Origin of the sequence: Thermocrispum agreste DSM 44070, from assembly GCF_000427905.1 — a bacterium.
Lineage (GTDB): Bacteria > Actinomycetota > Actinomycetes > Mycobacteriales > Pseudonocardiaceae > Thermocrispum > Thermocrispum agreste.
The window spans coordinates 1-57,671 of the sequence record NZ_ATYX01000009.1 but is presented as its reverse complement, the minus strand read 5'-3'; the positions used below and the strand labels follow the sequence as shown (position 1 = coordinate 57,671).

Sequence of the window (57,671 nt, the reverse complement as noted above, 5' to 3'; positions counted from 1 at the left end):
CCGGAGCGTTGCCAGGCCCGCATGACGACGATATTGACACGATGGATGGACTCCAACAAGGGATTCCGTTGTAACGGTCGTGATACGCAACGAAATACGGCATGCTGTGGGGTGGGAAGGAGGCCGACATGACGAGATCGGCGGCGGAGCGCCGGCTGGTGGTGCACGAGGGTGCGCACGCCCTGCTCGACGAGGCGGGCAAGAAGATCATCGAGCAGCTGCAACAGGACGGCAGGCGGCCGTACGCCACCATCGGGCGCGCGGTCGGCCTGTCCGAAGCGGCGGTCCGCCAGCGCGTCCAGCGCATGATCGACGCCGGAATCATGCAGATCGTGGCCGTGACCGACCCGATGCAGCTCGGGTTCGCCAGGCAGGCGATGGTCGGCGTGCGGGTCTCCGGAGACCTGGAGGAGACCGCGGACAAGCTGGCCGAGCTCGCCGAGGTCGACTACGTGGTGATCACCGCCGGATCGTTCGACCTGCTCGTGGAGGTGGTGGCCCGCAACGACGACCACCTGCTGGAGATCATCAAGCGGATCCGCGCGGTGGACGGGGTGGTCACCACCGAGGCGTTCACCTACCTCAAGCTGCGCAAGCAGACCTACACCTGGGGCACGGCCTGACACGGAATCCGTAGCAAATCAGGGTGTGAGATTTCGATATCTCTTGTAAAGGCGCCTGATTTGTGCGATAACCGTTGCATGTCCGGCAATCTGTGGATGCACTTCACACGGATGTCGGCGTATGCGCACGAGCCGGTCCCGACGATCGCTCGCGGCGAGGGCGCCTACATCTACGACACCGACGGCAGGCGCTACCTGGACGGCCTGTCCGGATTGTTCGTCGTCCAGGCCGGGCACGGCCGGGAAGAGCTCGCCGAGGCCGCCGCCAAGCAGGCCCGCGAGCTCGCCTTCTTCCCGATCTGGTCCTACGCGCACCCGAAGGCCCTGGAGCTGTCCGAGCGGCTGGCGTCGCTGGCTCCGGGGGAGCTGAACCAGGTCTTCTTCACCACCACCGGGTCGGAAGCGGTGGAAAGCGCGTGGAAGCTGGCGCGCTCGTACTTCAAGCTGATCGGCAGGCCGGGCAAGCACAAGGTCGTCTCCCGGGCGATCGCCTACCACGGCACGTCGATGGGGGCGCTGTCCATCACCGGCCTGCCGAACCTGAAACAGGAGTTCGAGCCGCTGGTTCCCAGTACCGTCCGGGTGCCGAACACCAACATCTACCGGGCCCCGCAGGGTACGGCGGGGCCGGACGGGGACGACGCGGAGGCGTTCGGCCGATGGGCGGCCGACCGCATCGAGGAAGCCATCGAGTTCGAAGGGCCGGAGACGGTCGCGGCGGTGTATCTCGAGCCGGTGCAGAACGCGGGTGGCTGCTTCCCGCCGCCGCCGGGATACTTCCAGCGCGTCCGGGAGATCTGCGATCGGCACGACGTGCTGCTGGTGTCCGACGAAGTGATCTGCGCCTTCGGCAGGCTCGGCGAGTACTTCGGCGCGATCAGGTACGGCTACCAGCCCGACATCATCACCTGCGCCAAGGGCATGACCAGTGGATACGTGCCGCTCGGCGCGATGATCGTGAGCGAGAAGCTGGCCGAGCCGTTCCGGCACGGCACCAACTGGTTCGCGCACGGCGCCACGTTCGGCGGGCACCCGGTGGCGTCCGCCGTTGCCCTGGCGAACCTCGATCTGTTCGCCAGGGAAGACCTCAACGCGCACGTACGAGCCAACACCGACCTGTTCCGCTCGTATCTGGAGCGGTTGTACGACTTGCCGATCGTCGGAGACGTGCGCGGCGACGGGTACTTCTTCGGCATCGAACTGGTGAAGGACAAGAACACCCGCGAGACGTTCGACGAGGACGAGTCGGAGAGCCTGCTGCGCGGGTTCCTGTCGAAGGCGCTCTACGAGAACGGCCTGTACTGCCGTGCCGACGACCGCGGCGATCCGGTGGTACAGCTGGCGCCGCCGCTCATCTGCGAGGAACCGCATTTCGCGGAAATGGAGCAGATCCTCCGGACGGTGTTGTCGGAGGCCTGGAGCCGCTTGTGAGCGGCCAGGGGCCGATCAGCTACTGGCTGTCGACGGCAGACCTGACACCGCGCGCGGCACTCCCGGGCAGCACGGACGCCGATGTCGTCGTCATCGGCGCCGGATTCACCGGGCTGTGGACCGCCTACTACCTCGCCGCAGCGGACCCCGGGCTGCGCATCGTCGTCCTCGAGGCGCAAGTGGCCGGCTACGGGGCCAGCGGACGCAACGGCGGCTGGTGCTCGGCACTCTTCCCGGCATCGCCGGCCGCGGTCGCGCGCAAGCACGGCGTGGCCCGGGCGAGCGCCCTGGTGGCGGCCATGCGGGACACGATCGACGAGATCGGCCGGGTCGCGACGGCAGAAGGTGTCGACTGCGACTACGCCAAGGGCGGCACGGTGGTCCTGGCCCGATCGGCAGTGCAAGAAGCGCGCGGACGAGCGGTCGTGGACGCCGAGGCTCCTTTCGGCACCGGGCTGGCGTGGCTGGCAGCGCCGGAGGCGTCTGCTCTGTGCAACGCAACGCGAGTGCGCGGCGGGACCTACACACCGCACTGTGCGGCGATACACCCCGGGAAGCTGGTGCGCGGCCTGGCCGACGCGGTGGAACGGCTTGGCGTGACCATTCGCGAACAGACTCGTGTGCTGCGGCTGCAGCCGGGACGCGTCGAGACGGAAGCGGGCAGCGTGCGCGCCGAGGTGATCGTGCGCGCGACCGAGGGCTACACCGCCGGGTTGCCCGGTCACCGTCGTCTGCTGGTCCCGCTGTACTCGCTGATGGCGGTGACCGAGCCGTTGCCGGCGTCCTTCTGGGCGCATGCCGGTCTCGCGCGCCGGGAGACGTTCTCCGACTTCCGTCGCATGATCATCTACGGCCAGCGGACCGCGGACGACCGGCTGGCATTCGGCGGGCGTGGCGCGCCCTATCACTACGGCTCGCAGGTGGCGCCCGCATTCGGCCAGGACACGCGCGTCCACACCGCGATCGACCGGACGCTGGTGGATCTGTTCCCGGCGTTGGGCCCGCGGCCGCCGGTGACGCACAGGTGGGGCGGACCACTCGGTGTTCCGCGCGACTGGACGGCGTCGGTGGGACTGGACCGCTCGACCGGGCTGGCGTGGGGCGGGGGATACGTCGGTGACGGTGTCGCGACTGCGAACCTCGCCGGACGGACGCTCGCCGACCTGATCAGCGGGCGGGATTCAGCACGGGCCCGGCTGCCTTGGGTCGGTCATCGGTGGCCGCAGTGGGAACCCGAACCGCTGCGCTGGCTGGCGATCAACGCCGGCCTGCGCCTGGCCGAGTTCGCCGATGCCCGGGAAACCAGGACGGGGCGCGTGTTCCGGCCCGCTGCGGTGCTCGGCCACCTCACCGGCGAATAGCGCACGCGAGCTCGGCGCTCACCTGATCGCCAGGTCACTGCGCAGCGCACGGCCTTGGATCGCCCGCCACACCGCGGCGGGCGTGAGCGGCATGTCGGCGTGCCGCACCCCGCAGGGCCGGAGCGCGTCCATCACGGCGTTCACCACCGCGGCCGGGGAACCGACCGTGGCCGCTTCGCCGATGCCTTTCGCCCCGACCGGGTGGTGCGGCGACGGCGTGACGGTCTCGCCGAGCTCCCACGACGGGCATTCCAGCGCGGTGGGCAACAGGTAGTCCATGAACGAGCCGCCCAGATGGTTGCCGTCGGCGTCGAAGGCGATGTGCTCCATCAGCGCCATGCCGATGCCGTCGGCCAGGCCTCGGTGGATCTGGCCGTCCACGATCATCGGGTTGATCCGCACCCCGCAGTCGTCGACGGCGACGAACCTGCGCACCGTGACCTGTCCGGTATCCGGGTCGACATCGACCACGCACAGATACGCGCCGAACGGGAAGGTGAGGTTCGGCGGGTTGTAGACGGTGCTGGCGGCGAGCTGGCCGTCGACCCCGTCGGGAAGGTCGATGTCGGCGTGCGCGGCACGAGCGATCTCGGCCAGCGTGTGCCCGGCGCCTTCGACACCGCGCACGTACCAGCGTCCGTCACCCCACTCGAGGTCTTCGGGGTCGGCTTCCAGCATGGCGGCGGCGATCAACCGCGCTTGTTCCCGCACCTTCCGCGCCACGGTCACCGCGGCCGCTCCCGACACGGCGATCGAACGCGATCCGTATGTGCCCACCCCGAACGGCGTGTGGTCGGTGTCGCCTTGCACGACGTCCACCTCGTCCACGCCGATCCCGAGCTCGTTGGCCACCAGCTGCGCGAACGTCGTCTCGTGCCCCTGGCCTTGCGACATGCACGACACCCGCAGCACCGCGGTACCCGACGGGTGGACACGCAGTTCCGCGCCGTCGGCCATGCCGAATCCGTACATGTCCAGGTGCTTGCGTGGCCCGGCGCCGACCGCCTCGGTGAAGAAGCTCAGGCCGATGCCCATCAGCTCGCCGCGCTCACGCTTGGCCGCCTGCTCGGCGCGCAGGTCGTGGTAGCCGGCCATGTCCAGCAGCTTGGCCAGCGCCCGCGGGTAGTCGCCCGAGTCGTACCGCCACCCGGTGGCCGTGTCGTACGGGAACTGCTCGGGCCGGATCAGGTTGCGCATGCGCAGCTCGGCGGGGTCCATGTCCAGCTCGCACGCCAACAGGTCGACCATGCGCTCGACCAGGTAGACCGCCTCGGTGACGCGGAACGAGCACGAGTAGGCCACCCCGCCGGGCGCCTTGTTGGTGTAGACGCCGGTGACCGAGCAGTGGGCGGCTTGCAGGTCGTAGGAGCCGGTGAACACACCGAAGAACCCCGCCGGGTAGCGGGACGGCTGCGCGGTGGCGTTGAACGCGCCGTGGTCGGCCAGCACCCGGACGCGCAGGCCGAGGATCGTGCCGTCGGAGCGGGCGGCGATCTCGCCGCGCATGTGGTAGTCCCTGGCGAATGCCGTGCTCATCAGGTTCTCCGCCCGGTCCTCGATCCACTTGACCGGTTGCTGGGTGATCATCGACGCGACGATCGCGCACACGTATCCGGGGTAGACGCCGACCTTGTTGCCGAAGCCACCGCCGATGTCGTTGGCGATCACCCGGATCCGATGCTCCGGAATGCCGGTCAGTTGCGCGTACAGCGAGCGGTGGGCGTGCGGTGCCTGGGCGGTCGACCACACGGTCAGGCGGCCGCTGACCGGGTCCATGTCGGCCACGATCCCGCAGGTCTCCAGCGGCGCGGGATGCACCCGCGGATAGAGCATGTCCTGCTCGACCACCACGTCGGCCTCGGCGAACACCTCGGCCACGCGCTGGGCGTCGCCGGATTCCCAGTCGAAGATGTGGTTGTCCTGCTGACCGGGCCGGTCGTCGCGGATCACCGGGGCGTCCGGCGCCAACGCCTGGTGAGCGTCGACCACGGCAGGCAGCGGCTCGTACTCGACGTCGATCAGCTCGAGAGCGTCGCGCGCGGCGTAGCGGTCTTCTGCGACGACGAAAGCGACTTCCTGCCCCTGGAAACGCACCTTGTCGGTGGCCAGCACAGCTTGTTGGTCGTAGGACAGCGTGGGCATCCAGGCCATGCCGCGTTCGGCCAGCATCTCCCCGGTGATCACGGTCTTCACTCTGGGGTGTGCCAACGCGGCACTGACGTCGACCGACACGATCCTGGCGTGCGCCATCGGGCTGCGCAGCATCGCGCCGTGCAGCATGCCGGGCAGAACCACGTCGTCGACGAACTTTCCCAGCCCGCGGACGAACCGGGCGTCCTCTTTGCGGATCCGTGAGCCGAAGGCCGAGCCGTTGCCGTCCGCGGTCACGACGCCACCTCGTCTCGTTGCTCACCCGCCAGGGCCGCGGAGGAGCCGTCGTCGTCCGCCGTGTTGCTCAGCTCGGCGGCGCGCCGGATAGCCCGCACGATGTTCTCGTACCCGGTGCAGCGACACAGCTGTCCGGAAATCGCCTCGCGGATCCGCTCCTCGGAAGGATCCGGATCGCGGTCCAGCAGCCAGCGTGCGGTCATCAGCATGCCCGGGGTGCAGAATCCGCACTGGGCCCCGTGACAGTCGATGAACGCTTGCTGCACCGGATCCAGCTGCCCGTTGCGCGCCAGCGACTCGACGGTGCGTACCTGTTTGCCGTCGGCCATCGCGGCCAGCACCGTGCACGACTTGACCGGCAGGCCGTCCAACCACACCACGCACGCCCCGCAGTTGGACGTGTCGCAGCCCAGGTGGGTACCGGTCAGGCCCAGCTCGTCCCGGAGGAAGTAGGCGAGCAGCACCCGCGGCTCGATGGTGCGCCGGTACTGCCGACCGTTGACCGTCACGGTGATGTCCACGCCTCACACCTCTCGCCCTGCCCGGTGGCTTGCCAGCGTCAGCGAGCGCGCCACCAACGTCGCCGCCAGATGCCGCTTGTAGTCCGCCGGGCCGCGCTGGTCGACCGGTGGATCGCAGTGCTCGGCGGCGATGCGCCCGGCCTCGGCGAACGCCTCCGCCGACACCACTCGCCCGCGCAGGAAGTCCTCCGCCTCGACGGCGACGAAATTCTGCGCGCCGAGCGCGGACAACCCGATCCCGATCTCGGTGATCACGTCGCCCGCCAGCCACACGGCGGCGCCGACCGCGCCGACCGCCCAGTCCCCGGCGCGCCTGCTCACTTTGACGAATGCGCTGCCGCTGCCCGGCCGCACCGGCACGCGCAGCTCGACCAGCAGCTCGTCCGGCCCGACGACGGTTTCGTACGGGCCGACGAAGAAGTCTCGGATCGGCACCGTGCGCCGAATCTGCGGACCTTGGATGACCGCATCAGCGCGCAGCGCGCTGAATGCCGCGGACAAATCCTCGGACGGATCGGCCTGGCACAACGATCCGCCGACGGTGCCGCGATTCCGCACGATCGGATCGGCGATCACCCGTTCGGCGTCCACCAGAATCGGAAACAGCTGCGCCGCCTCGGCCGAATCGAGCAATTCGTTGTGCCGCACCAGCGCCCCGATCCGCAGTTCGTCGCCGTCGCGCACGATTCCGGCCAGTTCACCGACCTCGTTGATGTCGATGAGCACCTCCGGCCTGGCCAGCCGCAGCTTCATCATCGGGATCAGGCTGTGCCCGCCTGCGATCACCCGGCCGGCGCCGTTGTACTTGACCAGCAGATCCACCGCATGCGCGACGCTGGTGGCTCGTTCGTATTCGAACTGCGCGGGTACCTGCATGCGGGTCTCCCAGCTGCCTGGTGAGCAGTGCCGGCGCCGGTCATCTTCATCGGCGCATGCCCCGCTGGCAAGGCCCGGTTAAGCGATCTCTTACCTGCCGCGCCGCTATCACCCGATAGTGATTAACCAAAGCCTTATTACTCGGTTTTGCCGCACGTCCGAGGGGTGGATCATCACGGTTCCACCACATGACGCCAGCGCGTCCTGTCGAGAGGTGTCAGCCATGCGGACGGAGTCGGACGGCCACAGCCGCGGCAACCCGCGGCTGATCGAACTCTTCGCCAACGCACCGCAGGAACCGAAACCGGGCGGCAGCCCGACCGTGCAGGCCTGGCCGCAGCTGCTCGAGTTCTTCAAGGTCGCAGGCCAGCCGGTACCGGGGCCGTGGCCGCCGCACCAGCAGCCGCGGCCGGACCCCGCCGACGACACGGTGCCGATCGCGGTGCCGGAACCGCCCGACGAGAACCGGATGCGCGAGTAGCCCGGCTTCGCCCCGAGGAGGATCCATGTACCCGCCCCGCTTCGCCTACGAGGCGCCCCGTTCGCTGGACCAGGCCCAGGCGCTGCTGGCCGAGTACGGCGACGAGGCCAAGGTGCTGGCCGGCGGGCAGAGCCTGGTGCCGCTGCTCAAGCTGCGGTTCGCCGCGCCTGCGCTGCTGGTCGACCTGAACACCGTGCCCGACCTGGAGTACCACCGCACCGGGTCGGACGGCGCGCTGCACGTCGGCGCGCTGTGTCGGCACGCCGACCTGGAACGGTCGACGCTGCTCGGCAACTTCCCCGTGGTCGCCTCCGCGGCGCCGCTGGTGGCCGACCCGGTGGTGCGGCATCGCGGCACCCTGGTCGGCTCGATCTGCCACGCCGACCCGCAGGGGGACTGGTCGGCCGTACTGCTGGCACTGGACGCGTCGGTCGTGGTCGTCGGGCCGGACGGCAGGCGCACCGTGCCGATGACGGAGTTCGTCCTCGGCCCGTTCTCGCCCGCGCTGCGGCCGGGCGAGATCGCCGTCGAGGCGGTGATCCCGCCGCCACGGCACCAGCCCGCGGGCGCCTACTTCAAGCTGGAGCGCCGGGTGGGCGACTTCGCCACGGCGGGAGCGGCTGTCGCGGTGGAGACCGATCAGGGCCGCATCACCCGCGCAGGCATCGCCCTGACCGGCGTGGGCACGCTCGGGCAGCGGGCCACCGCCGCGGAAGAGGCGATCGTCGGTCGTGAGCTGACCGAACAGACCATCGCCGAGGCGGCCGAGCTGGCCGCGGAATCGGCCAATCCCCAGACGGACCACCGAGGCAGCGCGGACTACAAGCGCCACGTGGTGCGCACGTTCGTCAGCAGGGCGCTGCGTCGCGTCCTACCCACCCCCGCGGGAAAGGCGGCATGAGATGACGGTTGTGCACGAAGAATCCGCGACCGGCGCCGAGGTACCGATCCGCCGGATCCGCGTCATGGTCAACGGGGAGACCAAGACGGCCGAGGTGGAGCCACGGCTGCTGCTGGTGCACCTGCTGCGCCGGGGGCTCGGCCTGACCGGCACCCACATGGGCTGCGACACGACGAACTGCGGCGCCTGCACCGTGCTGGTGAACGGGCGCCCGGTGAAGTCGTGCACGATGCTCGCGGTGCAGGCCGACGGCGCCGAGGTGCAGACCGTGGAGGGTCTGTCCACGCCCAGTGAGCTGCACCCGCTGCAGGAAGGCTTCAAGGAGGAGCACGGCCTGCAGTGCGGGTTCTGCACCCCGGGGATGCTGATGTCCGCCAAGGCCCTGCTCGAGGAGAACCCGGACCCGTCGGAGGACGAGATTCGCTGGGCCCTGTCCGGAAACCTGTGCCGCTGCACGGGCTACCAGAACATCGTCAAGGCGGTGCAGTGGGCGGGCCGCAAGATGCGGGGTGAGCAAGCATGACGGCGGTCGACGAACGCAAGATCGGCGGGCTCGGCNCCAGCCGCAAGCGCGTCGAGGACGACCGGTTCATCCGCGGCAAGGGCAACTACGTCGACGACATCGTGCTGCCCGGCATGCTGCACATGGAGATCCTGCGCAGCCCGGTGGCGCACGCCCGGATCAAGAAGATCGACACCAGCCGCGCATGGGAAGTGCCCGGTGTGCGCATGGTGCTGACCGGCGAGATGGCCGCCACCCGCAACCTGGCCTGGATGCCGACGCTGTCCTACGACACCCAGGCGGTGCTGGCCACCGACAAGGTGCGCTTCCAGGGACAGGAAGTGGCCTGCGTGGTGGCCGACGACCCGTACATCGCCAAGGACGCCTGCGAGCTGATCGACGTCGAGTACGAGCCGCTGCCCGCCCTGGTCACCCCGGAGCAGGCGATGGCCGAAGGCGCCCCGGTCATCCGGGACGACAAGGCGGGCCAGCAGGACAACCTCATCTACACCTGGGAAGTCGGCGACAAGGAGGGAACCGACCGCGCGTTCGAGCAGGCCGACGTGATCTCCAGGCTGCGGCTGCACTACCCGCGCTCGCACCCGTCGCCGATCGAGCCGTGCGGTGCGGTGGCCGACTTCAACCGGGCCACCGGCAAGCTCACCGTCTACATGACCACGCAGGCCCCGCACATCGTGCGCGCCGCCGTGGCCATGATCGCCGAGCTGCCCGAGCACATGATCCGTATCGTCGCCCCGGACATCGGCGGCGGCTTCGGCAACAAGGTGCCGGTCTACCCCGGCTACGTGTGCGCGATCCTGTGCTCCATCCTGCTGGAACGGCCGGTGAAGTGGATCGAGGACAAGACCGGCAACCTGATCTCCACCGGGTTCGCCAGGGACATGTACCTGGACAGCGAAATGGCCCTGTCCAAGGACGGCAGGATCCTCGGCATCCGCATCCGCGCCGACAGCGACCACGGCGCCTTCTACGCCGACGCGCAGCCGAGCAAGTTCAAGATCGGCCTGCTGCACTCCACGTTCGCCTGCTACAACGTGCCGAACGCGCACCTGGTGGCGCGCGGCGTCTACACCAACAAGGCACCAGGCGGGGTCGCCTACCGCTGCTCGTTCCGGGTCACCGAGGCGATGTACTTCCAGGAACGGATGATGCACGCCGCGGCCAACGACCTGGGCATGGACCAGGCGGAGTTCCGCAGGCGCAACCTGGTCCGTGACGACCAGTTCCCGCACCGCACGCCGTTCGGCTTCCTGGTCGACTCCGGCCAGTACCACAAGTGCCTGGAGGTCGGCCTGAAGGCCATCGACTACGACAACTTCCGCAAGCAGCAGGAGGAAGCCCGGGCCAAAGGCAGGCTGCTCGGGCTGGGCATCTCGACCATGACCGAGCCGCTCGGCGCAGGCAACAGCCGGGAGTACGACATCCTCGGCATCAAGATGTTCGACTCCGCCGAGCTGCGGATCCACCCGACCGGCAAGGCGCTGCTGCGCATCGGGTCGAAGACCCAGGGCCAGGGCCACGAGACCACGTTCGCCCAGATCGTCAGCCACGAGCTGGGCATCCCCGCCGACGACGTGGTGGTCGAGCACGGTGACACCGACACCGCGCCGTTCGGCATGGGCACCTACGCCTCACGGTCCACGCCGGTCGCCGGGGCCGCGACGGCGATGGTGGCACGCAAGATCCGGGCGAAGGCCAGGGCGATCGCCGCGCACCTGCTGGAGGCTTCGGAAGAGGACGTCGAGTGGGAGCTCGGCCGGTTCTACCTGCGCAGCTCGCCCGAGCGTGGCGTGACGATCCAGGAATGCGCCATGGCCGCCTACGGCAACATGCCGGACGGCATGGAGCCCGGGCTGGAGCACCACGCCTACTACGACCCGCCGAACATGACATGGCCGTTCGCGGTCTACATCGCCACCGTCGAGGTCGACCCGGAAACCGGCGTGTGGGACGTACTGAAGGTGGTCGCCGTCGACGACTGCGGGGTGCGCATCAACCCGATGATCGTCGAAGGACAGATCATGGGCGGTCTCACCGAGGCCTACGCCATGTCGAGCATGCAGTTCCAGACCTACGACGCGGAAGGCAACTGCATCGGCTCGAACTACATGGACTACCTGCTGCCGACCGCGTGGGAGACGCCCGGCTTCGAGCTGCACAGCGAAGTCGTCACGCCGTCGCCGCACCACCCGATCGGCGCCAAGGGCATCGGCGAATGTGCCGCCGTCGGGGGGCCCGCGGCCTTCGTCAACGCCGTGCTGGACGCGATCTCGCACACCGGGGTGCGCAACATCGACATGCCGCTGTTGCCGGACCGGGTGTGGGAAGCACTCACCAAACGCCGCGACGTCTCCGGTGCGCCGCCGGTGCGCACCGAGGACTGACGGCTGGAGTGGCCCGCGGAACCGGCGGGCCGGACGGGCAGGTGGATGGACATGGAGCACCACACCGGCTGGGGCGTGCTGGAACAGGCTGCGGCGATGGCGCAGCGGGACGAGGCGTTCGCGCTGGCCACCGTGGTGTGGCGGCAGGGGCCGTCGTCGGGCAAGGAGTGCAACCGGGCGATCGTGACCGCCTCGGGCGAGGTGCACGGCTGGATCGGCGGTGCGTGCGCCGAGCCGGTCATCGTTCGCCACGCGCGCGAGGTCCTCGCCGACGGCGAGCCCCGCCTCCTGCTGCTCGGGCCCGCCGACCAGATCGGCGGCGAGGTGCGGGAAGGCACCACCGTGGTGCCGATCTCGTGCCAGAGCGAGGGCGCGCTCGAGGTGTTCGTCGAGCCGGTGCGGCCGGCACCGCGGGTCGTGGTCGTCGGGCGCTCGCCGATGGCGCACACCCTCGTCGACCTGGTCACCGCGCTGGGCTGGCGGGCGACGATGGTCGACGGCGCGGCGTTTTCCTCGGCCGACGTGCCGCCCAACGCCCTGGTCGTGGTGGCGACCCAGGGCCACCACGACGAGGAGGCGGTCGAGCAGGCGCTGGCCGCCGAGCCCGGATACGTCGCGCTGGTGGGATCCCGCAAGCGTGGCAAGGCGGTGCTCGGCTACCTCGCCGACCGCGGCGTTGCCAAGGAGCGCCTGGACATGGTGCGGGTCCCCGCCGGATTGGACCTCGGCCACGTCTCGCACCGGGAGATCGCCGTGTGCGTGCTGGCCGAACTGGTGCAGCTGCGGGCAGCAGGCGAGCTGCCGGCGAGCGGACTGCCCGCGGTCGGGCAACCCGCCGAGGCGGTGGACCCGGTGTGTGGCATGACGGTGACCGCCGACGAGTCGGGGAGGCCGTTCGAGTACCAGGGCCACACCTACTACTTCTGCTGTCCCGGTTGTCGTCGCGCGTTCAGCCGGGATCCCGCGTCCTATGTGTCGGATCAGCCGGAGGAGGCCCGATGCTGATTGCCAATCACTTCGACGTCGCGCAGCCGGTGGAGAAGGTCTGGCGCTTCTTCGACGACGTGCCCAGCGTCGCGGCGTGCCTGCCCGGCGCGGAGATCACCGAGGACCTCGGCGACGAGAACTACCTCGGGCGGGTCAGCGTGCGCATGGGCCCGGTGTCGCTGCGGTTCGAAGGCAAGGCGGCCATCGCCGAACGGGACGAGGCGGCCAAGCGGATCGTGGTCGACGCGGCAGGCTCGGAACAACGGGGCCGCGGCGAGGCGAGCATGAAGGTCACCGCGGTGCTGTCCAGACAGGGGACCGGCACCCGGGTCGACGTCACCCAGGATCTGCAGGTCACGGGCGCGGCGGCGCAATACGGCCGGGGCATGATCTCGGACGTCTCGTCGGTGCTGATGCGCGACTTCGCGGCGAATCTGCAGGACGCGATCCGCCGCAAGGAGCGCGGCGAATCGCCCGCACACGCCGCCCCGCGGCCGGCCAGGGGATTCCGTATCGGGTTCCAGGCCGCGATGTTGGCGCTGAAACGTGTCTTCGCCCGGTTCTTCCTGCCGTACCAGGGCAGCCCGAGCTGAGGAGGCAGAACCATGACGTGGTGGTGGATCGGCAACGTGGTGCTGGCAGTCGTGGTGCTGCCGGTGGTGATCGCGCTGCTCAACCGGGTGCTCGCCGCGGTGGAGCGGATCCGCGCCGCGGTGGACGACATCGCGGTGGCCGCCGGGGCGCTCGACGACGAACTGGCCGGCGTGCCGGACGCGCTGGCCGAGACCGACCGAACGATCGAGAACGTGTCCGTGGGCGCGGTCCGCTACGCGGGCAGCGTCGGGACGCTGTTGGGCTGAGGAGGAATCATGCCTGCCGCCGCCTGGGTCACGCTGATCATCGCCGCGCTGATCATCGGACTCACCGCCGTCGCATTGCTGCGGGTCATCATGCATCTGAACTACGTGCGCAAACGGCTGGCCGTCATCCACGCCGGCGCCGAGTCGATCGCCGAACGCACCGAGACCGTGCCCGGCGTGCTGACCTCGGTGAACGCCAACCTCAAGCCGGTACGCGACTTCTGCGAGGGGGTGTGAGATGACCGCGCTCGCACAAGCCGCCGACACCGACGTGACCGGCTGGGTCGTCGGCTTCGTCATCGGCGGGATCGTGGTGCTGGCCGTCGTCGCGCTGGTCACACCCATCCTGCTGCTGGCCCGCCGGATCGGGCAGCAAGCCGAGGAACTGAACAAGCCGCTGCAGCGAGCGGTGCACAACACCGCCGCACTCGAGCAGCTGCGCACCACCATCGATCACGCCGAGGTGATCGTCGCAGGCCTCGCCCGTGGCCGGGCCAGGTTGGGGGGTTGAGTCATGACGGGTACCGACGAGACGCTGTGGTGGATCGCGATCATCGCCGGCTTCGTGGTGGTGCTGGCCGTCGCCGCGCTGCTCAGCCTGCTGATCTACCTGGTGAAGGTCATCGACCGGAACGTGGTGACGGTCGGTGAGACGCTGACGGCCGCGGCCGGCAACACGGCGAACACGACCCTGATTCCGGAAACCGCGACCCGGGTGGACGCGGTGCTGGCCGAAGGCCTGCAGCACCACCTGTTCCTCGGCCGCGTCCTCGGGGAGGTGAAGTCATGAGCCTGCTCGTCTTGCTGACCGTCGTCGACATCGTGCTACTCGTCGCCGGGCTGGCGTTCTACCTCTTCTGGGCCGGCTCGCTGCTGTCCCGCATCGCGGGCAATCTGGAACAGGCCGCCGAGACCGTGCGGACCATCCACGGGCACGCGAAGCTGATCGGCCCGGGGGTGGAGCACATCAACCGCACCGGCGGCGTGGTGGCCGGTGCCCTCCCGCTGCTGTACGGGATGGCCGAAGGTGTCGTGGCAGGCACCACGGCGCAGACCGTCGACCCGAGCGTGCAGCCGCCGGTCAACCGCCCGGCCTCGGGCGTACGCCGGACGCGGCTGCACGAGACGGTCGGTTACACGCCTGCGGACGACGTGGTCGCCGCGCGCTGAAATCGCCCGCGTTCCCGGATGGCCACGAAGGTCGGGGCCCTCCGGCGTCGGGGACCAGCGCAGCGCTCACGCGCGGTGAAAATCGGTTTCGTCGGGAAGGCGGATGCACACTGGCGGCCGCCCTGGGGGTCGTGTCGTCCGCCCGGTCGACGTCCCGCGGCGCGCTGCGCTAGGGCGTGCGGGGCTCCGGCCCCTGCTCGGTCAGCGGACCGGTGGTGGTCGGAGCCTCATATGCCCCGATCCAGTGGTCTTTCCAGGCGCGTTCGTATCGCTCGACGTTGCAGCGCGGACGGTAGTGGGCCACGAGTTCCCGGACGATCTCCGCGCGGTGTGCGGCGGTGCAGCCCGGGGCGTGGAACGTGCAGATCGACAGCTTCCACTTCGACCCGGCACGTTCCACCCAGCGGTGTGCGGCGGGGTGCCGGAACGGGAACCCTTCCTGGGAGAGGTCGTCCGACTCACCGACGTAGATCACCGCGTACCGCTTGCGCCCGGGGTCGGGCTGATACACCACGGCGTACACGCCCGGCTCCTTCGGTGGAGACCAGCCGGCCAGCAGACGGGGGCCGTCGAAGACGTATCCAGCGGCCGAGCCCAGACGGATCATCGTGCCTCCTACCGCAGGTCGGGCAGCAGTGCCGCGAGTCGTTCGAGACTGCGGAGGTCGTGACCCGGCAGCATCCGGTCGACATGGGGCGCGGCCACCATCATGCCCAGCGACTGGGCACGGAAGCCAGGATCGTCGCCCAGATGCGGGTTGACCCACACCAGCCGGTGGCACTGTCGGCTGAGCCGTTCCAGCGCGGTGTCCAGCAGCTCCGGGTCACCACGGTCCAGGCCGTCCGAGCAGATGACGACCACCGCGCCTCGGGTCACGCCGCGGCGGCCCCAGCGGCGGAGGAATGCGTGCAGCGATTCGCCGATGCGCGTGCCGCCGTCCCAGTCGACGACGGCTCTGGACGCCTTGTCCAGGGCCGCGTCCGGGTCCCGGCCCTCGAGTTCCCTGGTGATCCGGGTGAGCCGGGAGCCGAAGCAGAACACCTCGACCTTGGCGGCCGCGCGCCGGGTCGAGTAGGCGAACTGCATGAGCGCGCGGGAGTAGTCAGCCATCGAGCCGGACACGTCCAGAAAGAGCACCAGTGGCCGGAGCCGGTGGCGGCGTGCCCGCCAGCGCAGGCGGAGCGGGTCGCCGCCGGTGCGCAGGGAGTTGCGCACGGTCCGGGGAAGGTCCGGCCTGCGTCCGCGCGGTGCCGGGCGGGTGCGGCGGGTCAGCCGTCGTGGGGGAGTGAGCCGGATGCGGGTCATGATCCTGCGCAGCGCCGCCCGTTCGTCCTCCGTGCACGCGGCGAATGCCTTCGCCTTGAGGATGTCCACGTCGGAGGCGGTCAGCCCGAGCGACGTCTGTTCCTCGCGCTCCTCGATCGGTTCGTCTGGCTCGGTCTGCGGAACGTTGAGCACGCCGAAGGTCTGCGCAGGGGAGTGGATGCGCAGCAGCACGTCCGGAGCGTTGAGGTCTTCGCCGAGGAAGTAGCGCGCGAAAACCTCGTCGTAGGTTTTCAGATCCGCGTGCCGGCGGATCAGCGTCGTCCGGCCGCCCCAGTACAAGTCCGCCACGTCGGTCGGATCAAGCGGATCCATGGCCGCGCAGTAGGTCAGGACGTCACCGGTTCCGACGGTGACGCCTGCGTCTCGGAGCGCCCTGGCGAAGCCGACCAAGGCGGCCACGAACGGTGCCTTACCCACCGGAGGTGACTTCCCGGAGTGTTCGCCGGACCAGGTCCAGATCGTCCCGGTCCTTGACCACGGCGCCGAGCGTGTCGGCAGCCAGGTCCTCGGTCAAATCTTCGGCGCCGAGGAACGACAGGGTGCGGGCCCAGTCGATCGTCTCCGCCACCCCCGGCGGCTTGACCAGGTCCATCGTGCGCAGGCGCTGGACGGCCGCGACCACCTTCTTCGCCAGGGTCCCGGGGATCTCCGGCTGCCTGGCCAGCACGATCTCCGTCTCGCGCTCCGGGCTCGGGTAGCCGATCCAGTGGTAGAGGCAGCGGCGCTTGAGGGCGTCGTGCAGGTCGCGGGTGCGGTTGGAGGTGAGGACGACCAGCGGTGGGTCGCCGGCGGTGACCGTGCCGATCTCGGGGATGCTGATCTGGAAGTCCGACAGCACCTCGAGCAGGAAGGCTTCGAACTCGTCGTCGGCGCGGTCGATCTCGTCGATCAGCAACACCGCGTTCGACCCGGCCCGCACCGCCGCCAGCAGCGGCCGCTCGAGCAGGAACTCGGGGCCGAACAGCGCGCGCACCGCTGCGGAGTCGGCGAGCTGGTGCTCGGACAACGCGCGGATGTGCAGCAGCTGGCGGGTGTAGTCCCACTCGTAGAGGGCCTGGTTGGTGTCGATGCCCTCGTAGCACTGCAGGCGGATCAACTGCTTGCCGTACGTGGCGGCCAGTGCCTTGGCCACCTCGGTCTTGCCGACCCCGACCTCGCCTTCCAGCAGCACGGGACGGTGCAAGGACATGCCGACCAGCAACGCGGTCGACAACCCGCGGTCGGCGAGATACCCGGTCCGGCGAAGTGCGTCGGTCAGCTCGCCGACGGTCTGCGGGTAGTCCATGCACGCTCCTTGCCGTGGGGCTGGTGGTGTTCCGTGCCGTGGGCGTGGTGGTGGGAGTCGTGGTGGTCCTGCTCGTCGGCCCGCTGACCGGGGTGGTGACCGGCCCGGTGGTGGGTGCCGGTGCCGGCCGGTCCGGGTGGGTCGCCGGATCCGAGGACCAGCTCACGCAGCGAGCCGCCGGGGCGCAGCTTGCCCTCCCTGGCCAGTCGCGCCTTCCACGCTCCGACCGGGTCGTCGGTGTCACCGGCGAGTTCCGCGTACCCGACGGCGGCCATCCGCTTGCACGACTTGCCACCCGACTCGGCGAACACCTCGGCGACGTTCTGCCCTTGGGCCCGCCAGATGTCGCGCAGCACTTCGACCGCCTCGTCCGCGTGCTGCCTGCCGTCCGCCATGACTGCCTCCCCTTCGTTGCGGGGTCGCGGGGCCGCTGGATCCCAAGCTAGCCCGGTCGGGGCTTTTCGACGTGGTGAATTAAGGGTTCGATTAAGTAGGCTTGATTTGTGATCAGCATCACGATGAATGTAGTGATGTGACCCTAGCCCAGCTCAACGCGTTCGTACTCGTCGCCAGGCTCGGATCGGTCACCAACGCCGCCAAGGCGTTGGGGGTGAGCGAGCCTGCGGTGTCGCAGGCGCTGGCGGCGCTGCGGCAGCACCACGGGGACAAGCTGTTGATCAAACGGGCCGGCGGCATGACCCTGACGCCGGGCGGGCGGCAGCTGCTGCCGATCGCGTCCCAGATGGTCGCGCTCGGCGCCGAGGCCGAGGCGGCGGTGCGGCGCGCCAACGGCGCACCCGAGCGCCTGCAGGTCGCGGTGACCAGCGAGTTCGCCGAGTTCGTCGCCAACCCGCTGTTCGAGGCCTTCGGGAAGCGATTGGCTGGCCGGATCGAGGCGACGGCGGGCTTGGCGCAGGTGTCGGAAATGCCGGTGCTGATCACCAACCGGCTGGCCGACGTGGCGATCGGGCCGCGCCTGGACAGCGAACCGGGGCAGGAGATCGACAGCGTGCCGATCTTCCAGAGCAAGTTGGTGGTCGTGGGCTCACCACGCCATCGATACGAGGGGCCGCCATCGCACTGGCAGTGGCTGGTGGACCCGGCGGGAGCCGATCCACAGACGGACACGAGCCGGCTGTTGCGTGCCCTCAACGTGCCGGACGCGGCGGTCCAGGTCTTCCCGAATCAGACCGCGGCGTGGTCGGCGGCAGCTCGCGGTGCGGGCGTCACGGTGGCGCTGGAGCACCTGGTGGCGGCGGAGCTGCGCAGGCAGGAGCTTGCCGTCGTGCCCACGCCCGCGACACCGATGCCGGTGTGCTGGCATGTCAGCACTCTGCCGGCAGATCGGCGGTCGGCCGCGGCGAACTCGCTGCGGCACTTCCTGAGCACACCGAGCGCGATGCACGTGATGAAGTCGCCGAGCAGTGGCGTGCCGCCGTCGCGCTTCAAACCGCCGGTGTACGTGACGATCTGGCGCTGACCTGCACGTCATCCGCGCAGGAAATGTCATCCGCGCAGGAAATAGAGCACTGTCGTGGTGACGGCGGTTGCCAGTAGTGCCGCACGCAGCAGCCAGGCGGGCAGGCGCCGTGCCAGTTGGGCGCCGAGGAAGCCGCCCGCTATCGCACCGGCCAGCATCACCACCAGGATCGTCGACGCGTCGAGCGCATCCGAGGCGACGAGGAACAGCACGCTTGCGCTGAGGAAGATGGCGGCGAGCTGGGTGACGCGCATGGGGTTGCTGACCGCGGGATCGAGGCCGAGGCCGACGCTCCACAGGCTCACCATCAGAATTCCGACCGCGCCACCGAAGTAGCCACCGTAAGCGGCCACGACGAACTGCCCGACCAGGACGGCGCGCGGGCTCATGGCCACGGTTCGGTTCAGCGCCGCGCTGAGCGCCTGGGACAGTCGCCGCCCGAAGGCCAGCACGACGGTGGCGAAGGCGAGCAGCCAGGGCACGGCGGCGTCGAACATCGACGAGGGCAGTACGAGCAGCAGGGCGGCGCCGACACCGCTGCCGAGCACGCTGACGATCGTGACGGTTCTGGTGGACGTGGTGCCGAGCGAGACCAGGTCGTGGCGGTAGACCCACGCGCTGGTGATGGCCCCGGGCACCAGCGCGACCCGGGAAACGGCGTTGGCGGTCACGGGCGGCAGGCCGAAAGCGACGAGGGCGGGCAGCGCCACGAAGGTGCCACCGCCGCCGATGGCGTTCAGGGCACCTGCCGCGATTCCGGCCAGCAGGACGAGAACGTGCTCGAGCACGCCCACAGCATCGATGGGCGGCCGGATGGTGACAAGCACGGTCACACGCACTCGGCGGCACCGACTGGCACCGACTGGCACCGACAAGCCCGGACGGCACCGGCCATGGCTGAGGCGTGCGCCCGGGTGGGGTCGGCTGTGCTGTGTGAACGCTGGGCGAGGACCGGCTGTGCTGGGTGAACCAGGTAGGAGTCCGGTGGGCTGTGTGAATCCGTGGTGGGAGTCAGGTGGGCTGCGCGGCCAGGTGGGGATCCGAAGGGGTGCATCACCGGGCGGAAGCCGGTGGGCTGCGCGATCCCGGGTGGGAGTCCGGAGTGCCGGGTGCCTCTGCGGTCAGCGCGCGGCGGTGGGCGGAGTCGGCTTTCGTGCCGGGGCTCCGTTGGCCGTGACGTCTGCGATCGTCCAGACCGCGCTCGTTTCCAGCCGGTGAATGGACGCGTCGTATCCCTGGCGCGTCGTTCTCGGATCGGCGTGTCCGAGCAGGTCTTGCACCTGGGCGAGGGTGGCTCCGTTGGCGAGCGCGACGGTGGCCGCCGTGCGCCGGGTGGAGTGCGGCGTGATGGTCGCCGCGCACCTCAGTCCGGCTTGCCTGGCAAGCGTGCGCAGCCGCCGCTGCACGTGCTTCTGATTCAGCGGCGCGCCGCCGGTGCGCTCCGGCTGGTGCGGATGGGGCGTGGAGACGAAGAGCGGGCCTTCGAGGTCCTGGACGGTGACGAGCTTGCCTCGTTCGGCGCTTTCCCGGCGAGCGCGCAGCGTCCAGTAGCGGGTGAGCGTTTGCAGAAGGTGCTCGGACAAGGGCACGAAGTCCCAGTCGTCGGCGGTACGGGACTTCTTGCGGTAGTAGAGCACGCAGTAGCCGGACTCGAAGCGGATGTCCTTGAACTCGGCCGTGCAGCTGGCCGTGACCCGCAGGCCGGTGGCGAACAGCAAGTGAAGGTGCGCGGCGTCCCGCCAGGCCGCTTCGGTGCCGAGCCGTTCGGCGCGGCGGATCAGCCAGTCGATGAAGCCGCACATTTCGTCGGCGGACAGTGCGGGCAGGCGCGACCGTGCCGGGGGCTTGGGCCTGCTGCCGCCCGCCGCGGGGTTGCGCACGTCGATGTCGTTCTCGGCCAGGTAGGCGTACCAGCTGGACACGACGGCCAGGCGCTTCGCGACGGTCGCCGGTGACGCCGGGATCGTGGAGACGACGTTGCCTGGGCCGACCTTGCGGGAGGTCATGCCCGCCTGCCAGGCATCGCGGTCCGCGCGGCGCGCGGCGAGCGGGTCGACGCCGTGGCGGTCGCACCAGGCCAGCCAGTCCGCCAGTGCCTGGTAGTAGCTGCGGCGGCTGGTCTCGCTCAGCCTGACTAGCCACAGCACCGTCAGGGTGCGGACGTGGTAGCGGTCGCTCGGGTCCGGCGGCGGCAGGGCGGGGAGGAGGTCGACGGCCGCGGCGATGTCGCGCATGTCGCCGCCGTCGGCCGGGCCGAGCCCGGCCAACCCGGATCCGGGGCTGGTGAGGTCAACGGCGGACATGGCTGCGGTCGGTCGTCTGGGGGCCCAGCGCGGTCACGAGGACGTCTCCATCTCCACGGACGATGGCTCTCGATCTTGACCTTACGTCACGGACAGCCCGCGGCGGCAATCCATTGATCAACGGGCGCACGACTTCGTGAGCTTGCTGCGCTCGCATTCCCGACGGTGCCTACGTCGCCTACGTCGCGAATGTCGCGGCGCCTGACGAACGCTTCTCGTTGCTCCTGCGCCCTTCAGTCCCACTCGGTTGCACCTGCGCCCTCCGGTCCCACGTGGTTGCTTCCGCGTCTCCCGGTCCCACGCCGCGCCGCTTCCTGCTTCCGTGGCGTCCCCTACAGAGCTCCCTGGTGCCCCCTTACAGAGCCCGTGGTGCCCCTGCAGAGCTCCGGGTGCCGGTCGGAGGGGGATCCGTCTTTTTCCCGCGCCAGAAGGAGGGGTGAGAACAGTCATTCTCACCCCTCCCTTTCCTGTTACCTATCAGACTTAATTTAGAGATAGTAGCAATCAACTACAAAACTAGATCAAGTAGGATGACGTGTAACGGAGGAACGGCGTTGGATCTGCCGCGCCGGACGGCGCGGTCCGGCGGCCAGGCAGGAGCAGGCAAAACACAGGCAGGAACGAGATGTCGAACGAGAACGGAGCGCAGCACGCGAACAGCAGGAGTGATGCGAGCGTGGGCGACGCGACAGCGTCGGGTGAGGCGACAGCGTCGGCCGGGGAGACCGGAGCGGCCGGCATTGGCGGCGCACGCCCAGCAGACGCGCCGGGTGTGGTTGGTGCGGTCGGTGCATCCGGAGGCCGGGATGCAGGCGATGTGACCAGCACCCCCGATGCGCACGAGGCCTCCGGCGGAGGCGGTGCTCGGCCGGTCAACCGCTGTCAGTGCTGCCAGCAGGTGCTGCCGGAACAGAAGGGGCGCTCGCGGCCGCGGAAGTACTGCGCCGACGGCACTGGCCGGTTCGAGGCCGAGTACGGCATCACCTGCGCGGAGCTGGGGCCGGCCCTGGAGAAGGTACGGCAGGTGTTCGGCGCCGAAGCCGTCCCGAACGCCGACCTGGATCTGCTCACCGAGCAGGTGACCACCGTGCAGCAACTGCTCGGCCCCGAGGGTGCGATCGCCGGCCTCACCGACACGCTCCACGGCGTGCGAGTCCGCCTGGACGAGACCGTCAAGGCCGCGCTTGCCCGAGCCGAGGCCGCAGAGGCCGCCGAACGGGACGCTCTCGGCCGTGCCGAAGCCGACGCCCGGTTGCGGCGCGAGGCCGAGGAACGAGCCGAGGCGGCACAGCAAGCGCAGCGGGAGGCCGAGAAGCAGCGAGAGCGAGCCGAGCGCCGCGCGCAGGAGGCCGAACGACGCCAACGGCAGGCGGAAGCGGAGGCGGCTCGCGCTCAGTCGGCCGCGGAGCAGCACGCCGGCCGGGCAGAACGGGCGGAACAAGCCGCCGAACGCGACCGCGAGCGGCTGGCGCAAACCCAGGCGGAGCTGGCCGCCTGCCAGGCGACCGTGGAAGCGTTGCGCCGGCAGCTCGCTGACGCGCAGCGCAGCGCCGAGCAGGAACGACAGCGCGCCGATTCCGCCGTCGAGGAGCGAGACCGCGCGCGGGCCGCGGCCGACGCCCGGATCGCCGAGGCCCGATCACAAGCCGCCAAAGAGATCGCTGCGGCGACGGCATCCGCCACGGCGTCCATGAAGCAGCTCGCTGAAGAGCACCGCGACGAAGTACGCCGCATCGAGCGGGAGCATGCCGCCGAGATCGTCGGCTACGAACGCAGACTCCAAGCTGCGCGAAGCGAGCTGGACTCGCGCCTACGTCGCGCCCGTGCGGCGCTGGAGAAGCTGATCCGGGAGAGCAAGCGCCGCGACCAGGACCAGCAGTACGTCGCCGTGGCCGACCTGGCGTCCTTCGCGGCCAGCTGGCTCGGCGAGCGCGGTGGCGGCGCCGAACCGGAAGCGAGCGAATCTGACCGGATCGTCACGTGATTTTCACCGATGGTGGTGCATCGACCGAGATTCGTGACGATCCGTGACGGGCCGGGCGGTGACGTACCGCTGCGGGGTGAGAATCGGGCCACCTCATTCCGTGCACGCGGGCCGCCAGGCCCTGCGTCATGTGACGATCTTGTGTCCTTCCGGCCGTCACCGGGCCGCTGCCCTCACCATGATCAACATCGGTCATGCTTTCCTGGAAGGACAAGAGAAGAGTCGCCGTCGCTGTCGGCTCGGAAGACGGATCTCAGCGGGACGGAGGACCTGGTGGCCCCAACAGCGACGCGCGACCGACGGCGAACCGCTCGGCCCGGCACGTCCGGTGACCGTGCGCTGAGCACCGTCGCAGGCACGATCGCCCGGCACGACGTCCTGGCCTCCTTGGTGGTCTTCCTGGTCGCCGTGCCCCTGTCGCTCGGCATCGCCCTGGCCTCCGGCGCGCCCATCGCCGCCGGATTGATCGCCGCGATCGCCGGGGGAGTGGTGGCAGGCGCAGCGGGCGGATCGCCACTGCAGGTCAGCGGTCCCGCGGCCGGCCTGACGGTGGTCATGGCGGAAACCATCGACCAGTTCGGGTGGGCGGTCACCTGCTTGATCACCGTGATCGCCGGGGCGATCCAGATCGCTCTCGGCCTCAGCCGGGTCGCCACGGCCGCCCTGGCCATCTCCCCGGCGATCGTGCACGGAATGCTCGCCGGGATCGGGGTGACGATCGTGCTCAGCCAGCTGCACATCGTGCTGGGCGGCAGCCCGCAGAGCTCGGCGTTGGCCAACATCGCCGACCTGCCCGGCCAACTGGCCGGGCACCACGACACCGCGGTCCTGCTCGGTGTGGGCACCATCGCCGTGCTGCTGGTGTGGTCACGCGTCCCTGCGCCGTTGCGTCACGTTCCCGGCCCGCTCGTCGCGGTGACGGCGACTACGGTCGTCGCCGCGCTGACTTCGGCCGACGTCAGCCGGGTCGACGTAGCCGGAGGGCTGCTCTCCCTGGATCTCGTTCCCGAACTCCCGCAGCGAGGCTGGCCCCAGGTGCTCATGGCCGCGCTGACCGTCGCGCTCATCGCCAGCGTCGAGTCGCTGCTGTCGGCGGTCGCCGTCGATCGGCTGCACTCCGGTCCCCGGGCCAAGCTGAACCGGGAACTCGTCGGGCAGGGCCTGGCGAACATGACCTCGGGTGCGTGCGGCGGCCTGCCGGTCACCGGCGTGATCGTGCGGAGCTCGGCGAACGTGGCGGCCGGGGCGCGCACCAGGGCCTCCGCCATCCTGCACGGCGTCTGGATCCTGCTGTTCGTGGCGCTGCTGGCCGGCCTGCTCGAACAGATCCCGCTGGCGGTGCTGGCCGGGCTGCTGGTGCACGTGGGTGCCAAGCTCGTCGCACCCCACCACATCGGAACGGTGCGTGCGCACGGGGACCTGCCGGTCTACGCGGTGACCTTGATCAGCGTCGTCGTGCTCGACCTGCTCGTCGGCGTGCTGACCGGGATCGCCGTGTCGCTGCTGCTGACGCTGCACCGCAGGGTGAGGGCCCGGATCCATGGCGAGGAGACCGGGCCCGGACGATGGCGGGTCAGCATCGAGGGAGCCGTGACCGCGCTGGCCGTGCCGCGCTTGTCGCGCGTTCTCGGCTCAGTGCAGGCAGGGTCGGTGGTGACGATCGAACTCGTCGCCGACTACGTGGACCATGCCGCGTTCGAGTACCTGTCCACCTGGAAACACGGCCACGAGCGTGCGGGCGGCCGGGTGAACGTCATCGAAGTCGGTCACACATGGTTCGGCCGGAAAGGGGCGCCGGTCCACACTTCAGGAGGTTTCCGGGCATGGCTGCATGCCCTTGCGCCGCGGCAGCGCGGCCAGAGGACGATCACCGGGCCCGGGCTGCCACAGGCGATGTCCCGCTCCGGCGCTCTGGTCATTGCGTGCACGGATGCACCGGTGCTGCCGAATCTGCACCCGCCCGCCCCAGCGGGTGACATCGTCACCGTACGCACCGAGGGCAACACCGTGCCTACCGCTCGTACCGGGCCCGCCGGTTCCGTCGTCGCGTCGATCGAGTTCGCCGTGCGTGTCCTCCACGTGCGGAAGATCGTGGTGTGCGGGCACTCCGGCTGCCGTGCCATGCGGGCCCGGAACGAGCATGCCCCGCCTCCGGCCGGCGGAGAACACCCCACCCTCGACGGTGCGCTTCCAGCCGACCCGGCCGACCGCCTGGCCCTGCGCAACGTCCTGCACCAACTGGAGCATGTGAACCGCAATCCCGTGGTCGCGGCCGCAAAGGCGGCAGGTCAGCTCCGCGTTGTCGGCATGTACGTGGACGCCGCTGACGTATACCGCGCGAACGAATCCGGTCACTTCGTTCAGCTCCGGCGCAGCGAATCGACTGACGAGGACGAGCAGGAATCCGTCGCGATTTGAGACATTTCACGCAAGCGCCACGAGCTGGACGTGCGCCGGAAATACCCGTCGGTTCACCTGTGCAAACCAATTCGGCGACAACCAACGATCTTCATGCCGATCTCGTACGATGCTGGCGGGATGGCACAACACTGGGAGGACCGCCATGGAGGGGGCCGGTTTCGTCGTCGACGCCGAGGTCATGAAGAACTTCGCCACCAAGGACCTGCCGCAGTACACCGAGCAGGCGGGGAAGTTCATGGAACTGGTCGACAAGGCCGACGTCAGCAATGAATCGTGGGGCGCGGTCGGGCTGTTCACCAAACAGGGCTACACCAACATGCTCGGCTCGCTGAAGGGCTTGCTCGACCAGATGCAGGAGGGCTGCAGGCAGGCCGGGGAGAAGTTCTCCGCGGCGGCACGTGTCTACACGGAAACCGACGACGAGATCGCCGGCGCGTTCAAGTCGATCGCCGAGCGCCTGGGGGATGACTGATGGCCGAGGTCGAAGACGCCACCGAGAACGTCAAGCTGAAGTCGACCGATCCGACTGTGCAGGAGTACGCCGAGAACATCGTCAAGGCCGAACCGCTCGGGTCGGAACGGCTCGCGATGGCCAAGAGCACCGCCGGGTTGGCGACCTCGGTCGCGGACCTGATGCAAGGGCAGGCCGGCGTCGGCGACGTCGCCACCGCAGCCGCCAACGTCGTCCTCGACACCACGGATTTCGTGGCAAGCGCGGTCGGGGACATCACCAGCTTCGCGTCGGACCCGATCGCGTGGCTGGTCGGAAACGGTTTGGACATGCTGCTGGCCGTGGTGACCCCGCTGCAGGACGCATTGCACTTCGTCACCGGTGACGGGCCGGCACTCAAAAAGGGCGCGGAGAACTTCGTCGGGATCGCCAAGGGCCTGGAGGACATGGGCAAGAACCTGTGCGAGGTCTCCGACGATCGCCTCAAGGAGTGGACAGGCGACGCCTCCGAGGCAGGCAAGAAGGCGCTGGCCGAGTTCGCCGACGGCATCAACGGCGTCAGCGCGGCCTCGGTCCGGGTCGCCGAGGTGCTGCAGAGCTCGGCCTTGCTCATGGAGACAGTCGAAACGGTCGTCAAATCGCTGATTTCCGACTTCGTGGCGGAAGCGATCAAAATCATGGTGCCGCGGCTGGCCGCAAGCGTGGTGACGTTCGGTGCGTCGATCGCCGAAGGCATGGCGGAAGTGATGGCCAAACTGGCGATCACCTTCCCCAAGATCATGAAATATGTCGAGAAGCTCACCAGGATCCTCGGCCGGATCGCCAAGTTCATGGCCAAGGTGGAGAAGTTCCTCGGCGACCTTGCCGGCAAGGCCTTCGGCAAGATGTTCGGCAAGGTCGCGGGCCGGCTGATCGGCGAGGCGGCCACGGAGGTTGCCGGCAAGATCGGCAAGACCGTCGGCGAGTCGGTGGTCAAGGCCGGTTTCAAGGGGGCCAGGAAATACGCCGACGGCAAGATCAACGGCCCGTCCCTGGGGGATCTGAAGGGCACCTACGTCGAGACCGACTCCGTCGGCGAAGGGGACAAGCAGACCAAAGAGCTGGTCGACGACGGCTTCCGCAAGGGCTACCAGCGCGACGTCTACCGAGAGCGCTACGACGACGACGGCAACCTCATCGGGGTCGAACGTTCCCGGGAACCTGTGCGCAAGAGCGTGTTCACCGGCGAACTCACCGACGACGGCACCGGTATCGCGCTCGACGACGGTGGCGCAGGCGCCGCATCGTCGGCCATCAAGGTGGTGACCGGGGGCATCCGCAAAGGCATCGACCTCGTTTCCGGCGACGACGAGGACGAGCCCGGCCAGAACGCGCCGAGCGAGGAGGAAACGCGCGGCAAGCTGGACGCGTTCTGATCCGCGCCGAACGACTGCGGCATTCGGCTGACCGAGCGGCGAAAGCGATCTTCTCCGTCGGCCACCGGGGATAGCCTCCGATCATGATCTCGGCGGTCGCGCGGGTCGCTGCGCGCGTGATCCTGGCTGCCCTGGTGCTGATCGTGCCGATCGGCTGCCTGCTGGCCGTCTTCGTGCTCAACATGGTGGCCGCGTTCAGCGACGCGTCCCCGGACACGCGACACGAGCTGGCGCTCGCCGCAGGCGTCGTGATGCTGGTCTTCTGGCTCGCGGTGTCCTGGACCCAGCTCCGGGCACCCGGCGGGGACAGGCGGAAACGTTCGCGCCTGGCGCGCATCGTCGGCTGGGGCCTGATCTACGCCACGTGGACGACCCAGGTGGCGCTGGCGTCGTTCACGACGTTCTTGTTCACGGTCAGTGTCACGACCACGGATTTCCGGCCCGCGGTCGCCGTGGCGGCCGGGAGCTACGCTCTGCTGTCGGTGATCATGAAGTTCGCCAGGTGGGTCGCCGGTTTTGCGGTGGACTGGTCGTTCCTGCGCGGCCGGAAGCTGCTCCGATGGCTGGCCGGCGTCGCGACGCGGGTGGCCATCGCCGGATACGGCGGGCTGCTCGTCGAACTCGTCAAGGTCGTCGGATGGGACATCCCCACCGGCTTCCACGCCTTCTTCCGGGACTGGACTGGCTCGGGGCTGCTGGCCGTGCCGTGCACGGCGGTGGCGTTCGTGCTCTACGTGCTCGTGGTCCTGGCCTGTGACACCGTGCTGCAGCACGTCGCCGCCCGCCTGCTCGGCCGCGACAACGCGGTCGGGGCGTGGCTGGCCGAGCACGCGCCCATTCACCTGGAGAACACCGACGAGAAGTTCGTCTTCGAGTTCCGCTTCTTCGTCCGCTTCCGCGTCCACAAACAACGCCACCCCTGGGAGATCGAGGAGAAGTACTCGAGGAAGTACGGCCCTCACGCCCGGCCGCTCGCCGCGGAGGAGCAGGCCGCGCTGGTCGATCGTGTGGCCGACGCCGTCGTCCCCCAGTTGCCGCCCGCATGGCTGAGCTGCCGGCTCGTCTACCGGGCAGTGGGCAGTCATGAAGAGGTGGTGGTCAGGGCCAGCACACTGGGCCCACCCGATCCGTTCGGTGATCCGGTCGTCGAGGTGGCCGACACGGAGCTGACCGGCTTTCCCGAGGTCGACGCGCTGCGACGGCTGCGGGCGGCCGGCTACCGCCCCGGCCGTGGGGCCGGGTTCGAGTGGGTGTTGACCTTCGACGCGGAAGGTGCCGGCACGTGGCAGGCGGACGCCGAGGCCACCAGGGGCGAGGCGACGTGGCATCGGGCGCCGATCGGCCGTGAACCGGCATGGGTTCGCTCGCCTCGGCGCAAGGACTTCCGGGACGATCTGCGCCGCTATCCCCTCAAGCGTTCGCTGCGCCCGATCTGGTTGTGGCTGCGGCTGGCCGGGATCCCGGCCAGCCGCAGCCCGGCATCACGTCGGCAAGTCCGGCAGCGGACACTCCAGCGGTGACGGTCCCCGACCGCTGACGCCGCCCTACCGCGCGGGTCCGGCCTGCAGGGCACCGTCGACGCGCCGCGGAATGCCCAGCGGGTTCGCCTCTTGCAGCTCTGCGGGCAGCAGGTCGTCCGGCACGTTCTGGTAGACCACCGGGCGGAGGAAGCGCCGGATGGCCGTGGCACCGACCGAGGTGTGCAGCACCGAGGTGGTTGCCGGCCACGGGCCGCCGTGGTGCTGAGACCAGGTCACGGCCACGCCGGTCGGCCAGCCGTTGACGATGATCCGCCCTGCCTTCTTTCGCAGGATCCCGAGCAGACCGGCCGCGGCGGGATCGTCCGGTTCCGCGTGCAGCGAGCCGGTCAAGCTGCCCGGCAAAAGGTCGAGCGCGGACTTCAGGCCCGCGGCGTCGCGATAGGACACCAGCAGCGTGACCGGGCCGAAGCACTCCTCGGTGAGCTTCGCGGCATGGGCCCGGAACGTCTCCACGTCGACGGCCAACACGGTCGGACGCACCTGATAACCCGCGCCTTCCACGCGCTCCGGGCCCAACACCGGTGTCACACCCGGGACCTCGCACAAAGCCGCGAGCCCGTCCTGGAAGGCCGAGTGGATCTTGGCGTCCAGCATCGGGACGAGCTGCGCCGACCGGGCGTGGTCCGCCACGGCCTTACGGAAGGCTTCGTCGTCCGGGGCGAACACCAGCCCGGGCTTGGTGCAGAACTGCCCGCTGCCCAGCGTGAACGAACCGACCAGCCCGGCTGCGATGTCCTCCCGCCGCGCCGCCAGAGCCGCCTCGGTGACGACCACCGGGTTGATGCTGCCCAGCTCGCCGTAGAACGGAATGGGGTCGGGGCGTCGACTGGCCAGGTCGAACAGGGCCCGGCCACCCGTCGTCGACCCGGTGAAGCCGACCGCAGTGATCGCCGGATGGGTCACCAGTCGTCGTCCGGCCTCGTATCCGTGCACGACTTGCAGGACGTCGGCGGGCACGCCGGTGCGGGCCAACGCCTGGGAAGCGATCTCCGCCACCCGGTTCGACAACCCGGGGTGACTGGGATGCGCCTTGACGACGACCGGGCAGCCGGCGGCCAGGGCGCTGGCCGTGTCGCCGCCGAGCACCGAGAAGGCGAACGGGAAGTTGCTCGCGGCGAAGACCGCCACCGGGCCGAGCGGGACGAGCATCCGGCGCAGGTCGCCGTGCGGCGGGACGGCATCGGGGTTGGCGTGGTCGATCACGGCTTCGCAGAACGACCCCTCCTCGACGACGTCGGCGAACATGTCGAGCTGCGCCGCCGTGCGGGCCAGCTCGCCCACCAGCCGCTGCTTGCCCAGCGCGGTCTCCGCATCCGCCAGTGCGACGAGCTCGTCCTCGGCATCCCGCACCGCCGTGGCGAGTGCGCGCAGCATGCCCGCCCTGCGGGTGTAGGAGGCGCCGGCCAGCCACTCGGCAGCCTGTGCAGCTCGTTCGACGCACGCGTGCACGTCCTCGGCGGTGTGGTCGGGGATGGGCTCTCCGACCGGTTGTCCGGTGCGTGGATCGATTCCCTGGCTCACCATCGTGTCCTTCCTCGACGTCGCTCGGGTCATACCACTCTGCACCGCAACGGTTCACCGGCGAGGGCCCGCGCCCCCTCTTCGGCCGCGAGCCGCTGCAGATTGTCGAGCGAGGAATCCGAGTAGAACGCGACGTGCGGCGTGAGCAAGACCTGGGGGAAGGCGCGCAGCCGCGACTCGTGCGGCAGCGGCTCCGGATCGACCACGTCCAGGCCGGCCGCGGCGATCCGGCCCGATTCTATCGCATCGGCCAATGCGTCGTGGTCGATCAGCCCGCCGCGGGAGGTGTTCACCACGATCGCGCCCCGGCGCATCCTGCCGAACGCATCCGCGTCGAGGATGTGCTTGGTCTCGCTGGTCAGCGGGGCGTGCAGAGAGATCGCGTGGGATGCGCTCAGCAAGTCCGGCAGGTCGGTCAACCGCGGTCCGTCGCCGGTGCCGACGTCGGTCCGGGCGTACGGGTCGTAGGCCAAGACGGTGCACCCGAAAGCGCGAAGCCGCTGGTGCACGGCCATCCCGATGCGCCCGATGCCGACCAGGCCCACGGTGGTCTCGGACAACCCGGGAAGCGGGCCGAGGTCTCCGGGGGCGCACCAGCCGTCCTGGCGGACCCGGCGGTCGTAGGCGGGCAGCTTCCGCAACAGCGCCAGCAGCAGGGCGACCGTGTGGTCGGCGACCGTGTCGCTGCCGTAGTCGGGCACATTGGCCACGGACACCCCGAGGTCCCGCGCAGCCGCCACGTCGACGTTGTCGTAGCCGACTCCGTAGCGGATCACCGTGGCACCGGGAGCCATGGCGCGGAGGACCCGCGCGGTGATGGGGGCGAAGTTGACGAAGACGACGTTCGCGCCTGCCACGGCCGCCTCGGTCTCGTCCTCGGTGGTGCACTGGTGCACCGAGAAGTCGGCGGCGAACCGGCGGGCGAGCGCTTCCTCGTGCTCGGTGCCGTGGAACTTGTGGTCGGTGACGACGATCTTGGTCATGCCACTGCTTCCGTCTCCTCGGCGCCACCCCGCAGCAGCCCGCGCGCCGCGAGGTTGGTCATCAGGGCGCGGATCCCGAACGTCCACTCGGGTGCCTGCTCGGCGTAGGTCACCACGTTCACCAGGCTGCCCAGCCGGGGCGAGGAAATGCACACCACGTCGCCCTTCTTGTGGGTGAACCCTTTGCCCGGCTCGTCGCGGTCGTCGGTCGGGACGAACATCGTGCCGGTGAACAGCACGAAGCCGTCGGGGTACTGGTGGTGGCGGCCGCAGGCGTGCCGGATCAGCTCGGTGACGTCGCGGCTGATCTCGCTCACCGGGTTCACCCCGCGGGAGTGGTAGCCGTCCTGGCCGGTGATCTCCAACGTCACCTCGACCTGCCTGGCGTCGTCGAGCGTGAACTGCTCGTCGAACAGCCGCAGGAACGGGCCGATGGCGCACGAGGCGTTGTTGTCCTTGGCCTCCGGCAGCAGCAGGGCGCTGCGACCTTCGAAGTCACGCAGGTTGACGTCGTTGCCGAGGGTGGCCGCCACCGGCGTGCCACCCGAGGTCACCGCGAGCACCAGTTCCGGTTCCGGGTTGTTCCAGGTCGACCGTTCCAGCACGCCGATCTCGGCGCCGGCGCCGACGGCGGACAGCACCGGTGCCTTGGTGAAGATCTCCGGGTCCGGCCCGATGCCGACCTCCAGGTACTGCGACCACAGGCCCTCCTCGACGAGCACCTGCTTGACCCGCTGCGCTTCCGCCGAGCCCGGCCGGACTTGGCTGATGTGCCCCTGGATGACCTCGGCAAGCCGTGTGCGGAGGGCTTCGGCCTTGGCCGGGTCGCCCTTGGCGCGTTCCTCGATGACCCGTTCCAGCATGCTGCGCACGAACGTCACGCCCGCCGCCTTCAGCACCTGCAGGTCCACCGGGGCGAGCAGGTGGGGGCGAGAGCGGTCCCGGGTCAGCGTGGCCTCCAGCAGGTCCTGCACCTGCCACGTGGTGCCGCCGTCGTGGTTCCGCACCACGTCGACCGCGTCGCTGCGCTCCAGCAGGCCGGCAACGGTCGGTTCGGCGGACGTGATGTCGACGGCCGTCGTGCCACGGATCGCCGCCACACAGGGGCCGCCGCACTCCGGGTCGAACACGCGAGCGAGCAGCGTGGCGCGATCGGCGTCGTCCGGGAGAACTCGATCGAAGTAGGGCAACAGATTCACGTGACCGCCTTCCTTGCTGGCGTGCTTGTCGTCGGCCGCCGGAACATCAGGCGCGGCGCATCAGCACACCGTTAGTCATATCATCGTATGAATGAACGAGCAATTGGCGAGTCACCCAGAGCACAATCGTCGGGTCGCCCGATCGGGGCCTGTCGTGCCCGGCCGGGGGTTGTCGTGCCCGGCTACCGAGCACGTTGACCCAGGTCACGCGGGCGGGCGACGAATCGTGGTCGGATCGGCCCGTCCTTAGAATCGCGCGCATGGCATCCGAACTTGGCTCACGGAAGCGCCTCCCCGAAATCCTCGCGGACACGCTGCAGGAGGAGATCCTGCAGCTGCGGGTGGGGGACCGGCTGCCGACCGAGCCCGAGCTCGCCGAACGCTTCGGGGTGAGCCGCACGGTCGTCCGGGAGACCGCCCGGCTGCTGGTCCAGCGCGGGCTGGTCACGGTCAAGCCCGGGCGCGGGATGACGGTCGCGGAGTTCGACGGCAGGCTCATCGCCGACCAGTACGGCCTGCTGCTTCGGCTCAGCGAAGGGTCGTTCGAGCAGCTGCTGGAGCTGCGCCTGGTGCTGGAGGTCGAGATGGCCGTGTTCGCCGCGGCCCGGCGCAGCGAGGAACACCTGGCCGGGCTGCGCGAGGCGAACCGGAAGCTGGCCGCGTCGATCGGCACCGACCGCTTCCTGGATGCCGACCTGTCGTTCCACGAAATCCTCGCCGAGGCCAGCGGCAACCCGTTCTTCGCGCTGGTCATCCGGCCGGTGAACAGTTTCCTGCGGCGGGTCTACCGGGACAGTCCCGGCTATCCGTCGGAGGCCAGTCACACGGTGCGGGAGCACGAGGAGATTGCCGACGCGATCGCCGCCGGTGACCCCTCCCGCGCCCGTTTCGCCAGCGAGAACCATCTGCGCCGCGTGATGCGGCACGCCGACGTGCTGGTCGGCGAGTCCGACAAGGAACGCCGTCGTCGCCCATCCGGCTGACACAGCGCGGCCGGAACTTTGCCGCGTCAAGGTCTTGCGCTTGTCCACGGCCTGCTCTATCGTCCGATCATCATACGAATTACGGCTCGGTGGACGCCGGGTTCCAGGACCGACATGCCGATTGCCGCGCCCGCCAGGGACGCAGCAACGGAAGGTGCCGGGCTGGGGCCTCCGGCGTGGACGCCGGGCGCAGGTCCCGTGCAGCCGCCCCCGGCGACGGGACGGTCAGCCGTCGGTAGGCGAGAGGCTGGTGGATCGCATGCGAGCATGGGCGGGCGCTCGTCTCGGCGGGTATACGGCTCCGGTCATCCGGTAGGCCGGGTGACCGGGCAACGGCCGCGCGAGGCTCCGTCGATCCGTTTCTCGAACAGTCCGCTGACCAACGCGAAGGGGCTCAGGAGTATCAGCCATGTCATCCCTCACCACCCCGATCACCTGCCGCAACTTCTATGCCGGCACCTGGCACGACGGCTCCGGCGACGTCATCGAGCGGAAGAACCCGGCCACCGGTGAGCTGGCGGCGATCGCGCCCCGGTCGCAGGCCGGCGACGTCGACGCCGCGGTGCAAGCCGCTGCCGAAGCGTTCCGCACGTGGCGCAAGACGCTGCCCGCTGAGCGTGCCGGGTATCTGCACCGGCTGGCCGAGGAGTGCAGCCGCAGGGTCGACGACATGGCTGCGGCGATCACCCGCGAACAGGGCAAGCCGCTCAACGAAGCGCGCGGGGAAGTGCGCAAGTTCGTCACCGCGCTGCACTATTACGCCGAGGAAGCCACCCGCGTCTTCGGCCGCACCATCCCCAACGACGTCGGCGGCTTTCTGAGCATCGTGCAGAAGGAACCGATCGGACCGGTCGCGGGCATCGCGCCGTGGAACTACCCGATCGAGCTGATCGGCTGGAAGCTGGCCGGGGCCACCGCGGCAGGCTGCACCATCGTCATCAAGCCGTCGGAGTACACGCCGGGGTGCGCCCAGATCCTCTCCGAGTGCGTGCAGGCCGCCCTGCCTGCGGGCGTGGTCAACTTCGTCTACGGCGACGGCGGCACCGGTCAGGCGCTGGTGTCGCACCCCAAGATCACCAAGGTCGGGTTCACCGGCTCGGCCGCCACCGGCCAGCAGATCATGCGCTCGGTCAGCGGCATCACCGCCCTGTCCCTCGAGCTGGGCGGCAGCTGCCCGATGATCGTCACGGCCAAGGCGGACCTCGCCGCCGCGGTCAAGGGCGCCACCCGCCGGTCGTTCCGCAACGCCGGGCAGATCTGCATCGCCATCAACCGCATCTACGTCGAGCAGCCGGTCTACGACGAGTTCGTCTCGGAGCTGGCGGCGGCCGCCGACGCGCTCGTCGTGGCCGACGGCATCAAGGACCCGGACGCCGACGTCGGGTCGATGACCATCGACGAGACGTTCCAGCGCACCCTCGACCACATCGCCGACGCGCGCAAACGCGGGGCGTCGGTGGTCGCGGGCGGCGACCGGATCAACGAGCTCGCACCCGGCTTGTTCGTCCGGCCCACGGTCGTGGCGGACACCCCTGACGACGCCCTGGTGATGAGCGAGGAGACCTTCGGCCCGCTCGTCGGCGTCGCCCCCTTCACCGACCTCGACGACGTCATCGCCCGTGCCAACGGCGTGCCGGGCGGTCTGGCGGCGTACGTCTACACCCAGGACACGCGGGAGACCTTCGCGTTGGCCTCGGATCTGGACTTCGGCAACGTCGCGGTGAACAACGTCGACGCCGGAATCATCAACGCACCCTACGGCGGCCGCCGGGAAGCCGGCTTCGGCTACGAGCACGGCCCCGAGGGGCTCGAGTCGTACCTGCAGCTGAAACACATCAGGCTTCACCACGGTGCGCGATGACGCCGTGCAACGGAGCGCGGAAAGGATCCCAGCATGTTGATCGGTATCGACCTCGGAACGTCGACCTGCAAGGTGATCGCGGTCGACGACCACGGTGAAGTCGTCGCCAAGTCCAGCCGCGACTACCCCATGATCAACCTCCGCCAGGGGTGGGCCGAGCAGGACCCGGCCGAGTGGTGGCGGGCCACCGACGAGGCCGTCGCGGCGGTGACCGCGCAGCTTCCGCAGCGCGGCCGGGAGGTCAAGGCCATCGGGCTGTGCGGCCAGATGCACGGTCTGACCGCACTCGACGAGTCCGGCGCTCCGTTGCGCCACGCGATCCTGTGGAACGACCAGCGAGCGGCTCCGCAGTGCGACTGGATCACCGAACGGGTGGGCGGCCTGGCCGAGCTGCTGCGGATGACCAGGAACCGGATGCTGCCCGGGTACACCGGCGGCAAGATCATCTGGTTCCGGGAGAACGAGCCCGATCTGTTCGAGCGCACCGTGCGCATCCTCAACCCGAAGGACTACATCCGGCTGCGCATGACCGGAAACTACGTCACGGACGTCTCGGACGCCTCCGGCACCGGGCTGTTCGACGTCGCGCGGCGCGTGTGGTCCGACGAACTGCTGTCCCGGCTGGAGATCGACCGGTCGCTGCTGCCGGACGTGGTCGAATCGATCGACGAAACCGGCACCCTGCGGGACGAGCTGGCCGAGCGCTGGAACATCCCCACCGGCACCAAGGTGTTCGGCGGTGGCGGCGACGCGGTGATCCAGACGACGGCGATGGGCCTGGTCGACCCCGGCCCGGTGGGCTTCACCATCGGGACCGCGGGTATTGTCGCAGGCGGGGCGTCCACGTGCCCGGAGAACCCAGGCGGCCGGGTACAGGTCTCCTGCGGCAACGCGCCCGGCCGTTGGCACATCATGGGCGTCTCGCTCAGCGCGGGCGGCGCGTTCCAGTGGTTGCGCGACGCCCTCGCACCGGCCACCACGACCGACCCGGTGACGTTCGAGCGGCTGGTCGGACTGGCCAAGGAGGTCAAGCCCGGCTCCGACGGCCTGCTGTTCCTGCCTTACCTGCTGGGGGAGCGTTCCCCGCACATCGCGCCGGAGGCGTCGGCATGCTGGTTGGGCCTGACGCCGATGCACAAGCTGGGCCACCTCGCGCGCAGCGTCATGGAAGGCGTGCTGCTCAACATGCGCGAGATCCTGGAGGTGTGCACGCAGGCCGGTGTGCCGTGTGAGCGGATCGTCGCCTCCGGCGGTGCGAGCAGCGAAGGGCTGTGGCTGCAGATGCTCGCCGACGTGCTGAACCGGGAGACGGTCACGGTGACCGGCGCCGCCGAAGGCGGTGCCTACGGAGCCGCGCTGGCCGCCGGCGTCGGCTCGGGGGTGTGGCGCGACTTCGACGAAGCACTGAAGGGCGTGTCGGTGGAGCGGACGTTCGTTCCTCAGCAGGCCAACGCGGAAACCTACGACCGAGTCTTCGCCGTCCACCGCAACCTCTACACCAACCTGCAGCCGGTGTACCAGGAGGCCGCGGCGTTGTGCTGAACGAACGGAATCCGGCGCCGTCCGCGGTGGTGTTCGACCTCGACGGCACGCTGGTCGACAGCGCGCCGGACATCACCGACGCGCTGAACATCGCGCTCACCGCGCACTCTCTGGACCGGCTCGACGTCGAGCAGGTTCGTCCGCTGCTCGGCCTAGGCGCCCGTGAACTGGTCGCACAAGCGGTCACCATCGCTGGCGGCCAGGAGCCGGACGTCGAGGGTGTCCTTGCCGATTACGCCGCTGCGTACGAGGCGAAGCCGGTGGAGGCGACCACGGTCAACGCCGACGCCATCCCGGCTCTGCGGCGGCTGCGGGCAGCAGGCGTGAAGATCGGCGTCTGCACCAACAAGCGGACACACATGGCTCGAGCCGTGCTCGCCGGGACCGGGCTGGCCGACCTGGTGGACGTGGTCGTGGGTATCGACGCGACCCCGCAGGCCAAGCCCGACCCGGCGCACCTCGCGGCGGCGCTGGAGGCGCTGAACGTCGCCCCGTCCGAGGCGATCTACGTCGGCGACACCGAGATCGACGCCCGGACGGCACGCAATCTGGGGGTGACCTACCGGCACGTGGCGTGGGGGAGCCCGGTCGAGGACTGCCCGGTCATCGAGCGGTTCGCCGACGTGACCGGCCCGACGCCGATGTCGTGATCGAACGGCTTGCACAGGAGAAGCGAATGGAACCGCGCACTGCACAGGACAAGGCCAAGTGGACGGCCGGGAAAGCGGCCATCGACGCCTACGTGCGGGACGGCATGAAGCTGGGGCTCGGCTCAGGCACCACGTCGCACTGGTTCGTCCGGGCGCTGGGCCAAGCGGTGGCCGACGGGCTGGACGTGGTGGGCGTGCCCACCTCGACCGCCACACGTGACGTGGCCAAGGAGGCGGGCGTGCCGCTGACCACACTGGCCGAGGTCGACCGGCTCGACCTGACCATCGACGGTGCCGACGAGATCGACCACGACGGCGCGATGATCAAAGGTGGCGGGGCCTGCCTGCTGTGGGAACGCATCGTCGCCGACGCGTCCGATCGCATGGTGGCCATCGTCGACGACAGCAAGCTGGTCGACACGCTCGGTGCGTTCCCGCTGCCCATCGAGGTCGTCCCGTTCTCGTGGGAATCCACGCGCCGGTCCATCGCGCGCCTGCTGGCGCATCACGGCTATGCGGACCCGGAGCTGCGGTTGCGCACCCGGGACGGTGAGACCGTGGTCACCGACAGCGGGAACTACATCATCGACGCCCACCTGGGTGCGATTTCCGATCCGCTGGTGCTGGACGCCGAACTGAACTGGATTCCGGGCGTGGTGGAAAACGGTCTGTTCACCGGAATCGCGGACGAGGTCGTCATCGGTTCGGCGGACGGGACGCACGAGATCCGCGACGTCGGTTCCGCGCCGTCGGCGCGGCCGACGACCACGCGGCGCGGCCGTTCAGCGCAGACCGGCTGACCTGGGCATCCAGTAGCTCAGCGGGGATCGCGGCGGCTGTGCCGTGATGGGCGCGGTGACGGTCACGCGTCGTTCGTGATCCGCCGTCGCCTCGGCGGCGTGCCGCCGGAAAGTATTTCTCTTCTTCGACGTCGCTACCGCCGGGAATTCTTCGGGTGGTACCGGCGTGCCGTTTTCCGTCGATTTTTCGTCAGATTTCGTCAGATTTGTCAATTTCTCCGTCAATTTCTCCGTCAATTCGACACAGTGTGGGGTGATCCGTGGCCGACATCTTCTTCTCCGAGGCGCTGGGCAGCATGCTGCTGTTGCTGCTCGGCTGTGGTGTGGTCGCCAACGTCGTGCTGGCCAAGTCGAAAGGGTTCGCAGGCGGCTGGCTGCTGATCAACTTCGGCTGGGGTCTCGGTGTGTTCGCCGGCGTGTACGCCGCCGCGTACTCCGGGGCGCATCTGAACCCGGCGGTCACCGTCGGCCTGTGGGTGGCGGGCGAGGACTTCGCCGAGAACGTCCCGGCGACGTTCGGCAACTTCGTCGTCTACTTCGCCGGACAGCTGGTGGGCGCGATCGTCGGTGCGGTGCTGACGTTCGTGGCCTACAAGCGGCACTTCGACGAGGAAGGGGACCCGGCGGCCAAGCTGGGTGTGTTCGCCACCGGACCGGCGATCCGCGCCTACGGATGGAACACCGCCACCGAGGTCATCGCCACGTTCGTGCTGGTCTACGTGGTGCTGGTGTTCGGCAACACCCCGAGCGGGCTCGGCCCGCTCGCGGTCGCGATGCTGGTCGTCGGCATCGGTGCCTCGCTCGGCGGGCCCACCGGTTACGCGTTGAACCCGACCCGCGACCTCGGCCCGCGCATCGCGCACGCGCTGCTGCCCATCCCGAAGAAGGGTTCGTCCGACTGGGCCTACGCGTGGGTTCCGATCGTCGGGCCGATGCTGGGTGGTGTCATCGCCGGGCTGTTGTCCACCGTCACGCCCACCGTCGTGTCCTGACGCCGGCGTCTTCCGTGACCGACCGGGTCGCAGGATCACCGGGTCAGCCCGGCCGGGCCCCGGAGAGATCCTGCAACCCGACCACGGAGAGAAGGTCGAGACGCTCCGCGTCGGTGCTTCCCGGTTCGGCCGTGTAGACCATGATCCGCAGGTCGCTGCCCGCCACGCTCAGCACGTCGCAATCCAGCGTCACGGCGCCGACGAGCGGGTGGTCGACGGTCTTGCGGGAAGTTTCGTGAACGCCGGCGACTCCGGTGTCCCACAGCTCGGCGAACAGCGGACTGCTCGCGTACAGGTCGGCGATCAGCCGCTGCAGCCGGGGGTCGGCCGGATACCGGCCGCCGGCGGAGCGGAGATCGCCGACCAGGGCCGTTTGCAGGGCCCGCAACGACTCGGGCGTGTGGCGCACGCGCCCGGGGGAACCGTGGAAGTTGCGCCACACGGCGTTGCGGTGGTGGCCGTGCCATCCGGACGGATCCCCCATCAACGCGGAGTAGCTGGGGTTGGCCATCAGCAGCGTCCACATGGCGTCGAAGACCGCCACCGGCGTCCCGCGGAGACGGTCCAGCAGCCGCTGCACGCTCGGCGTGAGGTGAGTGGGAATCCGTTCGGGACCCGGCGGCTGCAGCCCGGCAAGGACGAACAAGTGCCCGCGCTCGGCGTCGGACAGCCGGAGGGCCCGCGCCAGCGCGGCGACGACCTGCTCGGACGGCGCGGAAGCACGACCTTGCTCGAGCCGCACGATGTAGTCGACCGAGATCCCGGCGAGCATCGCCAGCTCCTCGCGCCGCAGCCCGGGGACTCGCCGGTTGCGCCCGCGCGGAAGGCCGACGGTGTCCGGGGCGATGCGATCGCGCCAGCGCCGCAGGGCTTGGCCGAGTTCGGTGGACGACACCCTGCCAGTATTCCTGGCGGCGGCGCAGCCTGCCTGGTACCGGCATTCCCAGGACGACCGGTCGCTGGTGGAAAGCGGTCGCCGGGGCCATGCTCGAGTCAGCCCGTCGGGGCCTGCCGTGTTTCGGCCCCGATGCCGATCCACGACTCGACAAGGACGGACCTGCCTCATGAGCGAACTCGCCCTGGTCACCGGCGCCACCTCAGGCATCGGGAACGCCTTCGCCCGCCGGCTGCTCGGCGACGGCTGTCACGTGATCGCGGTCGGCCGGCGCCAGGACCGGCTGGACCAGCTGGCCGCCGCGTATCCCGGAAAGGTGCGGACCGTGGCCGCCGATCTGGCCACCACCGCCGGAATCGACGCGGTCGCGGAACTGTGCGCCACGGAGCCGCTGGACGTGCTGGTGAACAACGCAGGGGTCGCCCACTACATGCCGCTGGCCGACCTGCCCGCCGCCAAGGCCGCCGAGCTGGTCGCCGTGAAGGTCCTGGCGCCGACCCTGCTCGCCCGCGCCGCCGTGGGGCCGATGGTCGAGCGCGGCCGGGGAACGATCGTCAACGTGGCGGGCATGATCGCTTTCAGCGGGCCGGCGCCCCACACCCAGATGCCGCGCCGCGTCGTCTACGCCGGCGGGCTGGCCTACCTGGTCACGATGTCGCAGACCCTCAGCGCAGAACTGGAGGGCAGCGGCGTGCAGGTCCAGGTGTTGTGCCCGGGGGTGGTGGCCACGGAGTTCCACCAGCGCCAAGGCATCGACATGAGCGCCGTGCCGAGGATGAGCGCCGAGGACGTGGTGACCGCCAGCCTGCGCGGCCTCGAGCTGGGTGAGGTCGTGTGCGCTCCCGGAGTCGAAGACGCCGCTCTGCTCGACGCGGTGGGCGAGGCCGAACTGGCTGCGTTCTACGGGCAAAGCCCGCAACTGGCCAGCCGGTACCGCAGCGCGTAAGACCCGGGCTGCCTGCGGTATCTCACCGCGTCGGCGCGTCCGCTGCTCGGGCGGCATCACGCGGCTCGCGGGAGCGCAATGCCACGGAACCGTGGTCCCGGTTTGCTACAACTGCCGTGCGAGACGAACCCACTCGCGGAAACGGCAGGTCGGGCGTGTTCACGGTGCATCGCGCGGAGCGAGCAGACACCCTTGTCGGGGCGCTGACGGAGCTGCTGGCGACGCCACCGTCCGACGTGTTCGCGCCGGAGGTCATCGCGGTCCCGGCCAAGGGCGTGGAGCGGTGGCTGGCCCAGCAGCTGTCCCAGTCGCTCGGCGTGGCGGCCAACATCGCCTTCCCGCATCCCAGTGACCTGGTTGCCGGCGCCGTCGCGGGTGTGCAGGGAATCGATCCGGACGACGATCCATGGTCACCGGGCCGGCTCGTGTGGACCCTGCTCGAGGTGATCGACGACTGCACAGGCGAGCCGTGGTGTGCGATGCTGGCCCGCCACCTCGGCGTCGGCGACGAGGAGCAGTCGCATCGCCGCGGCCGTCGCTACAGCACCGCCGAGTCCCTGGCCCGGTTGTTCACCGCCTACGCCGAGAACCGGCCCGGCATGCTCGTCGACTGGGCCGCCGGCGGTGACAGCGACGGCGCCGGCGGATCGGTCGATCCGGATCTGCGGTGGCAGGTGCAGCTGTGGCGGCGGCTGCGCGAACGCATCGGGACGCCCAGCACCGCCGAACGCCTGACGGACACCTGCGCCACGCTGGCTGCCGACCCGAGCGTGATCGATCTGCCCGCGCGGCTGTCGCTGTTCGGTGCCACGCGACTGACCCGCGCGCAGCTGGCCGTGCTCGAAGCTCTCGCCGTCCACCGCGACGTGCACCTGTGGCTGACCCACCCGAGCCCGGCCATGTGGGACAAGCTCGCCCGCCGCCCGGCCCCGCAGCGGCGTGCGGACGACGACAGTGCGCTGGCCGTCGACCACCCGCTGCTGGCCAGCCTGGCCAGGGAAATCCGCGAACTGCAGCACCGCCTGCCCGGGGCGGACGTGCACCATCCGGGCCAGGACCCGGCCTCAGGGGTGCTGGCGGCCGTCCGCGCGGACATCGCGGCCGACCGCCCTCCGGGTTCGGCCGGGCGGGTCCCCAACGACGACAGCATCCAGATCCATGCGTGTCACGGTGCGGCCCGGCAAGTGGAAGTGCTCCGCGAGGCCCTGCTCGGCCTGCTCGCCGCCGACGACACGCTGCAGCCGCGCGACATCATCGTCATGTGCCCGGACGTGGACACGTACGCGCCGCTCATCGCTGCCGCGTTCGGGCAACCCGACGTCGCCGAACACCCGGGCCACCAGTTGCGCGTGCGGTTGGCGGACCGGAGCCCGGCGCTCACCAATCCGCTGCTGGACGTGGTGTCGACGCTGCTCCACCTGGCCGATGGCAGGGTCACTGCGAGCGAAGTCCTCGACTTGGCCGCGCGCGAGCCGGTGGCTCGCTGTTTCGGCTTCGCCGGCGACGACCTGGAGACGCTGCGCAGGTGGACCGTCACCGCAGGTGCGCGCTGGGGATTGGGCCCGCGCCAACGCGCCGCGCACGGTCTGGCCGGCGTCCCGCAGAACACTTTCGACACCGCGCTCAACCGGCTGCTGCTCGGCGTCGCCGCCGACGAGACGGACCTGGCCTGGCTGGGCTTGGCGCTGCCGCTGGACGACGTCGATTCCAGCGACGTGGATCTCGCCGGTCGATTCGCCGAGTACGTCGACCGGCTCGGCGCCGTCCTGGACCGGCTGACCGGAGAGCACCCGGCGCCGGAGTGGACCGCCACGCTCACCTGGGCGCTCGACATGCTCACGAAGGTCCCGGCCACCCAGACCTGGCAGCGCCTGCAGGCCACCAGGGAGCTGACCGCAGCCACCGAACACGCCGGTGACGTGCGGCTGCGCCTGCCGGACGTCCGGGCGATGCTCGCTCGCCGCCTGGCCGGGCGCCCCACCCGGTCCAACTTCCGCACCGGGGAAATGACGGTCTGCACCCTCGTCCCGATGCGCTCGGTGCCGCACCGGGTCGTCGCGGTGATCGGCCTGGACGACGACGCATTCCCTCGGACCACGGCCGCCGACGGCGACGACGTCCTGGCCCGCGACCCCTGCCTCGGGGAACGCGAGCCGCGCAGCGAAGACCGGCAGCTGCTGCTGGACGCGATCCTGGCCGCCACCGAACACCTCATCGTCTGCTACACCGGCGCGGATCCGGTCACCGGCGCCACCCGGCCGCCCGCCGCCCCGCTGGCCGAGCTCGTCGACGTCGTCAAAGCCACCGTCATCGACCCGGAGCAGGTCGTCACCCGTCAGCCGCTGCAGCCGTTCGACCCGGCCAACTTCGTCCCGCCGGAGCCGTTCAGCTTCGACCGGCACGCCTTCTCCGGTGCCCTGGCGTCCCGAGACCAGGCCCCGGCCCCGCGGCTGCTGGAGGCACCGCTGCCTGCGACGACGAAATCGGACGTCGACCTGGACGACCTCGTCGCGTTCTTCCGCAACCCGGCACGCGCGTTCCTCCGCCAGCGTCTCGACGTCACGGTGACCGACCCGGCCGACGACGTCGACGATGCGCTCCCGTTGGCCGTGGAAGGCCTGCACCGCTGGCAGATCGGGGACCGGATGCTCACCGCGGTTCTGGCCGGTGCGGATCCGGAGGCGCTGTGCCAGGCCGAGCTACGGCGCGGCACGCTGCCTGCGGGCAGGCTGGGTTCGACCGCTCTCGGCGCCATCAGGGACAGCATCATCGCGCTGCACAGCGCAGCGACGCAGTATCTGCGCCACCCGCCGACGAGCGTCGACGTGGCCGTCGATCTCCCTGACGGTCGTCGGCTCACCGGCACCGTGCCGGACGTCCGAGACAAGACCCTGGTGACCGTCCAGTTCTCCGCTTTGGCGCCGCAGCATCGCTTCGCCGCGTGGCTGCGCCTGCTGGCGGTCGCCGCGACGACCGGAGAACCGGACTGGCAAGCTGTCACCATCGGACCCCGGCAGGCCGGGGCACCGACCGCCCGCCGGTCGGCGCTCACCGCCCCCAGCGACCCGGAGCACCTTCTGCAGCAGCTCGTCGACGTCTACGACAAGGGACTGTGCGAACCGCTGCCGTTGGCGCCGAAGACGGCGGAGAAGTACGTGAGCCGCCGGATGGCAGGGGAGAGCGTCACCGAAGCCATGGCCGACGCGCGAGCAGTGTGGACGACGACGCGCGGTGGGTACGGCGAGAACAGCGACGCCGCCGTTCGCTACCTCCATGGACCGGACATGCCGTTCGCCGAACTGTGGGCGACGCCGCCCGGCGCGGACGAGCGGTGGTACGACGACGAGCCGAGCCGGTTCGGCGCGCTGGCCCGCCGGATCTGGGAGCCGATGCTGATCGCGGAAACGGCAGGTCTGGTGTGAGCGCGCGCGGCCGCTTCGACCTCACCGGACCGTTGCCGTCGGGCACCACGGTCATCGAAGCCAGCGCGGGCACCGGCAAGACTTACGCCATCGCCGGGCTGGCCACCCGCTACCTGGCCGAAGGGCTGGTGGATCCGCCGGAACTGATGCTGGTCACGTTCGGTCGTGCCGCCACCCACGAGCTGCGGGAACGCACCCGGGCCAGGATCGCCGCCACGGCCGCAGCGCTGGCCGATCCCCGGCAAGCCCGCTCGGACGAGGACCGCCTGTTGGCCTACCTGGCCGACGCCGACGACGAGGTCGTGCGCCTGCGGCGCAGCCGCCTGCTGCGGGCGTTGTCGGACTTCGACGCGGCAACCATCGCCACCACCCACAGCTTCTGCCAGCAGATGCTCGACGGACTGGGGATCGCGGGGGAGCGCGAGCCGGACGCCGTGCTCGTCGACTCCGTCGACGATCTCGCCGAGGAGGTCATCTCCGACCTGTACCTGGCGCGATACCGCAACGACGAATCGCTGCTGCCGCTCGACGAAGCACGAGCGGCAGCCCGCGCAGCCATCCGCGACGGCCAGGCCCGCCTGGTGCCCGACCCCGACGACGACTCCGTCGCGGGCCGCCGGGTGGCGTTCGCCTTGGCCGCACGTGCGGAAGTGGAACGACGCAAGCGCCGCCTCGGCATCCGGGACTTCGACGACCTCCTCGTGCTGCTGCGCGACACGCTCACCCACCCCGAGCACGGACCCGCGGCCTGTGCGCGCATCCGGCAGCGCTACCGCGTCGTGCTGGTCGACGAATTCCAGGACACCGACCCAGTGCAGTGGGAGGTGCTGCGGCTGGCATTCCACGGTCACCGCACCCTGATCCTGGTCGGCGATCCCAAGCAAGCCATCTACGCCTTCCGCGGCGCCGAAGTGCTCGCCTACCTCGACGCGGTCCGCCAGGCCGATCAGCACCTGGAGCTGAACGTCAACTGGCGTACCGACGCCGGTGTGCTCACCGCGCTGGAACGGGTCTGCGGCGGGGCAGCGCTCGGCCACCCGGAGATCGTCGTCCACCCGGTGGCCGCACAACACACCAAGCGTCGGCTGCCGGGAGCCCCGCTGCGGCTGCGGTACCTCAAGCGCACCGACTGCCCGCCGTTGAACAGGAACGGGTTCCCCGCTGTGGACGCGGTGCGGCAACGCATCGCGGCCGATGTCGCCGACGACATCGTCGCTCTCCTGCAGGACGCACCCACCTTCGTCGACCGCGCCCTCGTCCCCAGCGACATCGCCGTCCTGGTACGTAACCGCACGCAGAGCGCTCTCGTCCGCGACGCTCTCCGCCAGGCAGGCGTGCCGTGCGTGCAGACGGCCGGCAACAGCGTCTTCGCCGCACCCGCAGCCGAGGCATGGCGGCATCTGCTGCAGGGCATCGAGCGACCACATCGCTCCGAACGCGTCCGGCTGGCGGCGCTGACGCCGCTGATCGGGATCACCCCCGCCGAGCTGGATGCCGGCGGCGACAAACTGGTCGACGAGCTGACGAGTCTGCTGCGTGAACTCGGCGCCACATTCGCCCGGCACGGCATGGCGGCGTTGTTCGAACGGCTCGCCGCCCGGACCGGGTTGAACGAACGCATCCTCCGGCAGGAAGGCGGCGAACGCACCCTCACCGACCTGCGCCACATCGCACAGCTACTGCACCAGGAGGCTCGCACGCAGCGCCTGGGCATCACCGCACTCATCCGCTGGCTGTCGGCGCGCATGGCGGAGGATCAGCCGGCCACCTCGACCGACCGCAGCCGCATGCTCGACCGGGACAGCGCCGCGGTGCAGATCGTGACCATCCACGCCTCGAAAGGCCTGGAGTACCCGGTGGTGTACCTGCCGTTCGGCTGGGACGGCAGCAAGCCACGCGACATGAAGTCGCTCCTGCTGCACCTCGACGGCCACCGTGTGCGCGACGTCGGTGGCCCGACCGGCCCGGGACATGCCGACAGGAAGAAGCAGCACCAGCGGGAGGAGGCCGCCGAGGATCTCCGTCTGCTCTACGTCGCCCTCACGCGCGCGATCTCCCGCGTCGTCGTCTGGTGGGCGCCGGCCACCAACACCAAGAGCGGCCCGCTGCACCGGCTCATGTTCGGCCGCCAGGCGGGGGCAGAGCCCACTGCCACCGCGCCGGTGCCGTCCGACGCCGAGCTGGATCGGGTGGTCGCCGAGTGGGCACGCGACAGTGACGGTGCGATCGCGGTCGAACGGGTCCCGGTGGACCGCGTGGCGCGACGCTGGCAGCCGCCCGCCGAACCGCGGCACGACCTGGCCGTGGCCACGTTCGACCGCGCACTCGATCAGATCTGGCGACGCGGTTCCTACAGCGCACTGACCGCGGCAGCGCACACTCATCCCGGCGTGGCCAGCGAGATCGACGACCGTGCCACCCTCGACGAACCCGAGCCGCCTGCCATCGAACCCCCGGGGTCCCGCACCGACAGTCCGACCGCGTCCTTGATGAACGACCTGCCCGCCGGGGCGGAGTTCGGCACCCTGGTGCACTCCGTGTTGCAGGAGGTCGACACCTCCGCGGCCGATCTTGCCGCCGAGGTGCGGTTGCGCTGCGAGCGGGCGGCCGCCCGCACCATGCCGTCGGTCGACGTCGACCTGCTGGCGCGGGCACTCACCGCCGCCCTGCGCACGCCGATCGGTCCGGGCGCCCTCGCCGACATCCCGCCCGCCGACCGGCTCGCCGAGCTGGAATTCGAGTTGCCGGTCGCGGAAACGATCAGCGTGCGGCACATGGCCGACACGATCCGTGCGCACCTGCCCGCGGACGACCCGCTGGCCGCCTACCCGGATCTGCTCGGCGAGTTGACACCGCCACCGCTGCGCGGATTCCTCACCGGCAGCATCGACGCGGTGCTGCGACAGCCGGGCCCACGGTTCACCGTGGTCGACTACAAGACCAACAAACTCGTCGCGGGCCCGGTCGACGCCACCGACTACACCCAGCAAGCGATGGCCGAGGAGATGCTGCGCGCCCACTATCCGCTGCAAGCCTTGCTCTACCTGGTGGCGCTGCACCGGTACCTGCGCTGGCGCATGCCCGGTTACACCCCCGAGCAGCACCTCGGCGGCGCCAAGTACTTGTTCGTGCGCGCCATGATCGGCCCGGACACGCCCCCCGGATGCGGCGTGTTCACCTGGTCCCCGCCCGCGTCGGCGGTGACCGCACTGTCCGACTTGCTCGAGGGGCGGCGATGACCGACCTGGAGACCTACCGGACCACCGGCCTGCTGCGCACCTTCGAACAAGCAGGGGTGCTCGCCCCGGCCGACATCCACGTCGCCACCCGGCTCGGCGCCTTGGGCCGGGAGGATCGCGAGCCGGTGCTGCTCGCCGTCGCGCTGACCGTGCGGGCCTTGCGGCTGGGATCGGTGTGCGTCGAAGTGGACCGCATCGCCGACCTGGCCGCCGACGCCGAGGTGGCCGGCCTGCCGTGGCCGGACCCCGCGGAACTGCTGGCCCAGTTGCGCGACAGCCCCCTGGTGCGCGGCAGCGACCAGGGGCCGTTGATCCCGCTCACGCTCGTACGCAGCGAGACGGGATGGCTGCTGTTCTTCACCCGGTATCACCGCGAGGAACAGACCATCCGCCAGGCGCTGGCCGAGCGGGAGCGTACCCGCCCCGAGCTCGACCTGGCCGCAGCCCGGGCCCAGTTGGACGTGCTGTTCCCGGCCCGCGGCGGACCGGACCGGCAACGCATCGCGGCGGCACTGGCCGCCACCGAGTGGACCACCATCGTCGCCGGCGGGCCGGGCACCGGCAAGACGCACACCGCCGCGCGCATCCTCGCCCTGCTGTACGCGGTGCACGGGCCGTCGTTGCGCGTCGCACTGGCCGCTCCGACCGGGCGGGCAGCCGCGCGCATGCAGGAATCCGTCCGGCAGCAAGCCGCCGAGCTCCGGCTACCGGCCGACCTGGTCGCGACCACGCTGCACCGCCTGCTCGGCCTGCGTCGGGACAGCCGCAGCCGCTTCACCCATCACGCCCGGCACCGGCTGCCCTACGACGTGGTCATCGTGGACGAGACCTCGATGGTCTCACTGACCCTGATGGCCCGGTTGATGGCGGCACTCCGCCCGGACACCCGGCTGATCCTGCTCGGCGACCCCGACCAGCTCGCCTCGGTCGACGCCGGCGCGGTCCTCGCCGACCTGGTCGCCCGGCCCGTCGACCGTGCCGCCAACCCCGCGCTGAGCAGACTGGCCGACCTGGACGGCACCGCAGACACCGGAGAGCCGCCGCTGAGCGACCAGGAACGCCTGCGGCTCCGGGCGGGCATCGTGCGGCTGCATCGCGGCCACCGGTTCTTCGGCACCATCGCCGAGCTGGCCGACGCCGTCCGCCGCGGCGCCGCCGACGAAGCCTTGGCGCTGCTGCACGGCGGAGACGACGCGGTGCGGTTGCATCAGCCGACCGAACTGGCCGAGCTGCGCGCCGACCTCACCGCGACCGCGCGTCAGCTGCAGAGCGCGGCCGAAGCCCACGACCTTGCGTCCCTCGACCACCACCTGCACGCCCACCGCATACTGTGCGCCCACCGCGAGGGCCCCTACGGCGTGCAGGAGTGGAATCGCCGCGCCATCGACTGGGTCGGTGCGGCGACCGGCCATCCGCTGGATCCGGACCGGGGCTACCCCGGGCAGCCGCTGTTGGTCACCGAAACCGACTACGACGTCGGCGTCAGCAACGGCGACACCGGCATGGTCCTCCGGCGCGACGACGGTCTCGTCGCACGGTTCGACACCGGCGTCGAGGTGCATCCCAGCAGGCTCAGCGGGGTCCAGACCGCCTACGCGATGACCATCCACCGCAGCCAAGGCAGCCAGTACGACACCGTGTCGATCGTGCTGCCGGAAGAAGCGACCCCGATCCTCACCCGCCAGTTGCTCTACACTGCGATCACCCGCGCCCGGCACCGCGTGCGCATCATCGGCACGGACGACGCGGTGCGCGGCGCGATCGAACGGCAGGCGCTGCGTGCTTCCGGGTTGAGCAGGCGTGTGCTGAGTTCCTGATCGCCGACGTGGGACGTCGGCCGGCGCTGCTGGACGGATCCCCGCGAGGCGACCACGGCCGACGGTGACGCCGTGATCAGCACCGGCGAGCGACCTGGCGGGCACGGCAAACCGACCATTACGGAGGACGGCTGACGGTGTGGCCGCCGCGGCGTGCGGCCATTGTCAACTGGCCGAAACATTCGGTCGTCCACCAGTAACAGCCGCTGCCTAGTTTCGTCGCCGTGACAGCGGCACCGTACACCGAAGCAACCGGCGCCCGCCCGCCGATCGGCGAACCGGCGGGGACGCAGGTCGACACGCACTGCCCGTACTGCGCGCTGCAGTGCGGCATGACACTGGTGCCGGACGGCACCGGCTCGGTGCAGGTGCGGGCGCGTGACTTTCCGTCGAACGGTGGCGGGCTGTGTCAGAAGGGCTGGACCTCGGCGACGCTGCTGACCTCGCCGGACGGCTCCAGCACGTCGTCGTGCAGGCGTTCGATCTGGTCGGCGAGGTGACCGAGCAGATCGGGGGCATGCTGGCGCCACCCGCCGCCGCGGTGCGGATGCCGTGCAGGATGCGACGGTCGGTCACCGCGCTGCGGGGCAGGATGACCGCCACGCGGCATTCCACGGCGGCGGGCAGCTCCTTGTCGTGGATCTCGTCGACCGCCAGCACCACGGGAGCGCCGACGTCGCGGGCAACCCCGCGCAGCAGCCGGATCCCCGGCACGGACAGCCGGTCGAGCACCGTCCGCACCGTTCGACACAGCCGTAGCAGCCGTATCCCAACGAAAGGCCGGTCGATGGAAACCACGCAAAGCGGCATTGTCGCGTTGACCACGGACAACTTCCACGACGTGGTGAACACCGACGACGTCGTCGTCATCGACATCTCGGCGACCTGGTGCACCCCGTGCCGGGCGTTCACCGCGGTGTTCGACGAGGCTGCCGCGGAAACGCCGACGACGTCGTGTTCGCCACCATCGACACCGACGCCCAGCCGGAACTGGGCGAGGCGTTCCGCGTCGAGTCGATCCCGACCATCGCCGTGATGCGCGCAGGCGCGGTCATCTTCATGCACGAAGGATCGCTGAGCGCCACGGCACTGCGCGACGTGATCAGGCAAGCGCGCGCCACCGACGTGGAGAAGGTGCGCGCTTCGATCGCACGTTCCCGAACGGCCGGCGAGCACCAGCCGCCGGACAACTGACCGAACTGCCGAGGAGGCGGGCCCATGGCGCTCGAACCTGGTGAACGAGCCCCGGATTTCACGTTGCCGAACCACCGGCTGGAGCCGGTGACCCTGTCGTCTTTCGTCGGAGAGAAGAACGTCCTGATCGTCTACTACCCACGCGCGTTCACCCCGATCTGCCGGGGCGAACTGTGCCAGCTACGGGACGAGATCCAGATCTACAAGTGGTACAACGTGCAGATTCTGGGGGTGTCGGTCGATCAGCCGTTCAGTCTGCGCGCATGGGCCGAGGAACAGGGATGTCCGTTTCCGTTGTTGTCCGACTTCTGGCCACACGGCGAAGTGGCGACGACCTACGGGACGTTCGACGACGCCAATGGCGTCGCGCGGCGCGGCACGTTCCTGATCGACTCGCAGGGCATCATCCGGTTCGCCCACGTGCAAGACCAGGACCAGCCGCGTGACCAGCGGACATGGAAGGAAGCGGTGGCCAAGCTGCTCGACCCGGATCCCAGCTACCAACCGGCCATCACCGTGCCTGCCGCGACCGGGGAGTGGATCTCGCTCGACCACGACGGCGAGGGCGATGCCGATGCCGGATCGCACGGAGTTCGCTGCTGAGGTGCGTCATGGCGGTCAGCGATCACGTGGATTTGCCGACGTTTCTTGCCGGCGTGCGCAAACGCAATCCGGGGCAGCCGGAATTCGTGCAGGCCGTGCAGGAAGTGGCCGAGGACGTCTTCGACTACATCGCCGACAAGGCGGTCTATCACGAGTACCAGATCCTGCGCCGGATCGCCGAACCGGACCGGGTGGTCAGCTTCCGCGTGTGCTGGGAGGACGACCGGGGCAACATCCGGCTGCAGCGCGGCTGGCGGGTGCAGAACAACAACGCGATCGGCCCGTACAAAGGGGGCATCAGGTTCCACGCCTCGGTCACCGAGAGCGTGCTGAAGTTCCTGGCGTTCGAGCAGACGTTCAAGAACGCGCTCACCGGGCTGCCGATGGGTGGTGCCAAAGGCGGGGCGAATTTCAACCCGAAGGGCAAGTCCGACCACGAGATCATGCGCTTCTGTCAGAGCTTCATGACCGAGCTGTACCGGCACGTGGGTGCGGACGTGGACGTCCCGGCAGGCGACATCGGGGTGGGTCCGCGCGAGATCGGCTACATGTTCGGACAATACAAGCGCATCACCAATTCGTTCACCGGCGTGCTCACCGGCAAGGGCGTGGAGTACGGCGGGTCTCCGATACGCACCGAAGCGACCGGGTACGGCGTCGCGTACTTCCTGGCCGACATGTTCCGCACACGCGGCTGGGATCTGGACGGCAAGGTCGCTGCCGTGTCCGGTGCAGGAAATGTGGCGCTGCACGCGGCGGAGAAGCTCACCCAGCTCGGCGCCCGGGTGGTGACGCTGTCCGACAGCACCGGGTTCGTCCACGATCGCAAAGGGCTCGACGCGGAAAAGCTGGCATGGCTGAAGGAGCACAAAGCCGGCAAGCGCGCATCGCTGGCCGGCTACGTCGCTGCGTTCCCGGACGCGGAGTTCTGTCCCGATCGGCGGCCGTGGGGCGTGGAGTGCGATGTCGCCGTTCCCTGTGCCACCCAGAACGAACTCGGCGGCGACGACGCACGAGAACTGCTCCGCAACGGGTGTGTCGCCGTCGTCGAAGGCGCGAACATGCCCTGCACCCTGGAGGCGGTGCACCTGTTCAAGGAAGCAGGCATCCTCTACGCCCCCGGCAAGGCGGCGAACGCGGGCGGGGTGGCCGTCTCCGGCCTGGAGATCAGCCAGAACGCCACGCGCCGGCCGTGGACACCGCAACAAGTGGAGGACGAGCTGGTGAAGATCATGGCGCGCATCCACGACCAGTGCGCCGAGCACGGTGAACGCTTCGGCACCGGCCGGATCGACTACGTGCGCGGGGCCAACATCGCGGGCTTCAAACGGGTGGCCGACGCGATGCTCGCGTTCGGCGTCGTCTGATCGGCCCGCGCAAAGTCGCCAGGCTCCGCAATCCGGGACGTCCGTTCTGATCGATTGGTTCGTTTTTCGTGGTGGCCGGGCAGCCGGCTGGCGCACAAGGGACGAAGGCCTGCACGGCTGGTCACCCGTTCGTGACGGCCGGGATAATGACATTCCCCGGGACATTCCAGGGCGCCCGCTGGCCAATCGATGGAGCAGAACAGCGTGAACGGGACGGGCGGCGACTCGTTGTGGATCCAGCTGCTGGGTGAGGTGCGGGCGTGGCACGCCGGCCGGGAGGTGGCGCTGGGGGCGCCCAAACAGCGCGGCCTGTTCGCGCTGCTGGCCATGCGCCACGGCCACCTCGTGACGGTCAGCGAGATCATCGATGCGCTGTGGGGCGAGACGCCACCGGGTTCGGCCGAGGGCAGCATCCACACCTACGTCCACGGCCTGCGCAAAGCATGGGAGGCGGTGGGCGTCACCGGTCTGCTGGTAAGGGCGGGCGGCGGCTACCAGCTCGAGGTGACTGCCGATCAGGTCGACGTGGCGGTGGTCGAGGCGTGCGCGGCCGATGCGCGGCAGCTGGCCGCGCAGGGCCGAAAGCAGGAAGCAGCGCGCCGCCTGCAGCGGTGCCTGGGGCACTGGCACGGAACCCCGCTCAACGGCGTGCCCGGGCCGATGGCGGAAGCGGAGCGCAACCGGCTGACCGTGCTCCGGCTGAACCTGATCGAGGAGCGCGCCGGGCTGCTGCTCGACGAGGGCGGTCACCGCGAAGTGCTCGACGAACTCACCGACGCGGTGCAGGCGGATCCGCTGCGCGAGAGCCTGCGCGGCCAGCTGATGCTGGCGCTCTACCGCAGCGGCAGGCAGGCCGACGCGCTCGCGGTGTTCGAGGAAGGCAGGCGGGTCCTGGCCGAGGAGCTGGGCATCGACCCCGGCCCCGAGCTGAAAGCCCTGCACACGGCGATCCTGCGATCCGACCCGAGCCTCGCGGTGACGACGGCGAAGCCGAAGCCGCCACCGCGCACCACGGTGGTGCCCGCCCAGCTGCCGCACGCGGTCACCGGTTTCGTCGGCAGGCGTGACGAGCTGGCCATGCTCGAGCGCTGGCGGGAGCCGTCGTCGCCGGGGGTGCAGACGCTGGTCGTCTCGGCGATCGACGGTGCGGGCGGAATCGGAAAAACGGCACTGGCCCTGCAGTTCGCCCAGATGGTGCGGGAGGACTATCCGGACGGCCAGCTGTATGTGAACCTGCGCGGTTTCGATCCGAGCAGGCAGCCGCTGACGGCCGCGGAAGCGCTGACCCAGCTGTTGCAGGGGTTCGGGGTGACCACGCAACCCGGGACGGTCGACGCGCAGGCGGCGCTGTACCGGAGCCTGGTGGCGGACAAGCGGGCGCTGATCATGCTCGACAATGCGGCATCCGCCGACCAGGTGCGGCCGCTGCTGCCCGGCTCGTCGAACAGCCTGGTGCTGATCACCAGCCGGAACCAGCTCGGTGGCCTGGTGGCGCGAGACGGGGCACGCCGGTTGACCCTCGGCTTGCTCACCCAGGCGGAGGCACTGGACCTGCTGCGGCAGCTCATCGGCGCCGAACGGGTGGATGCGGCACCGCACGCCGCGGAGGAACTGGCCAAGTTGTGCGGCTACCTGCCGCTGGCCCTGCGGATCATCGGTGTTCAGGCGTCCGGGCGAACCGAGCAGAGCCTGGACGACGTGGCCAAGGAGCTGCGCGCGGTACAGCACCGGCTGGACGCGCTCGCCATCGAGGACGACGAGATGGCCTCCGTGCGTGCGGTGTTCTCCTGGTCGTACCAGGCGCTCAAACCGGAGCTGGCGGCCGCGTTCCGCATGTTCGGGCTGCATCCGGGCCAGGATTTCGCGATCGAAGCGGCGGCGACCCTGGCGGACGTGACCGTGGACGAGGCCGAGCGGATCGTGCGCAGCCTGTGCGAGGCGCACCTGCTGGAACGAACCGGCAAAGGGCGGTACCGCTTCCACGACCTGCTCCGGTTGTATTCCACCGAACTTGCCGAGAAGCACGATCCGGTGGAAGTGCGACGCCGCGCGCTGCGACGGCTGATGGTGTGGTATCTGCACACCGCGCAAGCAGCGGCCAGCCACACCGGGGTGGGCCTCGGCGACGAACACTTGCCGGACGCTCCGGAGCGGGTGCCGCCGCTGTCGTTCGAGTCGACCGGGTCGGCGGCGGCGTGGCACGCGCTGGAGATCCCCAACGTCTTCGCACTCACCGAGAAGGCGGTCGAGCTGGCATACGACGACCTGGCATGGCGGCTGGTCGTCACCACGTATCCGTACTACTACTCCACCGGCCTGCTCAGCGAGTGGATCAGGCTGTTGACCATCGGGGTCGGTGCGGCCAGGCGTGACGGGGCCAAGGTCGGGCAGGCGCGGCTGCTCAACCACCTCGGCGTGGCCAGCTCACGGATCGGCAACAACGACGAAGCCGTGCAATGCCTGCAGCAGGCCATCGCGCTGCTGAACGAGACCGACGCCGATCTGTACCGGGCGAGCCTTCTCGGCAACCTGGCGTCCGTCCTGCGGGAGATGGGCAAGCCGGGGGAGGGGCTGCAGTACGCCTTGGAGGCGGCGGAGATCGCGCGGCGCCACGGCAACGACTACTACATCATCGCTTCGTTGGACATCGTCTGCGAGATCTACGTCGAGCGGGGGCAACCGGACAAGGCGCTGGAGTACGGCACGGCCGGCCTGGCGTTGGCGGACCGGAAAGGTTCCGATCTGATCGTGGCCAACCTGCGCGCCTGTGTCGCGCACGCCTACCGCGATCTCGGGCAGTTCGAACAGGCGCGAGCCGAATACGAGCGTGCCCTGGCCAAGTGCGAGTCGATCGGCGACCGCTACCACCAGGGCCGCGCACTGCTCGGGGTCGCCGAACTGAATCGGCGGTCCGGGCAGGAGTCCAAGGCACGGGAGGCCGCACAGCAGGCACTGGAGATCTTCACCAGCCTCGACGCGGAGGAAGCTGTGGTCGCCAAGGACTTCCTGGCCGGCCTTCCCCAACAGCAGCAGTGAGCCAGCCGCCGGCTGTGCTGCCGGGTGAACCGTGCGTGACGGTTGCGGGCCGGCCACTGCGCCGCTCAGCCCGTTTCCCGGCGTTTGTCTGATTAGACCGGCTTTTCGTCTGCACATTTCCGCGGCCGGGTGGATCCGCAGTGTCGATCCGGCCGTCGTAGGGCGGAAACGACCCACGGCCCCCGGTTGGTCACCCCTTCGGCGGACTGCTGCCAGTCCGTGAAGCGCAACCGTTGCGCCTCGGTACACTGCAACGGCCAATCGGCGGGCAAGATCATCACAGGGGGAGTAATCCGCTGTGGAAGCGAATCCTGAGAGCATTCGGGCATACGGGACGTACTTGGCCGCGGAGGCTGCCTACAACCTGCCGGTCATCGAGAAGTACGCCATCGACTACGGCCTGAAGACCGACAACGTCGGTGGCGCGGCCGGGTTGTTGCTCAAGCCGCTCGGGGAGGCCATCAAGAACGTCGCCCAGCCCGCGGTGGAAGGGGTCTTCGACAAGATCAGCTTCGGCATGGCCGATCTCGGCGACGCCATGATCGACGTGGCGGACAACCTGCAGGGCCGGGACGAGACCAACGCGAGCCTGTTCGACCAGTTCCACCTCGGCGACGACGAGCCGGGGGACAGCCACGGCCGCGACTACTACGGCAAGGACGGCAAGTCGGCGTTCCAGATCGCCGAGATCGACCTGCAGCCGCCCGAGGCGGAGGACGGCGGCAACAAGGACCTCACGCAGCACCTGCGCGGGCCGGCCAAGGACGCGGCGTCGATCGCCGACTGGTTCCTGGAGGCCTGGCACGAGCTGGCAGGCAAGTTCGGCCTGCCCAAGATCGGCGAGGGCGACCCGCCGACGTTCGAGACGGTCGTGCTCGACCCGCTGCTGGGTGACTTCAACGAGCTCACCAAGAACGGCAACGCCTGGAAGGCGGTCCTGGCGGACGGCTTCGCCGAGATCATCGTCCAGATGAGCAAGAACTTCCACACGCTGGTCGACAGCCACCTGTGGACGGGCGAGGCGGCGGCCGCCGCGCAAGGGTTCATCCAGCACCACTGGTCCGAGATGGTCAAGGGCGCGGCGGAGCAGATCGGCCAGTTCATCGCCGAGGCCTTCAAGAAGATCGCGGACGTGCTGGCGCAGCTGGCCGCGCGGCTGGTGAACGCCATCGGCGAGGTGCTCAACGACATCCTGGTGAACCTGATCGCCAAGCACATCACCCGCGGTCAGCTGGGCACCATCTGGGAGACCGCCAAGGCGGTCGTGGACACGTTCCTGGAGTTCTTCGGCATCGACATCGACGACAACACCATCGTCGACGTCATCGAGCGCATCGCCAGGGTGATCGGCGACATCTTCGAGGCCTACCGGACCATGAAGGAGCTGGTCGGCCAGGCCAAGGAGATCTTCTCGCTGTTCAACGAGCTCAAGGGCGCGCTGGACAAGATCCCCGAGATCAAGATGGTCAAGAACGCCAAGGAGTTCGCCAGCGAGGTCAAGCAGATCACCGAGCAGGTGCAGAACAGCGAGGCGTTCAAGAAGCTGCAGAAGGGCGCCGAGATCTACGACAAGTACGAGGGCGACTACAAAGAGGCGAAGGAACGCGCCGATCGGCTGCGCGAAGGGCTGCCCGAGGAGAACCCGCTGCCCGAGCAGGAGAAGCCCAAGAAGGAGGACTACACGCCGGTCCAGGGCCCGTACGTCAACGAGGACGATCGCCCGTACATCAAGAACGACGGCTCGGGCGAGGTCAGGTACGGCCGGGACTTCAAGTAGGCGGCGGCTGAGTGCCGAGGCACGCAGAGCACGTGATGACGTGACGGCCCAGCCGGCGCCCGTGGTCGCCGGCTGGGCGCAGTCCCCTCACCCAACACGGTCGGAGTGGTGGAATGACGTATTACGGCAGGG

At 69.7% G+C, this 57,671-nt stretch carries 47 protein-coding genes and 3 pseudogenes; 36 read left to right on the top strand and 14 right to left on the bottom strand.

The genetic code is table 11. The features are described from left to right. The first annotated feature begins 128 nt into the window (after window positions 1-128). The 3 genes from YWY_RS0107655 (at window position 129) to YWY_RS0107645 (ending at window position 3,415) form a co-directional block, all read left to right on the top strand. The gene (locus YWY_RS0107655) at window positions 129-623 is read left to right on the top strand and encodes an Lrp/AsnC family transcriptional regulator (RefSeq protein WP_028847131.1); all 495 of its coding nucleotides are present in this window, start codon (window positions 129-131) and stop codon (window positions 621-623) included. A gap of 78 nt (window positions 624-701) precedes the next feature. Then, window positions 702-2,054 carry an aspartate aminotransferase family protein gene (locus tag YWY_RS0107650; protein ID WP_038044776.1) on the top strand — a complete coding sequence of 451 codons (1,353 nt, stop codon included), beginning with the start codon at window positions 702-704 and terminating at the stop codon, window positions 2,052-2,054. Beyond that, window positions 2,051-3,415: an NAD(P)/FAD-dependent oxidoreductase gene (locus YWY_RS0107645; RefSeq protein ID WP_038044775.1), complete on the top strand. Its 1,365-nt coding sequence runs from the start codon at window positions 2,051-2,053 to the stop codon at window positions 3,413-3,415. The genes YWY_RS0107650 and YWY_RS0107645 overlap by 4 nt, the downstream gene beginning before the upstream one ends. 18 nt (window positions 3,416-3,433) lie before the next feature. On the opposite strand, the gene YWY_RS0107640 is transcribed toward YWY_RS0107645, so the two are convergent. From YWY_RS0107640 to YWY_RS0107630, 3 genes are read right to left on the bottom strand one after another with little or no spacing between them, the layout of a single operon-like run. Then, window positions 3,434-5,803 carry an aerobic carbon-monoxide dehydrogenase large subunit gene (locus YWY_RS0107640; RefSeq protein WP_028847129.1) on the bottom strand — a complete coding sequence of 790 codons (2,370 nt, stop codon included), beginning with the start codon at window positions 5,801-5,803 and terminating at the stop codon, window positions 3,434-3,436. Next, window positions 5,800-6,324, bottom strand: coding sequence for a (2Fe-2S)-binding protein (locus YWY_RS0107635; RefSeq protein ID WP_028847128.1), 525 nt, complete (start codon window positions 6,322-6,324; stop codon window positions 5,800-5,802). The genes YWY_RS0107640 and YWY_RS0107635 overlap by 4 nt, the downstream gene beginning before the upstream one ends. A 3-nt stretch (window positions 6,325-6,327) precedes the next feature. Next, on the bottom strand, window positions 6,328-7,200 hold the full coding sequence (locus tag YWY_RS0107630) for an FAD binding domain-containing protein (RefSeq protein WP_028847127.1): 873 nt from the start codon (window positions 7,198-7,200) through the stop codon (window positions 6,328-6,330). 223 nt (window positions 7,201-7,423) lie between these two features. Between YWY_RS0107630 and YWY_RS0107625 the strand changes: the two genes are divergently transcribed. The 11 genes from YWY_RS0107625 (at window position 7,424) to YWY_RS0107575 (ending at window position 14,506) form a co-directional block, all read left to right on the top strand. Next, window positions 7,424-7,681, top strand: a complete 258-nt coding sequence (locus YWY_RS0107625; RefSeq protein ID WP_028847126.1) for a hypothetical protein — start codon at window positions 7,424-7,426, stop codon at window positions 7,679-7,681. Window positions 7,682-7,706: 25 nt separating this feature from the next. Beyond that, a complete protein-coding gene (locus YWY_RS0107620; RefSeq protein ID WP_028847125.1) occupies window positions 7,707-8,582 on the top strand; it encodes an FAD binding domain-containing protein in 876 nt (291 codons plus the stop codon). A 1-nt stretch (window position 8,583) separates the two neighbouring features. Then, the gene (locus tag YWY_RS0107615) at window positions 8,584-9,105 is read left to right on the top strand and encodes a (2Fe-2S)-binding protein (RefSeq protein WP_051310023.1); all 522 of its coding nucleotides are present in this window, start codon (window positions 8,584-8,586) and stop codon (window positions 9,103-9,105) included. Then, window positions 9,102-11,489: an aerobic carbon-monoxide dehydrogenase large subunit gene (locus YWY_RS0107610; protein WP_028847123.1), complete on the top strand. Its 2,388-nt coding sequence runs from the start codon at window positions 9,102-9,104 to the stop codon at window positions 11,487-11,489. Before YWY_RS0107615 ends, YWY_RS0107610 begins: the two co-directional genes overlap by 4 nt. Before the next feature lie 51 nt (window positions 11,490-11,540). Continuing rightward, window positions 11,541-12,494, top strand: a complete 954-nt coding sequence (locus YWY_RS0107605; RefSeq protein ID WP_169725227.1) for an XdhC family protein — start codon at window positions 11,541-11,543, stop codon at window positions 12,492-12,494. After that, complete coding sequence (locus YWY_RS0107600) at window positions 12,488-13,069, top strand: SRPBCC family protein (RefSeq protein WP_028847121.1); 582 nt, start codon at window positions 12,488-12,490, stop codon at window positions 13,067-13,069. The genes YWY_RS0107605 and YWY_RS0107600 overlap by 7 nt, the downstream gene beginning before the upstream one ends. Before the next feature lie 12 nt (window positions 13,070-13,081). Then, window positions 13,082-13,336, top strand: a complete 255-nt coding sequence (locus tag YWY_RS0107595) for a hypothetical protein (protein ID WP_028847120.1) — start codon at window positions 13,082-13,084, stop codon at window positions 13,334-13,336. Window positions 13,337-13,345: 9 nt separating this feature from the next. Continuing rightward, on the top strand, window positions 13,346-13,573 hold the full coding sequence (locus YWY_RS0107590) for a hypothetical protein (protein WP_028847119.1): 228 nt from the start codon (window positions 13,346-13,348) through the stop codon (window positions 13,571-13,573). A gap of 1 nt (window position 13,574) precedes the next feature. Next, the gene (locus tag YWY_RS0107585) at window positions 13,575-13,847 is read left to right on the top strand and encodes a hypothetical protein (protein WP_038044772.1); all 273 of its coding nucleotides are present in this window, start codon (window positions 13,575-13,577) and stop codon (window positions 13,845-13,847) included. Between the two features lie 3 nt (window positions 13,848-13,850). Then, a complete protein-coding gene (locus YWY_RS0107580) occupies window positions 13,851-14,126 on the top strand; it encodes a hypothetical protein (RefSeq protein ID WP_028847117.1) in 276 nt (91 codons plus the stop codon). Beyond that, the gene (locus YWY_RS0107575) at window positions 14,123-14,506 is read left to right on the top strand and encodes a hypothetical protein (RefSeq protein WP_028847116.1); all 384 of its coding nucleotides are present in this window, start codon (window positions 14,123-14,125) and stop codon (window positions 14,504-14,506) included. Before YWY_RS0107580 ends, YWY_RS0107575 begins: the two co-directional genes overlap by 4 nt. A 169-nt stretch (window positions 14,507-14,675) precedes the next feature. On the opposite strand, the gene YWY_RS0107570 is transcribed toward YWY_RS0107575, so the two are convergent. Genes YWY_RS0107570 through YWY_RS0107555 form a run of 4 tightly spaced genes read right to left on the bottom strand, consistent with a single transcriptional unit; the run spans window position 14,676 to window position 17,512 of the window. Continuing rightward, window positions 14,676-15,113, bottom strand: coding sequence for a hypothetical protein (locus YWY_RS0107570; RefSeq protein WP_028847115.1), 438 nt, complete (start codon window positions 15,111-15,113; stop codon window positions 14,676-14,678). Window positions 15,114-15,121: 8 nt separating this feature from the next. Further along, window positions 15,122-16,249 (bottom strand): vWA domain-containing protein, encoded by a 1,128-nt coding sequence (locus YWY_RS0107565; RefSeq protein ID WP_028847114.1) that lies wholly within the window; start codon window positions 16,247-16,249, stop codon window positions 15,122-15,124. Continuing rightward, on the bottom strand, window positions 16,242-17,117 hold the full coding sequence (locus YWY_RS20820) for an AAA family ATPase (RefSeq protein WP_038044771.1): 876 nt from the start codon (window positions 17,115-17,117) through the stop codon (window positions 16,242-16,244). The genes YWY_RS0107565 and YWY_RS20820 overlap by 8 nt, the downstream gene beginning before the upstream one ends. Beyond that, window positions 17,087-17,512 (bottom strand): hypothetical protein, encoded by a 426-nt coding sequence (locus YWY_RS0107555; protein ID WP_028847113.1) that lies wholly within the window; start codon window positions 17,510-17,512, stop codon window positions 17,087-17,089. The genes YWY_RS20820 and YWY_RS0107555 overlap by 31 nt, the downstream gene beginning before the upstream one ends. Window positions 17,513-17,649: 137 nt before the next feature. Between YWY_RS0107555 and YWY_RS0107550 the strand changes: the two genes are divergently transcribed. After that, window positions 17,650-18,597 carry a LysR family transcriptional regulator gene (locus YWY_RS0107550; protein WP_028847112.1) on the top strand — a complete coding sequence of 316 codons (948 nt, stop codon included), beginning with the start codon at window positions 17,650-17,652 and terminating at the stop codon, window positions 18,595-18,597. A 26-nt stretch (window positions 18,598-18,623) separates the two neighbouring features. On the opposite strand, the gene YWY_RS0107545 is transcribed toward YWY_RS0107550, so the two are convergent. Continuing rightward, window positions 18,624-19,430 (bottom strand): sulfite exporter TauE/SafE family protein, encoded by an 807-nt coding sequence (locus YWY_RS0107545; protein ID WP_245566595.1) that lies wholly within the window; start codon window positions 19,428-19,430, stop codon window positions 18,624-18,626. Window positions 19,431-19,718: 288 nt separating this feature from the next. Further along, a complete protein-coding gene (locus tag YWY_RS0107540; protein WP_028847110.1) occupies window positions 19,719-20,900 on the bottom strand; it encodes a tyrosine-type recombinase/integrase in 1,182 nt (393 codons plus the stop codon). 817 nt (window positions 20,901-21,717) lie between these two features. Here YWY_RS0107540 and YWY_RS23165 point away from each other — a divergent pair. The 5 genes from YWY_RS23165 to YWY_RS0107505 all read left to right on the top strand — a co-directional run bounded on the left by YWY_RS23165 (window position 21,718) and on the right by YWY_RS0107505 (window position 28,691). Continuing rightward, window positions 21,718-22,884: a hypothetical protein gene (locus tag YWY_RS23165; RefSeq protein WP_051310019.1), complete on the top strand. Its 1,167-nt coding sequence runs from the start codon at window positions 21,718-21,720 to the stop codon at window positions 22,882-22,884. A gap of 360 nt (window positions 22,885-23,244) precedes the next feature. After that, the gene (locus YWY_RS20810) at window positions 23,245-25,302 is read left to right on the top strand and encodes a SulP family inorganic anion transporter (RefSeq protein ID WP_051310071.1); all 2,058 of its coding nucleotides are present in this window, start codon (window positions 23,245-23,247) and stop codon (window positions 25,300-25,302) included. A gap of 145 nt (window positions 25,303-25,447) precedes the next feature. Continuing rightward, a complete protein-coding gene (locus tag YWY_RS0107515; protein ID WP_028847109.1) occupies window positions 25,448-25,777 on the top strand; it encodes a type VII secretion target in 330 nt (109 codons plus the stop codon). Continuing rightward, a complete protein-coding gene (locus YWY_RS23160; protein WP_051310013.1) occupies window positions 25,777-27,171 on the top strand; it encodes a WXG100 family type VII secretion target in 1,395 nt (464 codons plus the stop codon). Before YWY_RS0107515 ends, YWY_RS23160 begins: the two co-directional genes overlap by 1 nt. Window positions 27,172-27,254: 83 nt before the next feature. Further along, complete coding sequence (locus YWY_RS0107505) at window positions 27,255-28,691, top strand: hypothetical protein (RefSeq protein WP_028847108.1); 1,437 nt, start codon at window positions 27,255-27,257, stop codon at window positions 28,689-28,691. Window positions 28,692-28,715: 24 nt separating this feature from the next. Here the strand turns inward: YWY_RS0107505 and YWY_RS0107500 are convergent, their stop codons facing one another. Genes YWY_RS0107500 through YWY_RS0107490 form a run of 3 tightly spaced genes read right to left on the bottom strand, consistent with a single transcriptional unit; the run spans window position 28,716 to window position 32,415 of the window. Beyond that, on the bottom strand, window positions 28,716-30,236 hold the full coding sequence (locus tag YWY_RS0107500; RefSeq protein ID WP_084609118.1) for an aldehyde dehydrogenase (NADP(+)): 1,521 nt from the start codon (window positions 30,234-30,236) through the stop codon (window positions 28,716-28,718). Between the two features lie 26 nt (window positions 30,237-30,262). Further along, the gene (locus tag YWY_RS0107495) at window positions 30,263-31,216 is read right to left on the bottom strand and encodes a C-terminal binding protein (protein ID WP_028847106.1); all 954 of its coding nucleotides are present in this window, start codon (window positions 31,214-31,216) and stop codon (window positions 30,263-30,265) included. Beyond that, window positions 31,213-32,415, bottom strand: a complete 1,203-nt coding sequence (locus YWY_RS0107490; protein ID WP_028847105.1) for a fumarylacetoacetate hydrolase family protein — start codon at window positions 32,413-32,415, stop codon at window positions 31,213-31,215. The genes YWY_RS0107495 and YWY_RS0107490 overlap by 4 nt, the downstream gene beginning before the upstream one ends. Before the next feature lie 260 nt (window positions 32,416-32,675). Between YWY_RS0107490 and YWY_RS0107485 the strand changes: the two genes are divergently transcribed. The 5 genes from YWY_RS0107485 to rpiA all read left to right on the top strand — a co-directional run bounded on the left by YWY_RS0107485 (window position 32,676) and on the right by rpiA (window position 38,251). After that, complete coding sequence (locus YWY_RS0107485) at window positions 32,676-33,398, top strand: FadR/GntR family transcriptional regulator (protein WP_028847104.1); 723 nt, start codon at window positions 32,676-32,678, stop codon at window positions 33,396-33,398. 409 nt (window positions 33,399-33,807) lie between these two features. Next, the gene (locus YWY_RS0107480; protein ID WP_028847103.1) at window positions 33,808-35,259 is read left to right on the top strand and encodes an aldehyde dehydrogenase family protein; all 1,452 of its coding nucleotides are present in this window, start codon (window positions 33,808-33,810) and stop codon (window positions 35,257-35,259) included. Window positions 35,260-35,292: 33 nt separating this feature from the next. Then, the gene (gene xylB, locus YWY_RS0107475) at window positions 35,293-36,801 is read left to right on the top strand and encodes a xylulokinase (protein ID WP_028847102.1); all 1,509 of its coding nucleotides are present in this window, start codon (window positions 35,293-35,295) and stop codon (window positions 36,799-36,801) included. Next, window positions 36,795-37,451 (top strand): HAD family hydrolase, encoded by a 657-nt coding sequence (locus YWY_RS0107470; protein ID WP_028847101.1) that lies wholly within the window; start codon window positions 36,795-36,797, stop codon window positions 37,449-37,451. The genes xylB and YWY_RS0107470 overlap by 7 nt, the downstream gene beginning before the upstream one ends. A gap of 26 nt (window positions 37,452-37,477) precedes the next feature. Continuing rightward, entirely contained in the window at window positions 37,478-38,251 is a 774-nt protein-coding gene (gene rpiA, locus YWY_RS0107465) for a ribose-5-phosphate isomerase RpiA (RefSeq protein ID WP_028847100.1), read from the top strand. On the opposite strand, the gene YWY_RS24020 is transcribed toward rpiA, so the two are convergent. Beyond that, window positions 38,234-38,488, bottom strand: a complete 255-nt coding sequence (locus YWY_RS24020; RefSeq protein ID WP_156899143.1) for a hypothetical protein — start codon at window positions 38,486-38,488, stop codon at window positions 38,234-38,236. The genes rpiA and YWY_RS24020 overlap by 18 nt on opposite strands. A 23-nt stretch (window positions 38,489-38,511) precedes the next feature. Here YWY_RS24020 and YWY_RS0107460 point away from each other — a divergent pair, with 23 nt between their 5' ends. Then, window positions 38,512-39,243, top strand: coding sequence for an MIP/aquaporin family protein (locus YWY_RS0107460; protein ID WP_028847099.1), 732 nt, complete (start codon window positions 38,512-38,514; stop codon window positions 39,241-39,243). A 43-nt stretch (window positions 39,244-39,286) separates the two neighbouring features. Here YWY_RS0107460 and YWY_RS0107455 read toward each other — a convergent pair whose 3' ends face one another. After that, on the bottom strand, window positions 39,287-40,138 hold the full coding sequence (locus tag YWY_RS0107455) for a helix-turn-helix transcriptional regulator (RefSeq protein ID WP_028847098.1): 852 nt from the start codon (window positions 40,136-40,138) through the stop codon (window positions 39,287-39,289). A gap of 169 nt (window positions 40,139-40,307) precedes the next feature. On the opposite strand from YWY_RS0107455, the gene YWY_RS0107450 reads away from it, so the two are divergent. The 10 genes and pseudogenes from YWY_RS0107450 (at window position 40,308) to YWY_RS0107405 (ending at window position 57,539) form a co-directional block, all read left to right on the top strand. Next, the gene (locus YWY_RS0107450; RefSeq protein WP_028847097.1) at window positions 40,308-41,084 is read left to right on the top strand and encodes an SDR family NAD(P)-dependent oxidoreductase; all 777 of its coding nucleotides are present in this window, start codon (window positions 40,308-40,310) and stop codon (window positions 41,082-41,084) included. Between the two features lie 155 nt (window positions 41,085-41,239). Further along, a complete protein-coding gene (gene recC / locus YWY_RS0107445) occupies window positions 41,240-44,506 on the top strand; it encodes an exodeoxyribonuclease V subunit gamma (protein ID WP_028847096.1) in 3,267 nt (1,088 codons plus the stop codon). Further along, the gene (locus YWY_RS0107440) at window positions 44,503-47,745 is read left to right on the top strand and encodes a UvrD-helicase domain-containing protein (protein WP_028847095.1); all 3,243 of its coding nucleotides are present in this window, start codon (window positions 44,503-44,505) and stop codon (window positions 47,743-47,745) included. The genes recC and YWY_RS0107440 overlap by 4 nt, the downstream gene beginning before the upstream one ends. Further along, on the top strand, window positions 47,742-49,562 hold the full coding sequence (gene recD / locus YWY_RS0107435) for an exodeoxyribonuclease V subunit alpha (protein ID WP_028847094.1): 1,821 nt from the start codon (window positions 47,742-47,744) through the stop codon (window positions 49,560-49,562). The genes YWY_RS0107440 and recD overlap by 4 nt, the downstream gene beginning before the upstream one ends. A 269-nt stretch (window positions 49,563-49,831) precedes the next feature. After that, window positions 49,832-50,038 (top strand): annotated as a pseudogene (locus YWY_RS23640) (hypothetical protein); the annotation flags it as partial. 41 nt (window positions 50,039-50,079) lie between these two features. After that, a pseudogene (locus YWY_RS25015) lies at window positions 50,080-50,756 on the top strand (thioredoxin family protein). Window positions 50,757-50,780: 24 nt separating this feature from the next. Next, window positions 50,781-51,236, top strand: a pseudogene (locus tag YWY_RS20795) (peroxiredoxin); the annotation flags it as partial. 131 nt (window positions 51,237-51,367) lie between these two features. Next, a complete protein-coding gene (gene gdhA / locus YWY_RS0107415; protein ID WP_028847092.1) occupies window positions 51,368-52,726 on the top strand; it encodes an NADP-specific glutamate dehydrogenase in 1,359 nt (452 codons plus the stop codon). A gap of 204 nt (window positions 52,727-52,930) precedes the next feature. Then, on the top strand, window positions 52,931-55,762 hold the full coding sequence (locus YWY_RS0107410) for an AfsR/SARP family transcriptional regulator (protein ID WP_038044770.1): 2,832 nt from the start codon (window positions 52,931-52,933) through the stop codon (window positions 55,760-55,762). Between the two features lie 340 nt (window positions 55,763-56,102). Continuing rightward, entirely contained in the window at window positions 56,103-57,539 is a 1,437-nt protein-coding gene (locus YWY_RS0107405) for a BAR domain-containing protein (protein ID WP_028847090.1), read from the top strand. Window positions 57,540-57,671 lie beyond the last annotated feature (132 nt).

Coding starts and splice junctions, on each gene's coding strand:
- YWY_RS0107655 (WP_028847131.1), top strand. CDS start 129: ATGACGAGATCGGCGGCGGAGCGCCGGCTGGTGGTGCACGAGGGTGCG.
- YWY_RS0107650 (WP_038044776.1), top strand. CDS start 702: ATGTCCGGCAATCTGTGGATGCACTTCACACGGATGTCGGCGTATGCG.
- YWY_RS0107630 (WP_028847127.1), bottom strand. CDS start 7,200: ATGCAGGTACCCGCGCAGTTCGAATACGAACGAGCCACCAGCGTCGCG.
- YWY_RS0107625 (WP_028847126.1), top strand. CDS start 7,424: ATGCGGACGGAGTCGGACGGCCACAGCCGCGGCAACCCGCGGCTGATC.
- YWY_RS0107620 (WP_028847125.1), top strand. CDS start 7,707: ATGTACCCGCCCCGCTTCGCCTACGAGGCGCCCCGTTCGCTGGACCAG.
- YWY_RS0107615 (WP_051310023.1), top strand. CDS start 8,584: ATGACGGTTGTGCACGAAGAATCCGCGACCGGCGCCGAGGTACCGATC.
- YWY_RS0107605 (WP_169725227.1), top strand. CDS start 11,541: ATGGAGCACCACACCGGCTGGGGCGTGCTGGAACAGGCTGCGGCGATG.
- YWY_RS0107600 (WP_028847121.1), top strand. CDS start 12,488: ATGCTGATTGCCAATCACTTCGACGTCGCGCAGCCGGTGGAGAAGGTC.
- YWY_RS0107595 (WP_028847120.1), top strand. CDS start 13,082: ATGACGTGGTGGTGGATCGGCAACGTGGTGCTGGCAGTCGTGGTGCTG.
- YWY_RS0107590 (WP_028847119.1), top strand. CDS start 13,346: ATGCCTGCCGCCGCCTGGGTCACGCTGATCATCGCCGCGCTGATCATC.
- YWY_RS0107585 (WP_038044772.1), top strand. CDS start 13,575: ATGACCGCGCTCGCACAAGCCGCCGACACCGACGTGACCGGCTGGGTC.
- YWY_RS0107580 (WP_028847117.1), top strand. CDS start 13,851: ATGACGGGTACCGACGAGACGCTGTGGTGGATCGCGATCATCGCCGGC.
- YWY_RS0107575 (WP_028847116.1), top strand. CDS start 14,123: ATGAGCCTGCTCGTCTTGCTGACCGTCGTCGACATCGTGCTACTCGTC.
- YWY_RS0107570 (WP_028847115.1), bottom strand. CDS start 15,113: ATGATCCGTCTGGGCTCGGCCGCTGGATACGTCTTCGACGGCCCCCGT.
- YWY_RS20820 (WP_038044771.1), bottom strand. CDS start 17,117: ATGGACTACCCGCAGACCGTCGGCGAGCTGACCGACGCACTTCGCCGG.
- YWY_RS0107555 (WP_028847113.1), bottom strand. CDS start 17,512: ATGGCGGACGGCAGGCAGCACGCGGACGAGGCGGTCGAAGTGCTGCGC.
- YWY_RS0107540 (WP_028847110.1), bottom strand. CDS start 20,900: ATGTCCGCCGTTGACCTCACCAGCCCCGGATCCGGGTTGGCCGGGCTC.
- YWY_RS0107515 (WP_028847109.1), top strand. CDS start 25,448: ATGGAGGGGGCCGGTTTCGTCGTCGACGCCGAGGTCATGAAGAACTTC.
- YWY_RS23160 (WP_051310013.1), top strand. CDS start 25,777: ATGGCCGAGGTCGAAGACGCCACCGAGAACGTCAAGCTGAAGTCGACC.
- YWY_RS0107505 (WP_028847108.1), top strand. CDS start 27,255: ATGATCTCGGCGGTCGCGCGGGTCGCTGCGCGCGTGATCCTGGCTGCC.
- YWY_RS0107500 (WP_084609118.1), bottom strand. CDS start 30,236: ATGGTGAGCCAGGGAATCGATCCACGCACCGGACAACCGGTCGGAGAG.
- YWY_RS0107495 (WP_028847106.1), bottom strand. CDS start 31,216: ATGACCAAGATCGTCGTCACCGACCACAAGTTCCACGGCACCGAGCAC.
- YWY_RS0107485 (WP_028847104.1), top strand. CDS start 32,676: ATGGCATCCGAACTTGGCTCACGGAAGCGCCTCCCCGAAATCCTCGCG.
- YWY_RS0107480 (WP_028847103.1), top strand. CDS start 33,808: ATGTCATCCCTCACCACCCCGATCACCTGCCGCAACTTCTATGCCGGC.
- xylB (WP_028847102.1), top strand. CDS start 35,293: ATGTTGATCGGTATCGACCTCGGAACGTCGACCTGCAAGGTGATCGCG.
- rpiA (WP_028847100.1), top strand. CDS start 37,478: ATGGAACCGCGCACTGCACAGGACAAGGCCAAGTGGACGGCCGGGAAA.
- YWY_RS0107450 (WP_028847097.1), top strand. CDS start 40,308: ATGAGCGAACTCGCCCTGGTCACCGGCGCCACCTCAGGCATCGGGAAC.
- recD (WP_028847094.1), top strand. CDS start 47,742: ATGACCGACCTGGAGACCTACCGGACCACCGGCCTGCTGCGCACCTTC.
- gdhA (WP_028847092.1), top strand. CDS start 51,368: ATGGCGGTCAGCGATCACGTGGATTTGCCGACGTTTCTTGCCGGCGTG.